At 69.0% G+C, this 57425-nt stretch carries 51 protein-coding genes and 2 tRNA genes (2 of these 53 running past the window's edge); 24 read left to right on the plus strand and 29 right to left on the minus strand.

Going from position 1 to position 57425, the window contains the following annotated elements; translation table 11 throughout:
* The 3 genes from ACOFKS_RS05685 to ACOFKS_RS05695 all read left to right on the plus strand — a co-directional run.
* Positions 1-978: the 3' portion of a hypothetical protein gene (locus tag ACOFKS_RS05685; RefSeq protein WP_419808274.1), read on the plus strand. Its footprint begins 156 nt before the window's first position; only the last 978 of its 1134 coding nucleotides appear in the window; its start codon lies off the left edge, out of view; its stop codon occupies positions 976-978.
* The gene (locus ACOFKS_RS05690; RefSeq protein ID WP_419808275.1) at positions 975-2549 is read left to right on the plus strand and encodes a serine hydrolase; all 1575 of its coding nucleotides are present in this window, start codon (positions 975-977) and stop codon (positions 2547-2549) included. The genes ACOFKS_RS05685 and ACOFKS_RS05690 overlap by 4 nt, the downstream gene beginning before the upstream one ends.
* Positions 2550-2622: 73 nt before the next feature.
* Complete coding sequence (locus ACOFKS_RS05695) at positions 2623-3924, plus strand: UDP-glucose dehydrogenase family protein (protein ID WP_419808276.1); 1302 nt, start codon at positions 2623-2625, stop codon at positions 3922-3924.
* Positions 3925-3933: 9 nt separating this feature from the next.
* On the opposite strand, the gene ACOFKS_RS05700 is transcribed toward ACOFKS_RS05695, so the two are convergent.
* Positions 3934-4947 carry an SDR family NAD(P)-dependent oxidoreductase gene (locus ACOFKS_RS05700; RefSeq protein WP_419808277.1) on the minus strand — a complete coding sequence of 338 codons (1014 nt, stop codon included), beginning with the start codon at positions 4945-4947 and terminating at the stop codon, positions 3934-3936.
* Positions 4948-5034: 87 nt separating this feature from the next.
* Complete coding sequence (locus tag ACOFKS_RS05705) at positions 5035-5511, minus strand: Lrp/AsnC family transcriptional regulator (RefSeq protein ID WP_419808278.1); 477 nt, start codon at positions 5509-5511, stop codon at positions 5035-5037.
* A gap of 98 nt (positions 5512-5609) precedes the next feature.
* Here ACOFKS_RS05705 and putA point away from each other — a divergent pair, with 98 nt between their 5' ends.
* On the plus strand, positions 5610-9215 hold the full coding sequence (gene putA / locus ACOFKS_RS05710) for a trifunctional transcriptional regulator/proline dehydrogenase/L-glutamate gamma-semialdehyde dehydrogenase (RefSeq protein WP_419808279.1): 3606 nt from the start codon (positions 5610-5612) through the stop codon (positions 9213-9215).
* 343 nt (positions 9216-9558) lie between these two features.
* Here the strand turns inward: putA and ACOFKS_RS05715 are convergent, their stop codons facing one another.
* The 5 genes from ACOFKS_RS05715 to ACOFKS_RS05735 all read right to left on the minus strand — a co-directional run bounded on the left by ACOFKS_RS05715 (position 9559) and on the right by ACOFKS_RS05735 (position 16544).
* Positions 9559-12411 carry a TonB-dependent receptor domain-containing protein gene (locus tag ACOFKS_RS05715; RefSeq protein ID WP_419808280.1) on the minus strand — a complete coding sequence of 951 codons (2853 nt, stop codon included), beginning with the start codon at positions 12409-12411 and terminating at the stop codon, positions 9559-9561.
* Positions 12412-12492: 81 nt separating this feature from the next.
* Complete coding sequence (locus ACOFKS_RS05720) at positions 12493-14118, minus strand: hypothetical protein (RefSeq protein WP_419808281.1); 1626 nt, start codon at positions 14116-14118, stop codon at positions 12493-12495.
* A 196-nt stretch (positions 14119-14314) separates the two neighbouring features.
* Positions 14315-14902, minus strand: a complete 588-nt coding sequence (locus ACOFKS_RS05725; RefSeq protein ID WP_419808282.1) for a hypothetical protein — start codon at positions 14900-14902, stop codon at positions 14315-14317.
* Positions 14903-15227: 325 nt separating this feature from the next.
* A tRNA-Asp gene (locus ACOFKS_RS05730) sits at positions 15228-15304 on the minus strand.
* A gap of 31 nt (positions 15305-15335) precedes the next feature.
* Positions 15336-16544, minus strand: coding sequence for an AI-2E family transporter (locus ACOFKS_RS05735; protein ID WP_419808283.1), 1209 nt, complete (start codon positions 16542-16544; stop codon positions 15336-15338).
* A 64-nt stretch (positions 16545-16608) separates the two neighbouring features.
* Here ACOFKS_RS05735 and ACOFKS_RS05740 point away from each other — a divergent pair, with 64 nt between their 5' ends.
* A complete protein-coding gene (locus ACOFKS_RS05740) occupies positions 16609-18066 on the plus strand; it encodes an FGGY family carbohydrate kinase (RefSeq protein ID WP_419808284.1) in 1458 nt (485 codons plus the stop codon).
* Between the two features lie 7 nt (positions 18067-18073).
* Here ACOFKS_RS05740 and ACOFKS_RS05745 read toward each other — a convergent pair whose 3' ends face one another.
* From ACOFKS_RS05745 to pnuC, 9 genes are all read right to left on the minus strand, one after another.
* On the minus strand, positions 18074-18586 hold the full coding sequence (locus ACOFKS_RS05745; protein ID WP_419808285.1) for a hypothetical protein: 513 nt from the start codon (positions 18584-18586) through the stop codon (positions 18074-18076).
* Between the two features lie 45 nt (positions 18587-18631).
* Positions 18632-19234 carry an ATP-binding cassette domain-containing protein gene (locus ACOFKS_RS05750; protein ID WP_419808286.1) on the minus strand — a complete coding sequence of 201 codons (603 nt, stop codon included), beginning with the start codon at positions 19232-19234 and terminating at the stop codon, positions 18632-18634.
* Positions 19224-19910 (minus strand): molybdate ABC transporter permease subunit, encoded by a 687-nt coding sequence (gene modB, locus ACOFKS_RS05755; protein WP_419808287.1) that lies wholly within the window; start codon positions 19908-19910, stop codon positions 19224-19226. Before modB ends, ACOFKS_RS05750 begins: the two co-directional genes overlap by 11 nt.
* Positions 19911-19949: 39 nt before the next feature.
* On the minus strand, positions 19950-20687 hold the full coding sequence (gene modA, locus ACOFKS_RS05760) for a molybdate ABC transporter substrate-binding protein (RefSeq protein WP_419808288.1): 738 nt from the start codon (positions 20685-20687) through the stop codon (positions 19950-19952).
* Positions 20688-20793: 106 nt separating this feature from the next.
* The gene (locus ACOFKS_RS05765; protein WP_419808289.1) at positions 20794-21045 is read right to left on the minus strand and encodes a hypothetical protein; all 252 of its coding nucleotides are present in this window, start codon (positions 21043-21045) and stop codon (positions 20794-20796) included.
* Between the two features lie 403 nt (positions 21046-21448).
* On the minus strand, positions 21449-22009 hold the full coding sequence (locus ACOFKS_RS05770) for a YkgJ family cysteine cluster protein (protein ID WP_419808290.1): 561 nt from the start codon (positions 22007-22009) through the stop codon (positions 21449-21451).
* 21 nt (positions 22010-22030) lie between these two features.
* Complete coding sequence (lepA, locus tag ACOFKS_RS05775) at positions 22031-23842, minus strand: translation elongation factor 4 (protein WP_419808291.1); 1812 nt, start codon at positions 23840-23842, stop codon at positions 22031-22033.
* 35 nt (positions 23843-23877) lie between these two features.
* Positions 23878-24402, minus strand: a complete 525-nt coding sequence (locus ACOFKS_RS05780; protein WP_419808292.1) for an AAA family ATPase — start codon at positions 24400-24402, stop codon at positions 23878-23880.
* 31 nt (positions 24403-24433) lie between these two features.
* Positions 24434-25024, minus strand: a complete 591-nt coding sequence (pnuC, locus tag ACOFKS_RS05785) for a nicotinamide riboside transporter PnuC (protein WP_419808293.1) — start codon at positions 25022-25024, stop codon at positions 24434-24436.
* A gap of 77 nt (positions 25025-25101) precedes the next feature.
* Here pnuC and ACOFKS_RS05790 point away from each other — a divergent pair, with 77 nt between their 5' ends.
* The 6 genes from ACOFKS_RS05790 to ACOFKS_RS05815 all read left to right on the plus strand — a co-directional run bounded on the left by ACOFKS_RS05790 (position 25102) and on the right by ACOFKS_RS05815 (position 31119).
* Positions 25102-26415 carry an FAD-dependent oxidoreductase gene (locus ACOFKS_RS05790; RefSeq protein ID WP_419808294.1) on the plus strand — a complete coding sequence of 438 codons (1314 nt, stop codon included), beginning with the start codon at positions 25102-25104 and terminating at the stop codon, positions 26413-26415.
* A gap of 48 nt (positions 26416-26463) precedes the next feature.
* Positions 26464-26540 (plus strand) — tRNA-Pro (locus ACOFKS_RS05795).
* Positions 26541-26749: 209 nt separating this feature from the next.
* Positions 26750-27448 carry an SDR family NAD(P)-dependent oxidoreductase gene (locus tag ACOFKS_RS05800; protein ID WP_419808295.1) on the plus strand — a complete coding sequence of 233 codons (699 nt, stop codon included), beginning with the start codon at positions 26750-26752 and terminating at the stop codon, positions 27446-27448.
* A 100-nt stretch (positions 27449-27548) separates the two neighbouring features.
* Positions 27549-27857 (plus strand): hypothetical protein, encoded by a 309-nt coding sequence (locus ACOFKS_RS05805; protein WP_419808296.1) that lies wholly within the window; start codon positions 27549-27551, stop codon positions 27855-27857.
* Positions 27858-27967: 110 nt separating this feature from the next.
* A complete protein-coding gene (gyrA, locus tag ACOFKS_RS05810; protein WP_419808297.1) occupies positions 27968-30778 on the plus strand; it encodes a DNA gyrase subunit A in 2811 nt (936 codons plus the stop codon).
* Complete coding sequence (locus ACOFKS_RS05815; RefSeq protein ID WP_419808298.1) at positions 30775-31119, plus strand: DUF952 domain-containing protein; 345 nt, start codon at positions 30775-30777, stop codon at positions 31117-31119. The genes gyrA and ACOFKS_RS05815 overlap by 4 nt, the downstream gene beginning before the upstream one ends.
* 121 nt (positions 31120-31240) lie before the next feature.
* Here the strand turns inward: ACOFKS_RS05815 and ACOFKS_RS05820 are convergent, their stop codons facing one another.
* On the minus strand, positions 31241-31672 hold the full coding sequence (locus tag ACOFKS_RS05820) for a DUF488 family protein (protein WP_419808299.1): 432 nt from the start codon (positions 31670-31672) through the stop codon (positions 31241-31243).
* A gap of 180 nt (positions 31673-31852) precedes the next feature.
* Here ACOFKS_RS05820 and trmFO point away from each other — a divergent pair, with 180 nt between their 5' ends.
* A complete protein-coding gene (trmFO, locus tag ACOFKS_RS05825) occupies positions 31853-33184 on the plus strand; it encodes a methylenetetrahydrofolate--tRNA-(uracil(54)-C(5))-methyltransferase (FADH(2)-oxidizing) TrmFO (RefSeq protein ID WP_419808300.1) in 1332 nt (443 codons plus the stop codon).
* A 6-nt stretch (positions 33185-33190) separates the two neighbouring features.
* On the opposite strand, the gene ACOFKS_RS05830 is transcribed toward trmFO, so the two are convergent.
* Entirely contained in the window at positions 33191-33679 is a 489-nt protein-coding gene (locus tag ACOFKS_RS05830; RefSeq protein WP_419808301.1) for an EF-hand domain-containing protein, read from the minus strand.
* Between the two features lie 29 nt (positions 33680-33708).
* On the minus strand, positions 33709-34353 hold the full coding sequence (locus tag ACOFKS_RS05835; protein WP_419808302.1) for a squalene/phytoene synthase family protein: 645 nt from the start codon (positions 34351-34353) through the stop codon (positions 33709-33711).
* 86 nt (positions 34354-34439) lie between these two features.
* Here ACOFKS_RS05835 and ACOFKS_RS05840 point away from each other — a divergent pair, with 86 nt between their 5' ends.
* From ACOFKS_RS05840 to ACOFKS_RS05850, 3 genes are read left to right on the plus strand one after another with little or no spacing between them, the layout of a single operon-like run.
* A complete protein-coding gene (locus ACOFKS_RS05840) occupies positions 34440-36440 on the plus strand; it encodes a TadE/TadG family type IV pilus assembly protein (protein WP_419808303.1) in 2001 nt (666 codons plus the stop codon).
* A gap of 41 nt (positions 36441-36481) precedes the next feature.
* Positions 36482-37027, plus strand: a complete 546-nt coding sequence (locus tag ACOFKS_RS05845; RefSeq protein ID WP_419808304.1) for a TadE/TadG family type IV pilus assembly protein — start codon at positions 36482-36484, stop codon at positions 37025-37027.
* Complete coding sequence (locus ACOFKS_RS05850; RefSeq protein ID WP_419808305.1) at positions 37024-37680, plus strand: TadE/TadG family type IV pilus assembly protein; 657 nt, start codon at positions 37024-37026, stop codon at positions 37678-37680. Before ACOFKS_RS05845 ends, ACOFKS_RS05850 begins: the two co-directional genes overlap by 4 nt.
* Before the next feature lie 9 nt (positions 37681-37689).
* Here the strand turns inward: ACOFKS_RS05850 and ACOFKS_RS05855 are convergent, their stop codons facing one another.
* Positions 37690-39111, minus strand: coding sequence for a pyruvate dehydrogenase complex E1 component subunit beta (locus tag ACOFKS_RS05855; RefSeq protein ID WP_419808306.1), 1422 nt, complete (start codon positions 39109-39111; stop codon positions 37690-37692).
* Positions 39111-40154 carry a pyruvate dehydrogenase (acetyl-transferring) E1 component subunit alpha gene (gene pdhA / locus ACOFKS_RS05860; RefSeq protein WP_419808307.1) on the minus strand — a complete coding sequence of 348 codons (1044 nt, stop codon included), beginning with the start codon at positions 40152-40154 and terminating at the stop codon, positions 39111-39113. The genes ACOFKS_RS05855 and pdhA overlap by 1 nt, the downstream gene beginning before the upstream one ends.
* 267 nt (positions 40155-40421) lie before the next feature.
* Between pdhA and ACOFKS_RS05865 the strand changes: the two genes are divergently transcribed.
* The 3 genes from ACOFKS_RS05865 to ACOFKS_RS05875 are packed head-to-tail and all read left to right on the plus strand — an operon-like array spanning position 40422 to position 44085.
* Positions 40422-41765 carry an MFS transporter gene (locus ACOFKS_RS05865; protein ID WP_419808308.1) on the plus strand — a complete coding sequence of 448 codons (1344 nt, stop codon included), beginning with the start codon at positions 40422-40424 and terminating at the stop codon, positions 41763-41765.
* Positions 41762-42682, plus strand: a complete 921-nt coding sequence (cysK, locus tag ACOFKS_RS05870) for a cysteine synthase A (RefSeq protein WP_419808309.1) — start codon at positions 41762-41764, stop codon at positions 42680-42682. Before ACOFKS_RS05865 ends, cysK begins: the two co-directional genes overlap by 4 nt.
* 14 nt (positions 42683-42696) lie before the next feature.
* A complete protein-coding gene (locus tag ACOFKS_RS05875; protein ID WP_419808310.1) occupies positions 42697-44085 on the plus strand; it encodes a cell wall hydrolase in 1389 nt (462 codons plus the stop codon).
* Here ACOFKS_RS05875 and ACOFKS_RS05880 read toward each other — a convergent pair.
* Genes ACOFKS_RS05880 through hisI form a run of 4 tightly spaced genes read right to left on the minus strand, consistent with a single transcriptional unit; the run spans position 44048 to position 47129 of the window.
* Positions 44048-45832 carry an acyl-CoA dehydrogenase C-terminal domain-containing protein gene (locus ACOFKS_RS05880; protein WP_419808311.1) on the minus strand — a complete coding sequence of 595 codons (1785 nt, stop codon included), beginning with the start codon at positions 45830-45832 and terminating at the stop codon, positions 44048-44050. The genes ACOFKS_RS05875 and ACOFKS_RS05880 overlap by 38 nt on opposite strands.
* Before the next feature lie 3 nt (positions 45833-45835).
* The gene (locus ACOFKS_RS05885) at positions 45836-46258 is read right to left on the minus strand and encodes a MerR family transcriptional regulator (protein ID WP_419808312.1); all 423 of its coding nucleotides are present in this window, start codon (positions 46256-46258) and stop codon (positions 45836-45838) included.
* Positions 46259-46290: 32 nt separating this feature from the next.
* Entirely contained in the window at positions 46291-46773 is a 483-nt protein-coding gene (locus tag ACOFKS_RS05890) for a hypothetical protein (protein ID WP_419808313.1), read from the minus strand.
* Positions 46770-47129: a phosphoribosyl-AMP cyclohydrolase gene (gene hisI / locus ACOFKS_RS05895; RefSeq protein WP_419808314.1), complete on the minus strand. Its 360-nt coding sequence runs from the start codon at positions 47127-47129 to the stop codon at positions 46770-46772. The genes ACOFKS_RS05890 and hisI overlap by 4 nt, the downstream gene beginning before the upstream one ends.
* Before the next feature lie 96 nt (positions 47130-47225).
* Between hisI and purF the strand changes: the two genes are divergently transcribed.
* Both purF and ACOFKS_RS05905 read left to right on the plus strand, forming a co-directional pair.
* On the plus strand, positions 47226-48698 hold the full coding sequence (gene purF, locus ACOFKS_RS05900) for an amidophosphoribosyltransferase (RefSeq protein WP_419808315.1): 1473 nt from the start codon (positions 47226-47228) through the stop codon (positions 48696-48698).
* A gap of 19 nt (positions 48699-48717) precedes the next feature.
* Positions 48718-49440, plus strand: coding sequence for an SDR family NAD(P)-dependent oxidoreductase (locus tag ACOFKS_RS05905; protein WP_419808316.1), 723 nt, complete (start codon positions 48718-48720; stop codon positions 49438-49440).
* 13 nt (positions 49441-49453) lie between these two features.
* On the opposite strand, the gene ACOFKS_RS05910 is transcribed toward ACOFKS_RS05905, so the two are convergent.
* The 4 genes from ACOFKS_RS05910 to ACOFKS_RS05925 all read right to left on the minus strand — a co-directional run bounded on the left by ACOFKS_RS05910 (position 49454) and on the right by ACOFKS_RS05925 (position 54763).
* A complete protein-coding gene (locus ACOFKS_RS05910; RefSeq protein ID WP_419808715.1) occupies positions 49454-50668 on the minus strand; it encodes a class I SAM-dependent methyltransferase in 1215 nt (404 codons plus the stop codon).
* Positions 50669-50807: 139 nt separating this feature from the next.
* Positions 50808-51827, minus strand: coding sequence for a 2-oxoacid:ferredoxin oxidoreductase subunit beta (locus ACOFKS_RS05915; protein ID WP_419808317.1), 1020 nt, complete (start codon positions 51825-51827; stop codon positions 50808-50810).
* Between the two features lie 10 nt (positions 51828-51837).
* Entirely contained in the window at positions 51838-53808 is a 1971-nt protein-coding gene (locus tag ACOFKS_RS05920) for a 2-oxoacid:acceptor oxidoreductase subunit alpha (protein WP_419808318.1), read from the minus strand.
* 64 nt (positions 53809-53872) lie between these two features.
* On the minus strand, positions 53873-54763 hold the full coding sequence (locus tag ACOFKS_RS05925) for a histone deacetylase (RefSeq protein WP_419808319.1): 891 nt from the start codon (positions 54761-54763) through the stop codon (positions 53873-53875).
* A 48-nt stretch (positions 54764-54811) separates the two neighbouring features.
* On the opposite strand from ACOFKS_RS05925, the gene ACOFKS_RS05930 reads away from it, so the two are divergent.
* The 4 genes in view from ACOFKS_RS05930 to ACOFKS_RS05945 are tightly spaced (each overlapping or abutting the next) and all read left to right on the plus strand, a layout consistent with a single transcriptional unit that may run on beyond the window.
* A complete protein-coding gene (locus ACOFKS_RS05930) occupies positions 54812-55807 on the plus strand; it encodes an alpha/beta hydrolase (protein WP_419808320.1) in 996 nt (331 codons plus the stop codon).
* Complete coding sequence (locus tag ACOFKS_RS05935) at positions 55804-56280, plus strand: RNA pyrophosphohydrolase (RefSeq protein WP_419808321.1); 477 nt, start codon at positions 55804-55806, stop codon at positions 56278-56280. The genes ACOFKS_RS05930 and ACOFKS_RS05935 overlap by 4 nt, the downstream gene beginning before the upstream one ends.
* Positions 56277-57290, plus strand: coding sequence for an arginine N-succinyltransferase (locus ACOFKS_RS05940; RefSeq protein WP_419808322.1), 1014 nt, complete (start codon positions 56277-56279; stop codon positions 57288-57290). The genes ACOFKS_RS05935 and ACOFKS_RS05940 overlap by 4 nt, the downstream gene beginning before the upstream one ends.
* Positions 57287-57425, plus strand: the beginning of a protein-coding gene (locus ACOFKS_RS05945) for an N-succinylarginine dihydrolase (RefSeq protein WP_419808323.1). It continues 1136 nt past the right edge of the window; the window shows 139 of its 1275 coding nt (coding positions 1-139); it begins with the start codon at positions 57287-57289; its stop codon lies beyond the right edge, outside the window. Before ACOFKS_RS05940 ends, ACOFKS_RS05945 begins: the two co-directional genes overlap by 4 nt.

A 57425-nucleotide genomic window follows, 5' to 3' on the forward strand; every position in this document is an offset into this window, starting at 1 on the left:
GCCGCGATGGCGCTGGCGACCGCGATCTGGAGCGCGGTGTGCGTCGCCACCTTCCTGTTCGCGCGGATGGCGGCGGCCCGCGACTATCGCGGTTTCTTCCAGGCGCTGCTCGGGCGCGGCTGGGTGGTGTTCGAGTTCGCCTACATGCTGTTCGTGGTGCTGGTGCTGGCGGTGTTCGGCGCGGCGGCGGGCGAGATCGGCCACGCGACGCTCGGCCTGCCGCGCCTCGCGGGCACCGCCGCGCTGATGGCGTGCATCGCCACGGTCGCCGCGTTCGGCAACCACTCGGTCGAGCGGCTGTTCGCCTGGGTCTCGATCCTGCTCTACGGCGTCTACATCCTGTTCGCGATCTTCGCGCTGAGCGCGTTCGGCGACCGGATCGGCACCGCCTTTGCCGGGCCGGTGACGATGAGCACCGACTGGGCGGGGGGCGGCCTGACCTATGCCGGCTATAACATCGTCGGCGCGGTCATCATCCTGCCGGTGCTGCGCCACCTGACCAGTGACCGCGATGCGGTGGTCGCCGGGCTGGCGGCGGGACCGCTGGCGATGCTGCCGGCGCTGGTCTTCTTCGTCTGCATGACCGGTTTCATGCCCGCCATCGCCGGCGAGGCGCTGCCGTCGGACTATCTGCTCGCGCGGCTCGGCCATCCCTGGTTCCGCTATCTGTTCCAGCTGATGATCTTCGCCGCGCTGCTGGAGAGCGGCACCGGCGCGGTCCATGCGATCAACGAGCGGGTCGCCGGCGCGTGGCACGCGCGCGGGCGGACGCTGACGCCGGTGCAGCGCGGCGCGGGCGCGCTGGTGCTGCTCGCGCTGTGCATGCTGGCCGCCGAGCGCGTCGGCCTGGTCGCGCTGATCGCGGGCGGCTACCGTTTGCTCGCCTGGGTCGTGCTCGCCGTCTATGTCGTGCCGCTGATGACGCTGGGCGTCTGGCGGCTCCTCCATCGTCCCTCTCGCCCCCCGGAGCCCGCATGAAGAAGCTCGCCCTCCTCGCCCTATCGCTCCTCGCGACTCCCGCGCTGGCCGACCCGCCGACCGGCTTCGATGCGCGCGTCGAGGCGCTGCGCCGGCAGGCGGGCGTTCCCGGCCTCGCGATCTCGATCGTCGAGAACGGCAAGGTGGTGCTCGCGAAGGGCTATGGCGTGCGCCGGCTCGGCGGCAGTGCGCGGGTCGATGCCGACACGCTGTTCATGAACGGCTCGACCGGCAAGGCGATGACGGTGGCGGCGCTCGCGACGCTGGTCGACGCGGGCAAGCTCGGCTGGGACGACAAGGTGATCGACCACCTGCCCGGCTTTCAGATGTACGATCCGTGGGTCACGCGCGAGATGACGATCCGCGACCTGCTGGTCCATCGCAGCGGGCTCGGGCTCGGCGCGGGCGACCTGCTGTTCGTGCCGCGCAGCAACATCAGCCGCGCCGAGCTGGTCCGCCGGCTGCGCTTCATCAAGCCGGCGACCAGCTTCCGCTCGGGCTACGCCTACGACAACATCCTCTATTCGGTCGCGGGCGCGGTGATCGAGGCGGTGAGCGGCCAGCGCTACGAAGACTATATGCGCGATCACGTCTTCCGCCCGGCGGGGATGCGGACCGCGACCGGCGATCAGACGGTGAAGCTGTCGACCGCCGACCGCGCCACGCCGCACGCCCGCGTCGGCGGCACGGTGCGCGGGCTGGCCGAGCAACGGGTGCTCGACGAGCGCGACCAGCTGGGTCAGGCGTCGGCGCCGGCCGGGCTGCTGTCGGTCAGTGCCAACGACCTCGCGCGCTGGCTGCAGATCCAGCTCGGCCACGGCGCGATCCCCGGCGGCGGGCGGCTGTTCAGCGAGGCGGCGTCGACGCAGATGTGGACGCCGGTGACGATCGAGCCGGTCGCGCCCGCCCCGCCCGAGCTGACCGGCGTCGCGCCGACCTATCAGAACTATGCGCTCGGCTGGGAGGTGCGCGACTATCGCGGCGCAAAGGTGGTTTGGCACGCGGGCGGCGTGTTCGGCTTCACCACCGTCGTGGTGATGATCCCGGAGAAGAACACCGGCTTCGCGATCACCATCAACGCGGAGGACTCGGTTATCCGGCTGGGGCTGATGTACGAGCTGCTCGACCATTATCTGGGCCTGCCGGCGCAGGACTGGCCCTCGCGCTACCAGGCGTACGTCAAGCGGCGGCTGGAAGGGGCCGCGGCGGCGGTGACGCAGCAGGCGGCGGCACCCGTCAGGGTCGGGCCGTCGCTGGCGCCGGCGCGCTATGCCGGCAGCTATGAGGATGCGTGGTACGGCAAGGTCACGATCGGGCAGGACGCGCGCGGGCTGACGGTGAACTTCACCGGCACGCCGGGCATGACCGGGCGGCTGGAGCATTACCAGTACGACACCTTCGTCGCGCGCTTCGACGATCCGGGGATCGAGCCGGCCTATGTCACCTTCACGCTCGACGCCGACGGCAAGGTGACGCAGGCGACGCTGAAGGCGGTGTCGCCCACCGCCGACTTCTCGTTCGACTATCAGGACCTGCTGCTCCGCCCCGTCGCGCCGCCGCCTGCGGGGTAGTGTTTTAACGGGAATGGCGGTAGCGGCGCTCGCGCCGGCCGAGTGGGCTGTGCGCGCGTGAAGGGGTTGTCAGTTGAAGATCGCGATGATCGGCTCGGGCTATGTCGGCCTGGTCTCCGGCGCCTGTTTCGCCGATTTCGGGCATGACGTGGTCTGCGTCGACAAGGATGCGGGCAAGATCGAGCGGCTGCTCGCGGGCGTCATGCCGATCTACGAGCCGGGGCTGGACGATCTGGTCGCGCGCAACGTCGCGGGCAAACGGCTGCGCTTCACCACCGACCTGGGTGAGGGCGTGAGGGGGGCCGACGCGATCTTCATCGCGGTCGGCACGCCGTCGCGGCGTGGCGACGGCCATGCTGACCTCTCCTATGTCTACGCCGCCGCCAAGGAGATCGGCGAGGCGCTCGACGGCTATGCGGTGGTGGTGACCAAATCGACGGTGCCGGTCGGCACCGGCGACGAGGTCGAGCGCATCCTCAAGGAGGCGAACCCGACGGCCGAGTTCGGCGTCGTCTCCAACCCCGAATTCCTGCGCGAGGGGGCCGCGATCGACGACTTCAAGCGGCCCGACCGGATCGTCATCGGGTCCGAAGACCCGCGCGCGACGGCGGTGATGCAACAGGTCTATCGCCCGCTCTACCTCAACAACGCGCCGATCCTGGTCACCGGCCGCCGCACCGCCGAGCTTATCAAATACGCCGGCAACGCCTTCCTCGCGACCAAGATCACCTTCATCAACGAGATCGCGGACCTGTGCGAAAAGGTCGGCGCGGACGTGAAGGACGTGTCGCGCGGCATCGGCCTGGACAACCGGATCGGGTCGAAGTTCCTCCACGCCGGGCCGGGCTATGGCGGCTCGTGCTTCCCCAAGGACACGCTGGCGCTGTTGAAGACCAGCCAGGACCACGAGGCGCCGCAGCGGATCGTCGAGGCGGTGGTCGCGGTCAACGACACCCGCAAGCGCGCGATGGGGCGCAAGGTGATCGCGGCGATGGGCGGCGAGGTCCGCGACCGGACCATCGCGGTGCTGGGCCTGACCTTCAAGCCCAACACCGACGACATGCGCGACAGCCCCGCCATCTCGGTGATCCAGACGCTGCAGGACGCGGGCGCGCTGATCCGCGCCTATGACCCGGAGGGGATGGAGCAGGCGAAGCCGCTGCTCGCCGGGGTCGAGTTCGTGGGCGACGCGTGGGCGGCGATCGAGGGCGCCGACGCGCTGGTGATCGTGACCGAGTGGGACGCGTTTCGCGGCCTCGACCTCGCGCGCGTCAAGGCGTCGCTCAAGACGCCGGTGCTGGTCGATCTCCGCAACATCTACGATCCCGCCCAGGTTCGCGCGGCGGGCTTCACCTATGCGAGCATCGGCCGCTGATCGCGGCGGTCAGACGTCGTAATATCCGCGATACCATTCGACGAACCGCCGGGTTCCCTCGCGCACGTCGGTCTGCGGCGCATAGCCGGTGAGGCTGCGTAGCAGCGACGCGTCGGCCCAGGTCGCGGGTACGTCACCGGGCTGCATGGCCATATAGTTGCGCGTCGCCGGCCGCCCCACCGCCGCCTCGATCGCCGCGATGAAGTCCTCCAGCCGCACCTTGTCCGAGTTGCCGATGTTGACGATGCGGAACGGCGCCACCGGCGACAGGCTGTCGCCCGGCGCGATCGCGGCGCGGCCGGCGGGACGGACGGGCACAGCGTCGATCAGCAGGCGGATACCGCGCACCAGATCCTCGACATAGGTGAAGTCGCGCCACATCTCGCCATGGTTATAGACGTCGATCGGCTCGCCCGCGACGATCGCGCGGGTGAACTTGAACGGCGCCATGTCGGGCCGCCCCCACGGCCCATACACGGTGAAGAACCGGAACATCGTCGTCGGCAGGTCGTGGAGATGGGCATAGGCATGCCCCATCGCCTCGTTCGCCTTCTTGGTCGCGGCATAGATGGTGAGCGGCAGGTCGGCCTTGTCCGTTTCCGCGAACGGCATGTCCTCGTTCGCGCCGTAGACCGACGAAGTGGACGCCATCAGCAGGTGATCGACCCCCAGCGTCCGCGCCGCCTCCATGACGTTGAACGTGCCGGTCAGGTTGGTGTCGATATAGGCGCGCGGGTTTTCCAGGCTGTAGCGCACCCCCGCCTGCGCCGCGAGATGGACGATCACGTCCGGCCGCTCGCGCTCGGCCAGCGCCATCAGCCGATCCGCGTCGCCGACGTCGAACTCCTCGGCGGTGAACCCGTCGTGCGCCAGCAGCCGGGCGTGGCGATCCTGCTTCAGCCGCACGTCGTAATAGTCGGTCATCGCGTCGATCCCGACGACGCGGAAGCCCTCGGCGAGCAGCAACCCGCTGAGGTGAAAACCGATGAACCCGGCCGAGCCGGTGACCAGAACGGTACGCATGGTGCTCGCCTTGCCCGCCGCCGACTTAGGACGGCGTAAACACCGGGGTACCGCTAGCACCGGACCGGCGCGCGAGCGAGCGCCGCCTCACGCGGAGGCGCCGCCGTCCTTGACGGTCTCCATCGCGACGAAGGTCGACGTGCTCGCGACGTGCGGCAGCGCGGAGATCCGTTCGCCCAGGACGAACCGATAGCGGCGGACGTCGGCGGTACGGACCTTGAGCAGGTAATCGAACCCGCCGGCGATCATGTGGCATTCCTCCACCTCGGGCACATCGCGCACGGCGGCGTTGAACTCCGCCAGCGCCGCCTCGCGCGTGTCAGACAGTTTGACCTCGGCAAAGGCGACATGATCGAGGCCGAGCTTGGTCGCATCGATCACCGCGCGAAATCTGACGATAACGCCGCTGTCGACCAGTCGCCGCAGCCGGACCTGACACGGCGTCTTCGACAGTCCCACGCGCGCCGCGAGATCGGTGACGGTGATCCGGCCATCGCTCGCCAGAACGGCCAGCATCCGCCGGTCGAAGGAGTCCAGTTCGACGGGACCAGGGGCAGCGATCATACATTTCACCTACGGAGGCGCGAAAACTAAGTCCAGTCGGCTACTCGGACGCCGCTGATAAGGCAGATCGGCGGCGCCGGTCGGCCTATATCCGGGCCATGCACGATCAGCCTCCCTTCGCCGCCTTCGCCCCGCCGGTCCGACAGCCTTCACCGCTACGGCGGGCGATCACCGCCGCCTATCGCCGCGACGAGGCGGCGTGCCTCGCGCCGCTGCTGGACGAGGCGACGCTGGACCCGGCAACCGCCGCCACCGTGCGCGCGACCGCCGCGACGCTGGTGACCGCGCTTCGGTCGAATCACAAGGGCAGCGGGGTGGAGGGGCTGGTACGCGAATACTCGCTGTCGACCGATGAGGGCATCGCGCTGATGTGCCTTGCGGAGGCGCTGTTGCGGATTCCCGACGACGCGACGCGCGATGCGCTGATCCGCGACAAGGTGTCGGACGGCGACTGGTCGGCACATCTGGGTGGCGACAAGCCGCTGTTCGTCAACGCCGCGACCTGGGGGCTGGTGGTCACCGGCAAGCTGGTCCGCAGCGCCGACGATCGCGGCCTCGGCGCCGCGCTGACCCGGCTGGTCGCGCGCGCGGGCGAGCCGGTGATCCGGCGCGGCGTCGATCTGGCGATGCGGATGATGGGCGAACAGTTCGTCACGGGCGAGACGATCGCCGAGGCGCTGAAGCGCGCGCGCAAGCTGGAGGCGGAGGGTTTCCGCTACAGCTACGACATGCTCGGCGAGGCGGCGACGACGATGGCCGACGCCGAGCGCTATTACCGCGACTACGAGCGCGCGATCCACGCGATCGGCAAGGCGTCGGCGGGGCGCGGCGTCTATGACGGCCCCGGCATCTCGATCAAGCTGTCGGCGCTCCACCCGCGCTATTCCCGCGCCCAGACCGAGCGCGTGATGAACGAGCTGCTGCCGCGCGTCACGGCGCTGGCGCAGCTCGCCAGGGGATATGCGATCGGCTTCAACATCGACGCGGAGGAAGCCGACCGGCTGGAACCGTCGCTCGACCTGTTCGAGAGTCTGGCGCTAGACCCCGATCTGATCGGCTGGAACGGGCTCGGCTTCGTCGTGCAGGGCTATGGCAAGCGCTGTCCGCCCGTGATCGACTGGATCGTCGACCTCGCCCGCCGGTCCGCGCGGCGGATCATGGTGCGGCTGGTCAAGGGCGCCTATTGGGACGCGGAGATCAAGCGCGCGCAGGTCGACGGCGTGCCCGACTTCCCGGTCTATACCCGCAAGGTCCACACCGACGTCGCCTATATCGCCTGCGCCCGCCGGCTGCTCGCCGCGCCCGACGCGGTGTTCCCGCAGTTCGCGACGCACAACGCGCAGACGCTGGCGACGATCTACCATCTCGCCGGTCCCGATGCCGCCGCCGACCGCTACGAATTCCAGTGCCTGCACGGAATGGGCGAGCCGCTGTACGCGCAGGTCGTCGGCAAGGGAAAGATGGACCGGCCATGCCGCATCTATGCGCCGGTCGGCACGCACGAGACGCTGCTTGCCTACCTCGTGCGGCGGCTGCTGGAGAACGGCGCCAATTCGTCCTTCGTCAACCGCATCGCCGATCCCGTGATCCAGATCGACGACCTGGTCGCCGATCCGGTCGCGACCGTGCGTGCGATGCCACATCCCGGCGCGCGGCACGACGCCATCGCGCTGCCCGCCGACCTCTATCCCGATCGCCGCAACTCGGCCGGCCTGGACCTGACCGACGAGACATTGCTGACCGCGCTCGGCGACGCGCTGCGTGAGAGCGCGGCGGGCGAGGCGCGCGCTGCCCCGGCCGACGACGGTGGAACCGCGCGTCCGGTGCTGAATCCGGCAAACCATCGCGACGTGGTCGGCGCGGTCGTCGAGGCGACGCCTGCGCTCGCCACCGCAGCGGTGGCGCGCGCCGCGCGCTCCACCTGGAGCGAGGTGCCCGTGGCGGAACGCGCGGCGCGGCTGGAACACGCCGCCGACGCGATGCAGGCGCGGATGCCGATGCTGATCGGGCTGGCGGTGCGCGAGGCGGGCAAATCGGTGCCCAACGCGATCGCGGAGGTGCGCGAGGCGATCGACTTCCTGCGCTACTATGCCGCGCAGGCAAGCGCGACGTTCGGCCCCGACCAGACGCCGCTCGGACCGGTAGTGTGCATCAGCCCCTGGAACTTCCCGCTCGCCATCTTCACCGGCCAGATCGCCGCCGCGCTCGCCGCCGGCAACCCGGTGCTCGCCAAGCCGGCCGAGGAGACCCCGCTGATCGCCGCCGAGGCGGTCCGGCTGCTGCACGAAGCGGGCGTCCCCGCCGACGCGCTCCAGCTCGTGCCGGGCGACGGCGCGATCGGGGGCGCGCTGGTCGCCGCACCGGCGACGGCAGGCGTCATCTTCACCGGTTCCACCGAAGTCGCCCGCCTCATCCAGCGCCAGCTGTCGACCCGCCTGTCGCCGGCGGGCCTGCCGATCCCGCTGGTCGCCGAGACCGGGGGGCAGAACGCGATGATCGTCGACTCCTCCGCGCTCGCCGAACAGGTCGTCGCCGATGTCCTCGCCTCCGCGTTCGACAGCGCCGGCCAGCGCTGCTCCGCGCTCCGCATCCTGTGCCTGCAGGAAGAGATCGCCGACCGCACGCTGACGATGCTGAAGGGCGCGCTCGCGGAACTGAGCATCGGCCGCACCGACGCGCTCAAGGTCGACATCGGCCCGGTCATCTCGGCGGAGGCGCAGGCGACGATCGAGCGCCACGTCGCCGCGATGCGCGCCGCCGGGGCGACGGTCGACCGGCTGCCGCTGCCCGCCGAGGCCGCGCACGGCACCTTCGTCGCCCCCACGATCATCGAGATCGACGCGATCGGCGACGTCGAGCGCGAGGTGTTCGGCCCGGTGCTGCACGTTCTGCGCTATCGCCGCGAAGCGCTGGAGGACCTGATCGACGCGATCAACGCGACCGGCTACGGCCTGACCTTCGGCCTCCACACCCGTCTCGACGCGACGGTCGCGCATGTCACCGCGCGGATCAAGGCGGGCAACCTCTACGTCAACCGCAACGTCATCGGCGCGATCGTCGGCGTGCAGCCGTTCGGCGGGCGCGGGCTGTCGGGCACCGGCCCCAAGGCGGGCGGGCCGCTGTATCTCCGCCGGCTGATGGATGCGCCGCCGATCGCCGGTGCCGCGACCGGCCCGCGTCCGGCCGTGCTGCACGAGTTCGCCGCCTGGCTCGACGACGCCGACGAACCCGCGAGCGCCGCCGTCGCGCGACGCTATGGCGATGCCTCCGCGCTCGGCATCGACGTCGACCTGCCCGGCCCGGTCGGCGAGCGCAACCGCTATGCGCTGCACCCGCGTGGCCGCATCCTGATGGTCCCGGCGACCCGCGCGGGGCTGTTCGAGCAGATGGCGGCGGTACTTGCCACCGGCAATCGCGGCGAGGTCGAGGGCATGGCACTCCCGACCACCCTGCCCGCCGCCGTCGCGGCGATGTTCGCACCCTCGGCCGACCACTGCGTTACCGCGCTGGTGGAGGGCGACGCGGCACGCAGGTCGGCGGTTCTGGAGAGGGTGGCGGCCCTGCCGGGTCCGATCGTCGCGGTCCACGTCGCCCGTGACGACCAGTGGCTCGCCTATCAGCCGGACTGGCTGCTGGAGGAAGTGTCGACCTCGATCAATACGACGGCGGCGGGCGGCAATGCCAGCCTGATGATGATCGACTGAAGCCCGGTCGCGCAACGGCGCCGACAGCAACCAACCGGTACCCGCAGTCGATCGCCCGAAACCACCGGCACGAATGTGCGGAATCGAAGCGGACCGTGATCGCGAGATCGACGTTGCCTAAGGGCATCGTTCGTTAGCGACCGAGTCCGCGATCCCGCCGTTCAGCCGCCTTGATCGCACCACCTGTAAGGAACGGCGCTCCGCCGCCCAGGCGGCGTGCCAGATCATCGCGAGCCAAGCCCCTGCCCTCAAGCCTGACCACAATCGTGTGGAGCCCAGCCCGCGTAAGACTGACAGCACCTTTCCCGCCAATGCAGCCGCAGCCTGGGCCGGCATCGCTACGTCAGAAATTGAGTCCGAGCCCGATCGAGGCGCTCGTGCCCACGTCGTAGCGGTTATAGTAGATGCGATTGCTGCCGGCCTGCTGGAACTCCTGATAGCGGGTGCCGGTGATGTTGCGGACCTCGAACTTCAACTCGGTGTCGATCCCCATGAAGGTGACGCCCTCGCGTGCGACGAAGTCGAGCCGCAGGCCCGGCCGCTCGGTGATGTCGGGCTGCGTGCCGGCGCCGCGATTGGTGACGCGATCGCTCGCATAAGTGAGCAACAGCGTCTGCTGCGACAGGCGGGTACGATCCTCCAGCCCGAGCTGGAAGTTCACCAGATGGTCCGACTGACCGGTGAGCGGCACGTCGTTGCGGAAGAAGTCGAGCGCGCGGGTCGAGGAAAAGGCGAACACCGCCGTCGTGTCGTCGGCACGAACCTTCAGCCTCGACCGGGTATAGGTATAGTTCGCGACCGTGACCAAGCGCCGCGTCGAGAACATCTCCGAATTGAACAGCCCGTCGAGATTGAAATATTTGGTCAGCTCGAATTCGCCGCCGTACAGGTTCGCGCGCGGCGCGTTCGCGAAGCTGCTGACCACGCTGTTGTCGTCGAAGCTCGCGAAGGTCTCGATCGGATTGTCGATCCGCTTGAAGAAGCCGGCCACCGACACGCGCTGTTCGGGCGCGAAATACCACTCGTATCGGCCCTCGACGTTATACAGCTGGCTGTCGACGAGCAGCGGGTTACCGCGAAAATTGCGGTTCGTTTCCGGATCGTAGAAGGTCTGGAAGATCAACTCGCGAAACTGCGGTCGCGCGATCGTCTTGGATGCGTTCAACCGGACCTGCATGCGATCGGCGATCGCATAGGTCAGCGTCGCCGCTGGCAGGAAATAATCGCGATTCAGATTCGTCGGCGTCACGGCGCCCGAGGTCGGCGTGGTGAACACCTGCACCGCGTTCACGGTCTCCTTCGCCGTTTCGTAGCGGACGCCCGCGTCGAGCGTCAGATCCGTCAGGAACTGCGCGGTGATCTTGGCATAGGCCGCATGATTGGTCAGCCTGGCAAGGAACACCGGGTTGGGCTCGTTGTCGGTAAGCGTGATCGTGTACCGCTGGCTCGGCGACAGCTGCGGACCCGCGATGATGACGGGCTGCGACAATAGGATGTCGGGGCGCAGCACCGAGAGGCCCTGCGGCAGGTTCGACGACCGGAAGATGAACGCCCGCCGTTCGTTGCGACGCTCCGTGTCGCTATAGGCATAGCCGATGGTGGCGGTGATGTCCGACGTCAGACGATAGGACAGGTCCGCGCCGCCCGACCACAGGTCCTCGTCCAGGAACGAATAGCTGACGTCGGCCAGACCGGTCTGACCGTTGGTCAACGTGTTGATGAAGGTCGCGCCATAAGGGTCGCAGCCCGCCGTCGCGACGGTGCCGCAGGGCGTCTGGTTGCTGCGATAATATTGATAGCTGAACTCGTCTGGCGCATTGCGCTTGGTGTTTGCGTAACCGCCGCGCAGGTCCAGGCTGAGCGCCGGGGCAAGCTTGAACTCGCCGACCAGTTGCAGGTCATATAGCTGGCGCGCGTACCAGGCGGTGTCCTGTTGCAGCAGCGTCGCGTTCGGGTTGCCGTTCGCCTGCGTTCCCGTGCCCAGCCGCGCCTGCTTCAACGTATCGCGGATATAGACGTTGGTCAGCCGCACCTTGTTGTCGCCGAACGTCGCGTTGAGGCCGATCAGGCCGTTCACGACGACACGATTGTCGGTGATGACGCGCTGGAAATCCAGATCTCGCGAAGACAGGTCTGCGGTGTTGGCGGTCTGTTGCGTCGTGTCTCGCGTACGCCACTTGCTGCTGTAGCCGGCGGTGGCGATCACGCCGAACGTCGCGCCCAGGGCATCGAAGGAGGTGCCGCCGGTGACCAGCCCGGACGCATTGGCCGGAATGTCGCCGTTACGCTGCACGACCGAGTTGCGCCCCGTGACCAGTTGCGCGGCGATCGCCGAATTGTCGGCGGTGCTCAGCTGGCCGATGGTGTTGCCGCTGGCGAGGAACGACCGCAGCGCCGGCTTCAGGTCGCGGCCGCCGTTGCCGAAGCCGGTCCAGTCGGTCCTGGTGCCGTAATAGGTATAGCCGAGCTGTCCCGTCGTCTCGGAATCGATGCCGCCGCTTACGCCCAGGCTCAGGAACGGCTCCGCCGGGGCGGTCTTGGTCGTTAGATTGATGACGCCGCCGCCGAACTCGCCCGGATAATTGACCGAATAGCTCTTCTGAACCAGCGACGACGAGACGATGTTGGTCGGGAAGATGTCGAGCGGCACGACGCGGCGAAGCGGCTCGGGGCTGGGCAGCGGCGAACCGTTGAGCAGCGCCAGCGAATAGCGATCGCCGAGGCCACGAACGTAGACGAAGCCGTTGCCGACGACGCTGAGGCCGGTGACGCGGCCGAGCGCCCCGGCGATGTCGCCCTCCCCGGTCCGCGCGATGTCGGCGCTGGACAATACCGTCAGCACCTGCGCGCCGGTACGCACGACGTTGCGATCGCGCTGGCCGGTCACGACGACCTCGGCACCGGCGCCGCCGGGAACCGAGACGTCCACCTGCTCCTGCGTCGCCTCCTGCGGCGCGGCGGACTCGCTCACGGTCCCGCCGGTCTGCGGCGCGGCGCCGGCCGGCGTGCCCGCGTCGGTGGGGGCCGCCTGGCCGGTCGCCTGGCCGGTGCTGGCGCCGCCGCCGGCGCTGCCGGCTGCGCCGCCGGTGCCGGCACCCGAAGGCGGCGAGGAGCCCGTCTGGGCAAGCGCCGCTGCGGGCGTGACCAACGCGGACGTGAATAGCAATAGACTGGCGAACGGCCGCGAGTTGGACATCTCAAACCCCCAAAGTGACGAGTGGAAAAGGGGCGAGCGTGCTCCGATCGCACCTCGCCCCCTTTATTCAGCGCCGTCGCATCAGAAGGTCGGAATGGTCGTGCACAGGCTGTTGCTCGCGCCGAGCGCGGCGGTCGCGCTGTTGCACGTCCAGCCCTGATACCAGGTGTCGTTCGCGTCCCGCACGGCGCCGATATAGGTCGTGGCGTCGAAGAAGCCGGCCGGCGTCAACGTGATGCCGTTGAACGTCTGGCCGTTGAACGTCGAAGCGTTGAACGCCGGCACCGCCGTCTCGTTGGCACCGTTGACGAACAGGCTGGTCAGCGTCGGCGTGTAGTTCGCATTGGTGTTGGTGCCGGCCGCGAAGATCGCCTGGACCTGCGCGTCGGTCACGCCGTTGGCGCCCGAGAACGGCGACGCGCCGCAGCCCGAGAATACCACCGAGCGGAACACCGGCGAGCCGAACTCGTCGATCGCGGTGTTCTGCGTCGTCGAGGCCGTCTGCGCCCGGCTGATCCGCAGGCAGGGATTGGTGACCGAGTTGACCAGGATGCCGTTGGCCGCGGTGTAGTCCGTACCGCCGCGCAGCAGGATCGACGCGACGTCGGCATTGCCGGCGACCCGGTCGATGAAGGTGAAGTTGGACAGGAACACGTTCTGGCGCGGATTGTCGCCGTCGACCGCGTTGTCCGAGTCGGCCTCGATCATCGAGTCGGCGATCGCCGGGGTCGCGTTGAGGCGCTGGGCGACGATCACATACTGGAAGTTGCCCTTCAGGCCCGTATCCGTATCGAGGTTGTCGTCCTCGGCCCCGATCGAGACGTAGTACTTCATGTTGACGCGGCCGCCGAAGAACTCGGCGCCATCGTCCGAGCTGTTGAACGACATGATGTGGTCGAGCACCGTGGCGCTGCCCACGCCTTGCGTCGTCAGCGACTGCAGCTCGCTGTTCGCCGAGAGGACATAGCCGGAGTAGCGGATCTGCACGAAGCTCATGCGGCCGCTATTGTCGTTCGCCGTGGCGCCGCCGTAGAGCGCCGGATCGACCGCGCCCTCGGTCTGCCGCTCGCACGCGACCGTGCCGGGCGCCGCGGCGGGTGCCGCGCAGTCGGTGATCGGCGCGCGACCCGACAGGACGACGCCGCCCCACTGGCCGGACGAGGAGTCGGTGGTCGTGCCCTCGACGTTGGCCCGGCTGGTGAAGATGATCGGCTGAGTGGCCGAACCGACGGCCTGAATCTGGTTGCCACGATTGATGTTGATGAACGAAGGCCCGGCGTCGGCGAAGACGATCACGCCCGGCTGGATGGTCAGCGTCACGTCGGCGGCATCGGTCGCCTCTTCGGTCGGACCTTGATCGGTGCCGACGTCGACGCGGCCGGACATGTTGTACAGGACGCCGGTCGTCCGCGGCAGGATGCTGCTTGCGTTGAGACGCGCGGGAAGCGCGCAGACGCGGTAGGTGCCGGTCGGGCCGGTGATGGTGCCGCGATCACGCAGGCCCTGCGGGTCGGTGATGACCGGGCACGCCGACGCCGGCATCACCAGCGTAGCGGTCGGGGTGGGCGTGGCGGTCGGCGCGGGGGTCGGGGCCGGATTGTTGATGACGACCGTGCCGGCACCCGGCGACGCCACGTCGTCGGCGCCGCAGGCGCTCAGGACCAACGTCGACACGCCGACGAGCATGATGTTCTTAACCGTCTTCATGGCTTACCCCTGTTGTATAAATGCTCGGCAGCAACCCGAGGGATCGGTGGCAACGCGAACGCCGCTGCCGTCGTGAAAGACGCCTTAACTCGGTTTCGTGATAGTTCCGTGACAATGTCGGCGGGTGATGTGGACAGTTCGACGTTGAAAGATACTTAAGGCGTGCTGAAACGTGGCCAGGCGATGTTAGGTCATATTATGCGGCCACGCAGCCAAGACCTCGCGCAACTGTGTTGTTACGGCAGCGCCGTGGCCGGATATCGGTCCCCCAGATACGCCACACGCCGCCATCCCGTGTCGGCCGCTTGAGCATCAAAACGCCCGCCAGATCGGAAACCTTGCCCTTGGGCGACCGGACGTGAGCGCTCGACTCGACCAGGACGAATCGCGTGTCGCCGCTGTCACGGGTCGTGGTCGGCTCTCCGGCCCGACCCTCGAACCGGCCCTGCGCCTTGGCGGCGGCGGCGAATGCCTGCCCGCCCAGCGCGACCGTGGTCGAGTCGTCGCTCCATAGCGCCAGCGCTGCCGCATAATCGTCGACGCGGAGCAGGTCGAAGTAACGCTGGGCGACCTGTTTCGCGGCCAGCATGTCGGCGGTCGGCGCCGCGGCAGTGGGCGACGGCGCGACGGCTGCGCCTCGATTCGAATCACGAGGTTGTTCGGAACAGGCGGCCAGGAGACTCACGAGGACAAGAACGGCTGAACGAAACATGACGGCCAGATGGGCTTCGTCCGCGACTTTCGCGTGACGGTTGCATGACGATTGAGTGACAGCGTCCGTCAACCGCGCGGATCGGGATCCGACTGACACCGTTTCACGTCGGCTCTCCGCTCAGTCGGTCAACGATCGCACTGAGTCACGCTCCGACCAAGGAACCACCGGCGCCATCGCGCAGGACCTCAGAAGAAGCGGCGAGCGGCGTTGACCCCGCCTCTCCCTGTTAGCGATCGGCGGCACATGCTTCGATGGACAAAGGGAGCGGCCGGCGGACGACCCGCGCACGAACAACGTCCCGGCTCGACCAACCCTAAAGACAGCCGCTCGTCACGCATCCGTCCGTCGATCCCTTCGACGAACCCGTTCTGCATCTGTCGACGACGCTGCGCGGTGGCGCGAGTGACGGGGCTCGAACCCGCGACCTCCGGCGTGACAGGCCGGCGCTCTAACCAACTGAGCTACACCCGCTTATACCGTCGGCACAGCGTGAGGCGCGGCGTTAGGCGGCGGTCCCATCGCTGTCAACGCTCTGATCGCGCCCCAGCCGCCACCGCCGCTTGCCCCGCTCCGTCCTGACCAGCGCGCCATGCTCGAACAGAAACCCCGCGATGTCGGGCTTGCCCGCCGCGCCCAGCACCGTCTGCAGGATGATGAGCAGCGGCACCGCCAGCAACGCGCCCGCCGTCCCCCACACCCAGCCCCAGAAACTCAGCGAGATCAGGATCATCAGCGGGCTGATGGTCAGCCGGTGACCGACGATGAACGGCGTGATCGCGTTCGCCTCCACCAGGTGGCAGCCGATCATGATCGCCGGCGCCACCATCGCCGTGCCGACGTCGGCAAAGGTCATCAACCCGCCGATCGCCAGCAACAGCGCCGCCACGACCGGCCCGAAATAGGGCACGTAGTTGAGCAGCGCGACGATGCCGCCCCACATCAGCGGCGACGGCATGCCGAGCAGATACATCGCGAACGCGACGATCCCACCCAGCGTCAGGTTGATGACCGTGATCGTGCCCAGATACGCCGACACGTCGTCGACCACGTCCTGGATCACCCGCGCGGTCGCCATCGCGCCGTCGAAGCTGGCGCGCTCGGTGATCGTGCGGCGTCGCATCCCGCTCCAGCCGGACAGGAAGAAATAGACGATCAGGATCGCAAACAGGATCTGGACGATCACCGCCGGCGCGCTGGTGGCGGCGAGTTCCAGCACCGACGACGGCGGCGCCACGGCGGCGGTCCGGGCCTGACGCACCGGGGTCGATGCGACCTGGGTGAAGAAGCGGTTCACCGACCGCTCCAGCGACGAATAGAGGTCGAGCAGCGGCTGGAGGTTGTGCTGGATGCGGCTGACCCGCGTCGGCAGTTGCTGGAAGAAATCGGTCGCCGGCACCACGATCGCCGCGACCGCGACGTTGGCGACGATCAGGAACAGCAATACGCAGATCAGCGCGGCGAGCGGCGACGGCACGCGATGCCGCTCCAGCCATTCCAGCAACGGCACCAGCGCCACCGCAACCACCAGCGCCGCCGTCAGCGGCATGAAGAACTCGGCCCCGGCCTGCAACGCGAACGGCAGCCCGACCACCAGCCCCAGACCCGCGATCAGCGTCAACGCCGCCAGCAACCGATCGCGACGCTCGGCGACCAGCGGCGGGTCGTCCGTCGCGGAGACGATCGGTTGCGTGGGGGTGCCCAGGTCTGCCACGGCCGAGCCGTAGCGCGTTTCCACCCCACTTGTCAGCCATGCCCGACGCCGCCATCCCGTTTCCATGACCGACTATCTGCTCGTCATCGACGAGGGCACCACGTCCACCCGCGCGATGCTCTTCACCCCCGACGGCCAGTGCGTCGCCAGCGAGGCCGCGCCGCTGACGCAGAACTACCCCCGCCCCGGCTGGGTCGAACACGACGCGGCGGAAATCTGGCGCAAGTCGCTGCGCGTCGCGGGCGCGATGGTGGCGCAGGCGGGCGGGCCACGACGCATCGCCGCGATCGGCATCACCAACCAGCGCGAGACGGTGGTGTTCTGGGACAAGACCACCGGCGAGCCGCTCGCGCCCGCGATCGTCTGGCAGGACCGTCGCACCGCCGACCGCTGCGCCGAGCTGCGCGATGCCGGGCACGAGGCCATGGTGCAGGAACGGACGGGCCTGCTGCTCGACCCTTATTTCTCCGGCTCGAAGATCGGCTGGGCGATGCGCGAGTGGCCCGAACTCGCCGCCGCCGGCGACCGGCTGGCGGTCGGCACCATCGACAGCTGGCTGGCGTGGAAGCTGACCGGCGCCCACGTCACGGACGCGACCAACGCCAGCCGCACCGCGCTGATGGCGCTAGGCGGCGGCTGGGACGACGCGCTCATCGAGCTATTCGGCGCCCCGCGCGCGGCGCTGCCCGAGATCGTCGATTGTGCGGGAGCGATCGGCGAGACGACGCTGTTCGGCGGCCGCATCCCCGTCACCGGCATGGCCGGCGATCAGCAGGCCGCCGCGATCGGCCAGGCGTGCCTGTCGCCCGGCGAGACCAAGGCGACGTTCGGCACCGGCGCGTTCATCCTCACCCACACCGGCGACACCCCGCCGACCTCGGCCAATCGCCTGCTCGCCACCGTCGCATGGCAGCTCGGCGGCAACCGTGCCTATGCGCTGGAGGGCTCGGTCTTCGTCGCCGGCAGCCTGATCCAGTGGCTCCGCGATTCGCTCGGTCTGATCGCCTCTGCCGACGAGACCGCGGCGCTGGCGGCGAGCGTGCCCGACACCGGCGGCGTCTATCTCGTCCCCGCGCTGTCGGGTCTGGGTGCCCCGTGGTGGCGGCCCGACGCGCGCGCGACGCTGACCGGCATGAGCTTCTCGACGGGCAAGGCACACCTCGTCCGCGCCGCGCTGGAGGCGATGGCCTATCAGGCGCACGACCTGAAGGAGGCGTTCGCGGCCGACGGCGCCGACTGGGCGACGCTCCGCATCGACGGCGGCATGGTCGCCAACGACTGGCTGGCGCAGGACCTCGCCGACATGCTCGCCGTCCCCGTCGAACGCCCCCGCTTTGCCGAGACCACAGCGCTGGGGGCCGCGATGCTGGCCGGCGTCGGCGCGGAGCTGTTCGCCGATCTGAAGGAGGCGAGCGTGATGCGCGGCGAAGTGGAGTGTTTCGAGGCCGACCTGGCGGACGACATTCGCGCTCGGCGTCTGGCCGGGTGGAACAAGGCGGTGGCGGGCGTCGTCGCCGGATAACGGATCGTCAACCGGAGCGCGCTACCCCAACGGCGTGAACGCGATAACGTCCAACGAAGCGGCGACCCCGCCCGTCGCGCTCCTGCCCGCCGCGCTGTTCGTCGAGGCGACCAAGCGCGTCAACGCTTGGCGCGGGCAGTGCCAGGACAGCTTCGCCCGCGCAGAGGCCGCGGTGACCGATACCCTCGTCGCGCTGGCGGCAGTACCCATTCGGGGCGACCTCGTTACGCTGCCGCATCTCATCGGCCAGCGATACGAGGCACTTAGCTCCGCACTGATCGTCGGCGGTCCCTTCGACGACGAGGGCGCTGCCTCCCGCGCGACGTTGGAACGGTTTCGCGAGTACGACCGGCTTCGGACGACGCTGTGTCACGGTGTCGGCAAGGTGTCGCTGGACGCGCGAGGCCGTTGGACACTGATCCTGCGCGTCCTCACTCTGCGCGGCGGCAAACTCTGCCACGACAGCAAGGCGCTCGACGAAGCCGAGGCCGAACAGGTCCGCGACGATCTTGCCGCACATCGCGGCAACTGTGCTCCCATCTCGGCCACGTCAGGTACCGGCTGGTCAAGTAACCGCGACCCGCACCACCTCGCCGATCCGCGCTGCCTCCGCCTCGTCGTGCGTCACCATCAGCACCGGCACTCCCGCCGCATCGCGCGCGCGTTCGACCGCGCGCAACACCTCCTCGCGCCGCGCCGCGTCCAGCGACACGGTCGGCTCGTCGAGCAGCAGGAACGCGGGGCCCATCAACAACGCCCGCCCGATCGCCACCCGCCGCGCCTCGCCCCCCGACAGCGTCCCCGGCCGCCGATCGAGCAACGCCGTCAGGTCCAGCATCGCCGCCGTCTCCGCCAGCGCCGCGTCGTCCGCCGCGCCATAGAGCAGGTTCGCCCGCACGCTCAGATGCGGGAACAGCCGCGTGTCCTGGAACACGACTCCCGCGCGCCGCCGCTCGACCGGCACAACGACACCGTCATCGAACAGCGTCGTCCCCCCGACCCGCACATGCCCCGCGATCGGGCGTATCAGTCCCGCGATCGCGAGCAGTACGCTGGTCTTGCCCGCCCCCGACGGCCCGACCAGCACCGTCGCGCGCGCCTCGCTCCGGAACGCACATGCGATCGCCCGCTCCCCACGCGCGACCCGGACATCGACGTCAAAGGACATGCGCGTGCCCGTTGGCGCCGTGGCCCATCCGCCGCGCCAGCAGCTCCGACGCCAGCAACGCCGCCAGGCTCAGCGCCACCGCCACCGCCGTCAGCCGCCACGCCAGCGCCTCGCCATCAGGCCGCTGCAACGCCGCATAGATCGCCAGCGGTAGCGTCTCGGTCTCGCCCGGCACGCTCGATACGAAGGTGATCGTGGCGCCGAACTCGCCGATCCCCCGCGCGAAGCCCAGCACTGCACCCGCCAGCACCCCCGGCATCGCCAGCGGCAGCGTCACCGTGCGGAACACCCGCCGGCGCCCCGCGCCCAGCGTCCGCGCCGCCTCCTCCAGCCGCGGATCGACCGCCTCCAGCGACAGGCGGATCGCCCGCACCATCAGCGGCAGCCCCATTACCCCCGCCGCGATCGCCGCCCCCGTCCACCGGAACAGCACCGTCACCCCAAACCAGCCATCGAGCACCCGCCCGACCGGCCCGGCCGGTGCGAAGATCATCAGCAACAGCCACCCCGTCACCACCGGCGGCACCACCAGCGGCAGGTGGACGATCCCGTCGAGCAGCAGCTTTCCCGGAAACCGCCCCCGCACCAAGGCCCATGCCAGCGCGAACGCGATCGGCAACGTGACCAGCATCGCGACGATGCCGACCTTGAGCGTGAGGAGGATGATTTCAGTCACTCCCGCTCCCCCAAAGGGGAGAGGCAGGTCCGGCCACCCTCACCGGGTAAACCCGTATCGCACGAAGACCGCCCGTCCCGGCGCCGACAGCAACCACCGCCTGAACCCCTCCGCCTCGGGACTGCGCGACCCGTTCAGCCGCGCCACCGGATACCGGATCGGCGGATGCGAATCCGCCGGAAACACGCCCGCCACCCGCACCCGCGCGGACGCGCGCGCGTCGGTCGCATAGACGATTCCGAACGGTGCCGCACCGCGCTCCACCAGCGCCAGCGCCGCGCGGACGTTCTCCGCCCGCACCACATGCGGCGCCACCGCCGCCCACGCGCCCATCCGTTCCAGCGCCGCCTGCCCGTACCGCCCCGCCGGCACCGCGCCCGGATCGGCCATCGCCACCGGCCCCGCCGCCAGCAGCCGCCCCAGCGTCGCCCGCGTCAGCCGCCCGCGCCAGCGCAGCGGCGCCACCACCACCAGCCGGTTGCCGACCAGATCCGCCCGCGACCCCGCCGCCAGCAACCCGGCGCGGTCGAGCACGTCCATCCACTCCTCGTCCGCGCTCACGAACAGATCGGCGGGTGCCCCGGCCTGCACCTGCCGCGCCAGCGCCGACGACGCCGCGAACGACAGCACCGGCCGCGCATGCCCCGCCCGCGCCCAACGATCGGCCGCCTCGGTCATCGCCTCCTGCAAGCTCGACGCGGCCAGCACGGTCGGCCCGCGCGGCTGCGCGACGGCGGGAGTGGCGAACAGGGCGAGGATCAGCAGCAACAGGCGCATGCCCCCTCCTACCCGCTCCTCGCTCGGGTGCGAAGAAGCACGATGCCGATCCGTCCCGCCACCGCAGCAACGACGATCACGACCAATAACCGACCGGCCGCGCCGCCTACCGGCCGTTGCGCCTGTCGTCCAAATCGCAGGTCGTACGCTGCTCGCCGCAGATGCCCGCGAACCACGCCTCTCCCGTGCGCGGCCCACGCGCGGGCGGTCGCGGCAGGCTGTACCGGACCTTGGCCCAGACCCCGGCGCAGTCCGTGATGCCGAGCACCACGCCACGATCCGACAGCCAGTCCTCGCCGATGTTGAGCAGAACGGCGCCGTTCGCCGCCGGCGCCGCGCGCCCGATCGATGACTGCACCGCGACACGCACCCGCGATACATGAACCCAGCCGGCCCCGGCGAAGGTGGCGCGGCGCGGCAGGTCCGACGGTCGTCACGCATCGCTCGCACCGCGGATGTGCAACCAGCCGGCGCTGGCCCCGACAATGGCGAACCCCGGCCCGTAATCGCCATCGTCGCTGACGACGAACGGCGGCAGCTTCCCCACCACCGCGGCGCCCGCCGACGGCCCGCCCGCACGTTCAGCCCGCCGCGATTACGATCGATCGACCAGCCTTGAATCGCGCATTCTTGGCGACTCACAGCGCGTCCCGGTGCGGCGGCGCTGCCATCTGGAAGAGCGATCAGGGCGAGGATCAGGAGCAACAGGCGCATGGCCCATGCTACCCCTTCCTCCCTCGGGCGCGAAGCGGCAACGACCGTCACGGCCCCGGCACGAAGGCGCGATAGCGCTCACGCCACGCGGCGACCTCTTCCCGAAGATGCGCAGGCGCCGGGTCACCGGAGATGACGAGGTCCGCGACGTCGTTGGCGGGATGCATCAGCATCTTCTCCGACCCATCGCTGAACCACACCGGGACCAGCCGATCGCAGAGCGCGTCGAGGACCGCCGCCGCCATCCCGCTGGCGATCGCGTCGCTGCCGGGGAGCAGGCGGACGTTGACCGACACGCCTTCGAGGCAATTGCGCGGTTGCCGCTCAAAATTGAGCGAGACGAGCAGGCCGGAGCGATCGGGGCGTGCCGCGTCCGGCATCGTCGCGACCCGTCGCCACGCGCAGAACCAGGTCCGGCAGATAACCGGGCGCACCGCGTGGATGCCGCACCCGTGAGCGGTCAGATGCACGCACGCCACGCCCGCCGGCTTCTTCAACGCCGGCGTGTCGACGTGAAGAACGGTGCAGCACACGGTGCAGTCGCCGCACGCGCGATCGGCGAGCACCGGCCCCAGCAAGTCGGTTTCGAGGTCGGGCTCGGTCGTCACGGCGCGGGCGCCGCTTGGCCCCTACCCCTCATCCCCCATCCGCAACGCTGCGATGAACGCCTCCTGCGGGATGCTGACGCTGCCATATTCGCGCATCTTCAGCTTGCCCTTCTTCTGCTTGTCCAACAGCTTGCGCTTGCGCGTCGCGTCGCCGCCGTAACATTTGGCGGTCACGTCCTTCCGCATCGCGCTGATCGTCTCGCGCGCGATCACCTTGCCGCCGATCGCCGCCTGGATCGGGATCTTGAACAGATGCCGCGGGATCAGCTCCTTCAGCCGCTCGACCATCCCGCGCCCGCGAAGCTCGGCGGTGCCGCGATGGACGATCATGCTCAGCGCGTCGACCGGCTCTTCGTTGACCAGGATGCTCATCTTGACCAGATCGCCCTCGCGATAGCCGATCTGCGTATAGTCGAAGCTGGCATAGCCCTTCGACAGCGACTTCAACCGGTCGTAGAAGTCGAACACCACCTCGTTGAGCGGCAGTTCGTACGTCGCCTGCGCGCGGCCGCCGACATAGGTCAGGTTCTTCTGGATGCCGCGCCGGTCCTGGCACAGCTTCAGGATCGAGCCGAGATACTCGTCGGGGACATAGATCGTCGCCTGGATCCACGGCTCGGCGATGCGCTCGATGCGGTTGGGATCGGGCATGTCGGCAGGATTATGCAGCTCGATCTGGCCGCCGCCATGCGTCAGCTCGATCTCGTAGACGACGCTGGGCGCGGTGGTGATGAGGTCCAGATCATATTCGCGCGTCAGCCGCTCCTGGATGATCTCCAGATGCAGCAGCCCCAGGAACCCGCAGCGGAAGCCGAACCCGAGCGCGGCGCTGGTCTCCGTCTCGAACGAGAAGCTGGCGTCGTTCAGCCGCAACTTCGAGATCGACTCGCGCAGCTTCTCGAAGTCGTTGGCGTCGACCGGGAACAGCCCGCAGAAGACGACCGGCTGGACCTCTTTGAACCCCGGCAGCGCCGCCGCCGCCGGCCGCTTCGCGTCGGTCAGCGTATCGCCGACGCGCGCCTGCGCCACATCCTTGATCTGCGCGGTAATGAAGCCGATCTCGCCCGGCCCCAGCTCGGTCAGCTGCTCGATCTTGGGCCGGAAACAGCCGACCCGGTCGATCAGGTGCGTCGTGCCCGCCTGCATGAACGCGACCTGCTGACCCTTCTTCAGCACCCCGTCGATGACACGGATCAGGATCATCACGCCCAGATACGGGTCGTACCAGCTGTCGACCAGCATCGCCTTTAAAGGCGCATCGCGGTCGCCCTTGGGCGGCGGGATGCGGGTGACCACCGCCTCCAGGATGTCGGCGATGCCGATCCCCGACTTGGCGCTGGCGAGCACGGCGCCGGACGCATCGATCCCGATCACGTCCTCGATCTCCGCGCGCACCTTTTCGGGCTCGGCGGCGGGCAGGTCGATCTTGTTGATGACCGGCACGATCTCGTGGTCGTGCTCGATCGACTGATAGACGTTGGCGAGCGTCTGCGCCTCCACCCCCTGCGCCGCGTCCACGACCAGCAGCGCGCCCTCGCACGCGGCCAGGCTGCGCGACACCTCATAGGCGAAGTCGACATGCCCCGGCGTGTCCATCAGGTTCAATTCATAGGTCACGCCGTCCTTGGCCTTGTAGTCCAGCCGGACGGTCTGCGCCTTGATCGTGATCCCGCGCTCGCGCTCGATATCCATGTTGTCGAGCACCTGCTCGCTCATCTCGCGGTCGGTGAGCCCCCCGGTCGCCTGGATCAGCCGGTCGGCGAGCGTCGACTTGCCATGATCGATATGCGCGATGATGGAGAAGTTGCGGATGGTGTCGAGCGCGGTGGTCATGTCGGCCGCGCCCTAGCAGGCCCGCAGGCGGACGGCTACGCTTGCGCGGCCGCGCCCTCGATCGCCGCCAGCGCGTTGAGGTAACGCCGTGAGCCCTCGCCGCTCACCAGCGCCCAGCGGACGCCCCGCCGCTCCAGCTCGAGCTTCGACAGGTCGAAGAAGCGTTGCCGCGCCGCCTCGCTGCCGAACATGCGGGTGCCATCGTCCACCCACGGCAGGTCGACGTCGAACAGCAGGTACAGGTCGGCGGTGTTCTGCCAGCGATCGAACCAGGGATCGCGCTTGCCGAACAGCATGTCGGCCCACACCGCCGTCATCAGCGGGTCGGTATCGAGGATCACCGGCGTCCGCCCGGTCGCCAGCGCGGCCTGCGTCTTGGCGTCGTGCGCGTGCCCGATCATGATGAGGTCCGCCATCGTCAGGTCGGTTCCGAACGCCTCGCAATAGGTCCGCCCGAACTCCGCCACGCACTGCCCGTCGAAATGCGCGGCCAGCCGGGGCGCCATCGTCGACTTGCCGGTGGACTCGGGGCCATGCAGGCAGATCGTGCGAACCTTCATGGCCATCGCCGATAGCGGAAACGCGCTGCGATCAAAGCCCTGCGGTCGCGACGCGCCGGCGCGATGCCCGCCACCAGTCGACCAGCCCCCACGTCGCCAGCATCGTCAGCACCACATACAGCGCGGTGAACGCCGTCAGCCCCTTCGCCGCGTAGAGCGCGGTGGCGTTGACGTCGACCACCACCCACAGCACCCAGTTCTCGGCGAAGCGGCGGCTCATCAACAGCTGCGCCGCGACGCTGAGCATCAAATTGGCCGCATCCCACCAAGGCAGCGCCGCCGCCGTATAGGCGTGCATCAACGCGCCCCAGCCCGCCGTCGCGCCCGCGATGACGACGATCGTGAGCAGCCGCTGCGGCCAGCTCAGCCAGACGACGCCGACGCCGCCGTCCGCCTCGCGATGGCGCGACCACACCCACCAGCCGTAGAACTGGACGAGGAAGAAGAAGAGCTGGAGCAGCACGTCGCTGAACAGCCGCTCGCGCCAGAAGACGACCGCCGACACCGCCACCGCCGCCAGGCCGAACGGATAGTTCCACAGCGACCGGCGCACCACGAGCCACACGTTGACCAGCGTCAGTGCCGAAGCGAGGAGGTCGATCGGGCCCATGCGCGGTGCCATCCGTAGCCGCCCTTGCCCCGCGACGCCAAGCCGCTACGCTCTGCCGTGACGGGGCTCGGCAAGGACGGGAGAGACGCATGCGGCACGTCGCGGTGATCGGGTCGGGGCCGGCGGGCTATTACACGGCGGAAGGCTGCGTGAAGCAGTTCGCCGGGCCGGACGGCGGTGGCGTCCGCGTCGACATCATCGACCGGCTGCCCGTCCCCTACGGCCTGATCCGCACCGGCGTCGCGCCCGACCACCAATCGATCAAGGCGGTGGCGCGCCGCTATGAAGCCACCGCGCTCAGCGACCACGTCCGCTTCGTCGGCAACGTCACGATCGGCACCGACGTCAGCATCGCCGAGCTGCTCGACCTCTACGACGCCGTCGTGCTCGCGACCGGCGCGCCCGCCGATCGGCCGCTCGGCGTGCCCGGTGACGACCTGCCCGGCGTGATCGGCTCGGCGGCGTTCGTCGGCTGGTATAACGGCCATCCCGATTTCGCCGACCTCCATCCGCCGCTGGACGGCCCGGCGGTGGTGGTCGGCGCCGGCAACGTCGCGCTCGACGTCGCGCGCATTCTCGCCAAGACGGGCGACGAGTTCGCCGGGTCGGACATCGTCAACCACGCCCTCGACCATCTCGACACCGGCCAGCACGAGCGGGTGACGATCCTGGCGCGGCGCGGCCCGCATCAGATCGCGATGACGCCCAAGGAACTGGGCGAGCTGGGCCATCTGTCGCGCGCCGTGCCGGTCGTCGATCCGGCCGACCTGCCCCCGATCGACGCCGACGCGGCGCTCGATCCGGGGCTACGCAAGTCGGTCGCGCACCTGCGCGGCTTCGCGGGCGTGCCGGCGGACAAGCCGATCACCGTCGCCTTCGACTTCTATGCCATGCCCGTCGCCATCGAAGGGGCCGGCCATGTCGAGCGGGTGATCGTCGAGCGCACCGCCGTCGACGCGGACGGCCGCGCGACCGGCACCGGCGAGACCTATGCCATCCCCGCGCGGCTCGTCGTCAGCTGTATCGGCTATCGCACCCCGCCGATCGAGGGCGTGCCCTATGACGCGCGGCTCGGCCGGTTCGCCAACGACGAAGGCCGGATCGCACCGGGCCTCTACGCGGTCGGCTGGGCCAGACGCGGACCGACCGGCACCATCGGCACCAACCGTCCCGACGGCTTCCTGATCGCCGACCATATCGCCGCAGACACGAGCGACAGCGACAAGGCCGGGCGGGCGGGGCTCGACCGGCTGCTGGCGGAGCGCGGCGTCGAAGTAGTCACCTTCCGCGACTGGCAGCGGATCGAACAGGCTGAAATCGCCGCCGCCCGCACCGGCGCGCCGCGCGAAAAGTTCGTCGCGGTCGGCGAGATGCTGGCCGCCAAGGCGCGCGCGGCACTTTAGTCTTGAATGCGCCGGGCCACGCGGCTAGGCGGCGCACCTGCAATGTGTCGGGGCGTGGCGCAGTCTGGTAGCGCACTGGTCTCGGGGTCCAGGGGTCGTAGGTTCGAATCCTATCGCCCCGACCATTGCGGCGAAGCCGGCACGGTTGCAGCGACGCTGCAAACGAGACCGGCAAGCCCGGCCGGCGAGGCGGCAAAGCCGAACTCGTCCGACGTCACGGCGCGGCTTAGCCGCGACGCCCCTTTACCTTCCCCACCTCCTTCCCCATCCGAAGCATCGGCGCGACCCCGCCCCTGCCCGTTGCACTCCACCCCAACCCAGCTAAGCGACCCCGATGGCACAGGAAACAACCGGCCCCGCCGTCGTGATCGGTGCCTCGGGCGGCATCGGCGCCGCACTGGTGGCGGCGCTCGCCGAAGAAGGCGTCACGGTGCGCGGCTTCGCCCGGTCGTTCGCGGGCGCCGACCGGCTCGAGCTGACCGATGAGGACAGCATCGCCGCCGCCGCCGCGAGCCTCACCGCGCCACCGCAACTGGTGATCGTCGCGACCGGGCTGCTGCATGAGGGCGCCCACACGCCGGAGAAGAGCCTGGCCGCGCTAGATCCCGCGTGGCTGGCGCGCCAATATGCCGTCAACGCGATCGGCCCGGCGCTGGTCGCCAAGCACTTCCTGCCCACACAGCCCCGCACCGGCCGCACGCTGTTCGCGGTGCTGTCCGCGCGTGTCGCCAGCATCGGCGACAACCGGCTCGGCGGCTGGTACGGCTATCGCGCGTCGAAGGCCGCGCTCAACCAGTTCGTCCGCACGCTGTCGATCGAGCAGCGCCGCCGCAACGACCGCTCGATCGTCGTCGCGGTCCACCCCGGCACCGTCGACACCGCGCTCTCGCGTCCGTTCCAGGGCAACGTCGCCGCCGATCAGCTCTTCGCGCCCGACCGCGCCGCGGTGCAGCTGCTCGACGTCCTCGACGGCCTGCGCCCGGTCGACAGCGGCAGGCTGTTCGACTGGGAGGGGACGGAGATCGCGCCGTGACCGACATGACCAAAGTTTAATCCGCCGACCACGCGCCCGCCACTCGCCGCCCGCTAGACCCCGATCACCGCATGGAGCGGCAACGATTGGGAGACCGCTGATGACCTCGCTCACACGCCTGATGCTGCTCGCCGGCGCGACGCTCGCGGCGCCCGCCATGGCGCAGACGCCCGCGGCCCACCCGGCGACCACCCATGCCGCCGCGACCACCCGTCCGGCCGCGACGCACACGGCAACGACAACGCGTCCGGCCGCGGCGCACATGGCCACGACCACGTCCACCACAACGCGTCGCCCGGCGGCCCCGGCGGGTCGGATGGTCACGGCCAAGCTCGCCAACGGCAAGTCGGTGACCTACAACTGCTCGCTCGCCGGCAACGCCAACAAGACCGCCTGCAAGCGCGGCTGACGACCGCGTCGGCAGGCGAGGTCACGCGCGCGTCTCCCCTACGCGCGCGTGACTTCGGCGGCGTCAGCGACTACATCGTCCCTGATCCGTAACGAACCGAAAGCTTTGCCTTGGCCGACGAGACCCTGCTCGCCGAACCGTCCGACATTTCGCCCATCTCGATCGTCGACGAGATGCGGTCGAGCTATCTCGACTACGCCATGTCCGTCATCGTCGCGCGCGCGCTGCCCGACGTCCGCGACGGGCTGAAGCCGGTTCATCGCCGCATCCTCTTCTCCGCCCAGGAGTCCGGCTTCGTCGCGGGCCGCCCGTATCGCAAGTCCGCGCGGCTGGTCGGCGACGTCATGGGTAAATACCACCCGCACGGCGACAGCTCGATCTACGAGGCGCTGGTCCGCATGTCGCAGGACTGGTCGATGCGCGTGCCGCTGGTCGACGGTCAGGGCAATTTCGGCTCGATGGACCCCGACAAGGCGGCGGCGATGCGCTACACCGAGTCGCGCCTCGCCAAGGTCGCCAACGCGCTGCTGGAGGATCTCGACAAGGACACCGTCGATTTCCAGCCCAATTACGACGGCTCCGAACGCGAGCCGTCCGTGCTGCCGGCGCGCTTCCCCAACCTGCTCGTCAACGGCGCCGGCGGCATCGCGGTCGGCATGGCGACCAACATCCCGCCGCACAATCTGGGCGAGATCATCGACGCCTGCCTCGCCTGGATAGAGAATGGCGCGATCACCACCGAGGAGCTGATGGAGATCGTGCCGGGGCCGGACTTTCCGACCGGCGCGATCATCCTCGGCCGTGCGGGCACGCGCTCGGCCTACGAGACCGGGCGCGGCTCGATCATCGTTCGCTCGCGCTACGAGGTCGAGGAGGGGCGCGGCGACAGGCGCACCATCGTCCTCACCGAAATCCCCTTCCAGCAGGGCAAGAACGCGCTGGTCGAAAAGATCGCCGAAGCCGCGAAGGACAAGCGCGTCGAGGGCATCAGCGACGTCCGCGACCTGTCGAACCGCGAAGGCGTGCGGATCGTCATCGACCTGAAGCGCGAGGCGTCGGTCGACGTCGTGCTCAACCAGTTGTGGCGTCACACCCCCGCACAGGGCTCGTTCCCCGCCAACATGCTCGCGATCCGCGGCGGCCGGCCCGAGCTGCTCAACCTGCGCGACATCATTTCCGCCTTCGTCAAGTTCCGCGAGGAGGTCATCACGCGGCGCTCGAAGTTCGAGCTCGCCCGTGCCCGCGAGCGCGCCCACATCCTGCTCGGGCTGGTGATCGCGGTCACCAACCTCGACGAGGTCGTCCGCATGATCCGCGGCTCGTCCTCGCCCGCCGAGGCGCGCGACAAGCTGCTCGCCCGCGAGTGGCCGATCGAGGAAATCCGCTCCTACATCGCGCTGGTCGAGGCGATCGAGCCGCAGGCGGACGCCGACACCTATCGCCTGTCGGACCTGCAGGTGAAGGCGATCCTGGAGCTGCGCCTCAACCGCCTGACCGCGCTCGGCCGCGAGGAGATCGGCGAGGAGCTGCAGAAGCTCGCCGGCTCGATCGCCGAGCTGCTCCACATCCTCGCCGATCGCGGCCGCCTCTACGAGGTGCTGCGCGAGGAGCTGCACGCCGTCCGCGCCGAGTTCGCGACGCCGCGCCGCACCGAGATCGCGGCGGCGGGCAGCGACATCGACGACGAGGACCTGATCGAGCGCGAGGACATGGTCGTCACCGTCACGGTTGAGGGCTATATCAAGCGCACGCCGCTCGACACCTTCCGCGCGCAGCGTCGCGGCGGCAAGGGCCGCGCCGGCATGGCGACCAAGGACGAGGACGCGATCACGTCCCTGTTCGTGACGTCGACGCACACGCCGGTCCTGTTCTTCTCCACCGCCGGCAAAGCCTATCGCCTCAAGGTCTGGCGCCTGCCGGAGGGCGGGCCGACGACGCGCGGGCGACCGATGGTCAACCTGTTGCCGCTCGGGCCGGGCGAAACCATCTCCACCGTGCTGCCGCTGCCGGAGGACGAGGCGAAGTGGAGCGACCTCCACGTCATGTTCGCGACCGCCAACGGCATCGTGCGGCGCAACGCGATGGACGCCTTCGCCAACGTGCCCCGCGCGGGCAAGCTGGCGATGCGCTTCGCGGACGAGGACGGCAACGGCGAGCCCGACGACCGGCTGATCGGCGTGTCGCTGCTGACGCCCGGCGACGACGTGCTGCTCGCCACCCGTCAGGGCCGCGCGATCCGCTTCGCCGCCACCGACGTGCGCGAGTTCCTCAGCCGCACCGCCGCCGGCGTCCGTGGCGTCCGCCTCGCGCCCGGCGACGAGGTCATCTCGCTGTCGATCCTGCGCGCCTTCAAAACCGATACGGAGGAACGCGAGGCCTATCTGCGCGCCGCCCCATGGAAGGAGGGCGACCGCGAGATCACCCTCTCCGCCGATCGCATGGCCGAGTTCGAGGCGGCGGAGGAGTTCATCCTCACCGTCACCGCCAACGGCTACGGCAAGCGCACCAGCGCCTTCGAGTATCGCCGCACCAATCGCGGTGGTCAGGGCATCACCAACATCGTCACCTCCGATCGCAATGGTCCCGTGGTCTCCAGCTTCCCGGCGCATTCGGGCGAGCAGCTGATGCTCGTCACCGATCAGGCCAAGCTGATCCGCATGTCGGTCGGCGACACCCGCGTCACCGGCCGCAACACGCAAGGGGTGCGTCTGTTCAACGTCGCCGACAACGAGCACGTCGTCTCCGCCGCGCGCATCGACGAGGAGCAGGAGGAGCCGGCGACCGAGGCCGAGGCGCTGATCGCGGCGGAGCTGAGCGGCACCGACGCGCCGGCGGGCGACCTGACGCTCGACGACGGCACCGGCCCGCAGACGATGGACGAGCGCGTCGAGGAAGACGATCCGGACGGAGACGACGCATGAGGGACACCGCCGCGTTCAAGGTGCTGACCGGCGCCGACCTCGCCGAGCTGGAGGGCGGCAGCTTCGCCGGTTCCGCCGACGACCGGCGCGACGGCTACATCCACCTCTCCACCGCCACGCAGCTCACCGCCACCGTCGACAAGCATTACGCCGACGGTGGCGATCTCCACGTCGCCGAGGTCGACCTGGAGGCGCTCGGCGAGGCGATCCGCTGGGAACCGTCACGCGGGGGCGAGGACTTCCCCCACCTCTACGGCTCCCTGCCGCTCGACACGGTCGTCGCCTACTCCCCGCTGGAACGCGACGACGATGGTCAGGTTAAGCTCCCCGTCACCGGCTAAATCCTCCCCGGCACGGGGAGGTGGCGCGCGGCGCGGCCGCGTGACGGAGGGGGCGACCCGCAGGCGAGCCCCTATCGGCGACTCCCTCCACCATCCGCGACCCACCTCCCCGTCGGAAGCATCAAGCCACCAGATCCACCACCTCGCACCCCGCCCCTACCGCCGCCAGCAACAGCGTCCGGTGACAGTGACAAGGGTCGCGCTCGAAGCACAACAGCGCGCTCGGCACCGCGCGCGCCAGATCCAGCATCACCGCCGCCTGCGCCTGCGCCTCGGGCAGCTCCAGCTGCCCGGCATAGACCGAGCGCAGCGTCGCGACATCCCCCTTCTTCGCCGCGTCGCGCCCCGGCTTGGGCGTGCCCAGCGCCTTGAGGTGGACATAGCCGATCCCCGCCTCCGCCAGCCCCGCCGCCAGCGACGTCTTCGAAAACCCCGGCCGCCGCGACAGCGGCAGCGCCCGCACGTCGATCACGCGGTCCACCCCCGCCGCGGTCAGCGCCGCGATCACCTCGGCGACCGTCGCGCCTTCATAGCCGATCGTGAAGATCCTCATCCGCACCACTCCATCACCATCGCCGCCCGAACCGCCCGACCACCCCGTCAACCCGCGCCGGGAACCCGATCGGGCGACTGAACGCTGTCCTATACGTCCGTCGCCCGGTATCGAACCCGCACTACCCGTTTCCCGTCGCGATCCACCCAGCCGCGCCGACCTGTTTTGGTGTTACCTTTGATGAACTTCGATCACGACATCCACATCGTCGGCGGCGGCCTCGCAGGGTCCGAGGCCGCGTGGCAGCTTGCCGAGGCAGGCTATCGCGTCCGCCTGTCGGAGATGCGCGGGTCCGGCGTCTCGACCCCGGCGCACCACACCGACAGCCTCGCCGAGCTGGTCTGTTCCAACAGCTTCCGCTCCGACGACGCGGACAGCAACGCGGTCGGGCTGATCCATCAGGAAATGCGCGCGCTCGGCTCGCTCATCATGCGCGAGGGCGACCGCCACCGCGTCCCCGCCGGCTCCGCGCTTGCCGTCGATCGCGAAGGCTTCGCCGCCGCCGTCACCGCCGCGCTCGACGCGCATCCCAAGGTCGACCTCGTCCGCGAACGGATCGACACGCTCCCCGACGGCCCCGCCATCGTCGCCACCGGCCCGCTCACCGCGCCGCTGTTGGCCGATGCCATCGCGGCGGCGACCGGCAAGGACGCGCTCGCCTTCTTCGATGCGATCGCCCCGGTCGTCCACGGCGACTCGATCGACATGGACGTCGCATGGATGGCCGCGCGCTGGGACAAGGGCGGCGCCGACTACATCAACTGCCCGCTCGACCGCGAGCAATACGCCGCCTTCCACGCCGGACTGCTCGCGGGCGACAAGACCGAGTATCGCGAGTGGGAAAACGTCCCCTATTTCGAGGCGTGCATGCCGATCGAGGTCGCGGCAGAGCGCGGCGTCGACACGTTGCGCTACGGCCCGATGAAGCCCGTCGGGCTCGACAACCCCCGCACCGGCCGCTGGCCGCATGCCGTCGTCCAGCTGCGGCAGGACAATGCGCTGGGCACGCTGTGGAACATCGTGGGTTTCCAGACCAAGCTCAAACATGCCGAGCAGGTCCGCCTGTTCCGCACCATCCCCGGTCTGGAGAATGCGGAGTTCGCGCGGCTGGGCGGGCTCCACCGCAACACCTTCATCCGCTCGCCCGAGCTGCTCGACGCCGAGCTGCGGTTGACGTCGCGCCCGAACATCCGCTTCGCCGGTCAGATCACCGGCTGCGAGGGCTATATCGAGAGCGCCGCGATCGGGCTGCTGGCGGGTCGCTTCGCCGCCGCCGAGCTGGCCGGCGGCACGCTGGCCCCGCCGCCGCCGGCAACCGCGCTCGGCGCGCTGCTCGGCCACATCACCGGCGCGGCGGTGGCGGAGACCTATCAGCCGATGAACGTCAATTTCGGCCTCTTCCCGCCGATCGAGGGTCGCACCAAAAAGGCTGACCGCAAGAAGATGTACACCGACCGTGCGCGGATCGCGCTCGGCGAGTGGATGCACGCCTCGTCACCGGCGCCAGGCTGACGAGGCTCAGCCGTCGTCCTGCTCAGCCGGTGCCTGCCGGGTCGCCGGCGGACAGTTCACCGGCCGCCTCATCCGCGTCTGCCTCACCGTCCGAGTCGTCGAGAACTCGGCCGCGTTCATCGCGCCGGACCGGTCGCGATCGGCGGCGGCGAACTTGCCGGTCGCCTTGACCGCCCACTCGTCGAACGACAGCCGCCCGTCACCGTCGCGGTCCAGCTTGGCGAACGCCTTGCGCCGCGCCGCCAGATACTCGTCGCGCGTGATCCGCCCGTCGCGATCCTTGTCGTAACGCCCGAACCGCCGCTCCTCGCGCGTCCGCGCCGTCGCGGCGGGCACCGTATCGGGCAGCTCCTGCACCTCGCCGCCGCCCCTCTCGACCGGCTGCGCGGGCGCGGCGGGCAGCAGGTGCTGTTGCGAGGCATGGCCGCTAAAGATCATCACCCCCGCACCCGCCAGCGCCAATGCCGCCCCCGCGCCCGCCAGATACCGCCACATCGTCGTTCCCCCTGAAAGCCGGCCGCAGGCTAGCGCCCCGTCAGCCGATACGCGAGTAGCCGCGCGACCCGGCGCGGGCTTCCCGGCCGGCTTTTCGCGTCCAGATCGGATCGAGCCAGCAGTCCCAGCGCGCCGAGCACCCGCAGCGAGCGCGGCCATCGCCGCCCGTACCCGCCCGCCAGCCGCGCTCGCGCCAGTGCTGTCGCGGGAACCGATAGCGCCGGCCACCCTGCCGCCAGGTCGACCAGCGCCCACCCCTCGCCCACCGCCTCGACCCGCATGTCGCGATCGCCCGCCACCCCCGCCGCCAGCGCGAACAGCCGCCCGCCACGCTCCGCCGCATAGGCCGCGAGGTCCGGCTCACCCTCCAGCACCCGCGCCCAGCCGTCGACCAGCGACGCCATGGCCGCGCCGCCGACGCCCAGCGGCAGCACCGCCGCCGCCAGCGTCTGCAACAGCGGCTCCGCCGGTGTCGGCGCCTCCTCGAGGCGAGCCAGCGCTTCCTCCCACCAGGTCAGCCGCATCAGCCCGATCATCGGATCGCGTGCCGCCATGGCGATCGCCCGCAGCCGCGCGTCCAGCGCGAACAATGACGTCACCGCGTCGCGCCCGGCCGCCGGGGCATAGCCCAGCGCCAGCGCCCGCTCAGCATTCCTTGCGTCGTCGTTAACCATCTCCATGCACCCCGGCTTAGCTACGGCAGGACCATGGCCGGACGTTGAAACCCGTCCGGTCCGGATGGGGGAGCGGTGTGGCAATCATGAACCCTCGTACCTTCCTCGGCCGGCTCGCGCACGACAAGCGCGGCAACACCATCGCAATGATGGCGATCTCGCTGATCCCGATCTCGGCGCTGGTCGGCTCCGCGATCGACACCTCACGCATGTATTTCGTCAAGGTCCGGCTGCAACAGGCATGCGACTCGGGCGCGCTGGCGGGCCGCAAGTTCATGTCGGGCACCACCTACGACACCACCGCCAATACGCGCGCGAACACCTTTTTCGACAACAACTTCCGTGTCGGCGTGTTCGGCACCACGTCCGGAACCCGCACGTTCAGCAAGACCGCCGACAATCAGGTACAGGGCACCGCCAGCGCCGTCGTGCCGATGACGCTGACCCGAATGATGGGCGCGACGGACGCGACGCTGACCGTCACCTGCCAGGCGAAGCTGGAGGTGCCGAACCTCGACGTCATGTTCGTCCTCGATACCACCGGTTCGATGGGCGACACCAATCCGGGTGACTCGGTCAGCAAGATCAGTGCGCTCCGGACGTCCGTGCTCAACTTCTTCGACGCGCTGGAGGCGGCGAAGGCCGGCACCTCGCGGATACGATACGGCTTCATGCCCTATTCCTCCACGGTCAACGTCGGCCTGTTGCTGAAACGCGAATGGATGGTCGACAGCTGGACCTATCAGTCGCGCACGCCAGCCGACGTCACCACAAACACCAGCACCACCACGCAGGGTACATACAATACGACCAGCAGTAGCACAGTAATTTCGGGGTCCAAGACCAATTACACGACGTACGGAAACCCGGAAGACTGTCAGGCGCCTGCAAACACGTACACGTCCTCGTCCAGCTCGACTACTTGGACCTCGAATGGCGACGGTTCGGAGAGCCAGACAGTCACTAAAACTGAAAATGGGAGCACCTTCTCCGCGTTGCCGGGCACGGGCGTATGTACCATCACAGAAACGCGATACACCAACTACAAGACGCAGACGGTAAACACTCGGCGGCCTAACCCGAATGCCGGGCAAACCACGACTACCACGTCGAACGTGTACTGGTGGAACTATCAGCCCGTGTCGTATGACGTCTCGGGGTTCAAAGGGTCAGCAACCAGCGGCTTGATGGCAGGCGGAACCGTACGCTACCCGCAACTCGCTGGTGGAAACGGCTCAGCTTGGTCTGCGCGCGACGTGCCCTGGAACAGCAACAACGCCTGCATCGAGGAACGCGACACGGTCCGTCAGAGTGATTACTCGACGATCCCCTCGACCGCCTACGACCTTGATATCGACAGCCTGCCCGAGGTGGGTAATCCGGCGACGCAGTGGCGTCCTTGGCTTCGCGATCTCGTCTATGCGCGCAAGTACACCAGCTACACCAATCCCTCCACCACCAACACGACGGGGTGGCCGTCCGACCGGCTCGCCGCTGTTCGATATAATGGTAACTACATCAATCTCAGCAGCTTTACTAACGACTACGCCGCTTGTCCGACCCAGGCGAAGAAGCTGAACACGATTACCAAGGCGGCGCTGACCACCTACCTCAACTCGCTTCGAGTGGCTGGCCGCACGTACCACGACGTTGGCTTCGTCTGGGGTCTGCGCTTCCTGTCGCCCGACGGTCTTTACGCGTCGGAGAACCAGACCGCGCCCAACGGCAGCGCCATCGCGCGCCACGTCATCTTCATGACCGACGGCCAGACGGAGACCAACTTCGCCGACTATGACGCCTATGGCCTCGCCGCGCTCGATCGCCGCCGCACCGACCCCTCGCGGCTGCCGATGGGCGCGACCGAGCAGAACACGATCGTCGAGAACCGGCTGACCGCGCTCTGCCAGGCGGCGCAGCGCAAGAACATGACGGTGTGGGTGATCGCGTTCGGCACCACGCTGACGCCGCTGCTCAGCAATTGCGCGACGCCGGGTGGCCATGCGTATCAGGCCAACAACGCCGACGAGCTCAACACCGCGTTCGCGACGATCGCGTCCAACATCGCCAAGCTCCGGGTCTCGCAATGACCCGGCGGCTGCTCCGTCGGCTGCGGCGCGACCGGCGCGGCGTGACGCTGGTCGAGTTTGCCTTCGTGGCCCCCGTCATGCTGCTGATGATCTTTGGGGTGATGGACCTTGGTTTCAGGCTCTACGTGCAGTCGATCCTGACCGGTGCCATGCAGCGCGCGGGTCGCGACGCATCGCTGGAGACCGGTGCCAGCCGCGCATCGACGCTCGACGATGACGTCGTCAAGTCGGTCCACGCGGTCGTCAGCAACGCCACCTGGGCTAGCAGCCGGCAGTCCTTCTCCGATTACGGCTCGATCAAGCCGGAGCCGTTTACCGACTCCAACAGCAACGGCGTCTACGACGTCGGCGAATGCTATTCGGACGTGAACGACAATGGCAGCTGGGACGAAAATCCCGGAAGGACCGGACTGGGCGGGGCCAACGACGCGGTCATCTACACGATGACGATCACCTACCCGCGCCTGTTCCCGCTCGCCGGCTGGCTCGGCTGGACCGGCGACCAGGTGATCTCGTCGCGCACCGTCCTGAAGAACCAGCCCTATTCCACCCAGAACGGCTTTGCCCCGGTGACCCGATGCTCATGACCCGATTGAAGCGGCTCGCGCGCGATACCGGCGGCACCGCGATGCTGGAGTTCGCGCTGTCGCTCCCGCTGGTGCTGCCGCTCGGGTTGTTCGGCATCGAGATGTCGAATTACGCGCTCACCCAGTTGAAGCTCAGCCAGGTCGCACTGGTCCTCGCCGACAACGCCTCGCGTGTCGGCGTCGACTCCGGCCTGTCGACGCAGGAACTGCGCGAGGCCGACGTCAACGACGTCATTCAGGGCGCGCGGTTGCAGGGCGGCGCGATGGATATCACGACCGGCGGCCGCATCACGCTTTCCAGCCTGGAGGTGAACAGCGACGGCGGTCAATGGATTCACTGGCAGCGCTGTGCCGGCCTCGCCAGCGGCACCGGCAACGACTCCAGCTACGGTGTCACGGGCGACGGCGCTACCGGCACCAGTTTTCAGGGCATGGGTGAAACCGGCGCCAAGGTGACGGCGCCGCCCTCGTCCGCCGTTATGTTCGTGGAAATCAACTACACGTACACGCCGCTCGTCTCGCACTATTTCGTCGGCACGACCCAGTTGCGATCGACGGCGTCGATGATCGTCCGCGACAACCGCCTTCTCAGCAGTGCGGTCACCAACGACGCGCACGCCGACAGTCTGACCTGCGACAAGCACACGACCTGACCGGCTCGGTCAGGTCCGGTAGCAGACCTTCTTCACCGTCTCGATCACCTTGGCCGCGCTGATCAGCGCCTGCTTCTCCAGGTTCGCGGCATAGGGCAGCGGCACGTCCTCGTCGGTCACGCGCAGCACGGGGGCGTCGAGGTCGTCGAACCCCTCCTCCATCACGAACGCCGCGATCTCGCTCGCGATCGAACAGGTCGGCCAGCCTTCCTCGACCACCACCAGCCGGTTGGTCTTCGCCAGGCTCTTCAGCACCGTCTTCCGGTCCAGCGGCCGCAGCGTGCGAAGGTCGATCACCTCCGCGTCGATGCCCTCTTTCGCCAGTTCTTCGGCCGCCTCCAGGCTCAGCCCCACGCCGATCGAATAGCTGACGATCGTCACGTCGCCGCCCTGGCGCATGATCCGCGCCTTGCCGATCGGCAGCACCCAGTCGTCCAGCTTGGGCACGTCGAACGAACGGCCATAAAGCAGCTCGTTTTCCAGGAACACGACCGGGTCTTCGGTCCGGATCGCCGCCTTGAGCAGCCCCTTGGCATCCGCCGCGTCATAGGGCGCGATCACGATCAGCCCCGGCACGCTCGCATACCACGGCGCATAGTTTTGCGAATGCTGCGCGCCCACCCGCGACGCGGCGCCATTGGGGCCGCGAAACACGATCGGACAGCGCATCTGTCCGCCCGACATGTAATTGGTCTTCGCGGCAGAGTTAACGATGTGGTCGATCGCCTGCATCGCGAAGTTGAACGTCATGAACTCGACGATCGGCTTCAGCCCCCCCATCGCCGCGCCCGCGCCGACACCGGCGAAGCCGTACTCGGTGATCGGCGTGTCGATGACGCGTCGTTCGCCGAACTCGTCGAGCAGCCCCTGCGTCACCTTGTACGCGCCCTGATACTGCGCGACTTCCTCGCCCATCACGAAGACGCGGTCGTCGGCGCGCATCTCCTCCGTCATCGCATCGCGCAGCGCCTCGCGGACGGTCAGCTTGACCATCTCGGTGCCCGCCGGGACCGCCGGGTCGCTCACCTCGGCGTCGTGCTTCGCCGCCTCGAACATCTGCCGTGCGCCCGTCTCGACCCGCTCCTGCGCCGGATGCGCCGAGTCCTCGACCGCGTCGGCCTTCTTCTCGTCCGCCTGTGCGTCGGGTTCGGGGGTGTCGTCCTTCGTCGCCGCCGGCGCCCCCTCGTCCTCCTCGCCCGCCATCGCCATGATGACGGTGCCGACCTTCACGTTGTCGGTGCCCTCGGCCACGAGGATCTTGCCCACCGTCCCTTCGTCGACCGCCTCGAACTCCATCGTCGCCTTGTCGGTCTCGATCTCGGCGAGGATGTCGCCGGACTTCACGACATCGCCTTCCTTGACCAGCCACTTGGCCAGCGTGCCTTCTTCCATCGTCGGCGACAGCGCGGGCATCTTGATCTCGACGGGCATCAGTAACGCTCCACCAGCACGTCGGTATACAGCTCGCGCGGCTCCGGCTCGGGCGTCGACTCGGCGAAGTCCGCCGCCTCGTTCACCTCGCGGCGGATGTCCTGCTCGACCTTCTTCAGCTCGTCCTCCTTGACGCCCTGCTCGCCCAGCAGCTTCTTCACATGCTCGATCGGGTCGGATTTCTCGCGCACCGCCTGCACTTCCTCGCGGCTGCGGTATTTGGCGGGGTCGCTCATCGAGTGGCCGCGATAGCGATAGGTCTTCATCTCCAGGATGATCGGCCCCTTGCCCGCGCGCACCCACTCCAGCGCCCGCTCGCCGGCGCCGCGACAGGCGAGCACGTCCATGCCGTCGACCTGGATGCCGGGGATGCGAAAGCTCTCGCCCCGCCGGTACAGCTGGTCCTCCGACGAGGCGCGATTGACGCTGGTCCCCATCGCATATTGGTTGTTCTCGATCACGAAGATGACCGGCAGCTTCCACAGCTCGGCCATGTTGAAGCTTTCGTAGACCTGTCCCTGGTTCGACGCGCCGTCGCCGAAATAGGCCAGGCACACGCCACCGTCGCCGCGATACTTGTGCGCGAAGCCCAACCCGGCGCCGAGCGACACCTGCGCGCCGACGATGCCGTGCCCGCCGTAGAATTTATGCTCGACGCTGAACATGTGCATCGAGCCGCCCTTGCCCTTCGAGATGCCCGACGCACGCCCGGTCAGCTCCGCCATCACGTCCTTGGCCGCGATGCCGCACAACAGCATGTGGCCGTGGTCGCGATAGCCAGTGATGACCGAATCCTTGTCGCTCAACGCCGACTGCAAGCCGACCGCGACCGCTTCCTGACCGATATACAGATGGCAGAACCCGCCGATCAGCCCCAGGCCGTACAGCTGCCCCGCCTTTTCCTCGAACCGACGGATCAGCAGCATCTGTTTGTAGAAGGCGAGCAGTTCGTCCTTCGACGCCGCATAGGGCTGCGGCTCGTCGGGTCGTTCGCGATTCGGGACAGGGGGAGCGGCGGCAGGGCGGGTGGCGGCTTTGGCCAAGGCGGCAGACCTCGTTTCCGGGGAGGAAAGCGCCGCTATAGGCGCGGTGTGGCGCGATGGGCAACGGCGCGGGCAAATCCTGCCCGGTACGGGGAGGTGGCGCGCGCGTAGCGCGTGACGGAGGGGGGCGCCACGAGCGGAACGCAATTGGCGCCCCCCTCCACCACTCGCCCAAGAGGGCGAGCAGTCCCCCTCCCCGTGCCGGGGAGGATCAAAAGGCCCAGCTTCCTTGCCCCACCCCTCACCCCCGGCCTACAGCCGGCCGCAATGGCCGCGCATCCCCTCACCATCCCCAACTTCCGCGCCTATTGGCTCTCCCGCCTCGCTGGCACGATCGCGGTCAGCGCGCAGGGGATCATCCTCGGCTGGCAGGTCTATGGGATCGCGCGTCAGACCATGGACGTGCGCGAGGCGGCGTTCATGCTCGGCATGATCGGACTGGCGCAGTTCCTGCCCCTATTCCTGCTCACACCCGTCGTCGGGCTGATCGCCGACAGCTTCGACCGGCGCTGGATCGTGCGCGGGACGACGGCGCTGCTGACGCTCAACGCCGCGATGCTCGGCTGGCTGACCTGGAGCGGGCAACTGTCGCTCCCCTTCCTCTTCACCGCCGCCGTGTTCATCGGCATCGCCCGCGCCTTCGCCGGTCCCGCCTATTCGGCGCTCGCGCCCAATCTGGTCCCGCGCGAAAGCCTGCCGACCGCGATCGCGGTGTCGTCGATCGCGTGGCAGGTCGGCACCATCGCCGGGCCGAGCGTCGGCGGACTGCTCTATGCCATCCACCCCGATGTCGCCTACCTTGCGATCTCCGCGCTGCTCGTCGTGGCGTTGGGCACGATGTTCCTGATCGGCCCGGTGCCACAACCACCCGCGCAAAAGGATCGCCACCCGCTTCAGCGGATCGCCGACGGCTTCCGCTACGTCCGCAACAACCGGCTGGTGCTCGCCACGATCACGCTCGACCTGTTCGTGGTGCTGCTCGCGGGCGCCACCGCCCTGCTGCCGATCTATGCGCGCGACATCCTTCATGTCGGGGCGAGCGGGCTGGGCGTGCTCGCGGCGGGAATGGGGATCGGTGCGGCGGCGGCGTCGGTCTGGTTCTCGATCCGGCCGATGGCCTCCAATGTCGGGGTCAAGATGCTGGTGGCGGTCGCGATCTTCGCCGTCGCGATCATCGTGTTCGGGACGGCGACCCGCCTCACCGAACTGCTCGGCATCACCCGTGTCGGGTTCGGCGCGTTCGGCATCGGCGTCCTCCCGGTGGACTTCATCATCAGCCTGGTCGCGTTGATCGTCGCGGGCGCCGCCGACATGGTGTCGGTCTATGTCCGCTCCTCGCTGATCCAGCTCCACACCCCCGACGCGATGCGCGGCCGCGTCAGCGCCGTGTCGCAGCTCACCATCTCCGCTTCCAACGAGCTGGGTGAGGCGGAGACCGGGCTGATGGCCTCCCTGCTCGGGCCGGTCGGCGCGGTGGCGCTGGGCGGCGTCGCGGCGATCGCGATCACGCTGGGCTGGTCGCGGCTCTTCCCCGAACTCAGGCTTGCCAAGACCTTCGACCCACCCGACATGCCTGCCCCCGAGCCGCACCACGGAGTAGCGACGCCATGAAGGCCACCACCGTTCTCGACACGATCGGCAACACGCCGCACATCCGCCTCCAGCGGCTGTTTCCCGGCTCGGAGGTGTGGATCAAGTCGGAGCGCGCGAACCCCGGCGGTTCCATCAAGGACCGCATCGCGCTCGCGATGGTCGAGGCGGCGGAGGCGGATGGCAGCCTCCAGCCCGGCGGCACCATCGTCGAGCCGACCAGCGGAAACACCGGCGTCGGGCTGGCGATGGTCGCGGCGGTCAAGGGCTACAAGCTGATCCTGGTCATGCCCGAATCGATGTCGCTGGAACGGCGCCGCCTGATGCTCGCCTACGGCGCCACCTTCGATCTGACGCCGCGCGAAAAGGGGATGAAAGGCGCGATCGAGCGCGCCACGCAGATCGTCGCAGAGCAACCCGGCGCGTGGATGCCGCAACAGTTCGAAAACGCGGCGAACATCGATGTCCATGTCCGCACCACCGCGCAGGAGATCCTCGCCGACTTCCGCGACACCCCGATCGACGTCATCGTCACCGGAGTCGGCACCGGCGGCCACATCACCGGCGTCGCGCAGGCGCTCAAGAAGGTTTGGCCCAACCTGAAGGTCTTTGCGGTCGAACCCTCGCTCTCGCCGGTCATCGCCGGCGGCCAGCCGGGGCCGCATCCGATCCAGGGCATCGGCGCCGGCTTCGTCCCCGCCAACCTCCACGCCGACCTGCTCGACGGCGTCATCGACGTCGACGCCAACGTCGCCAAGGACATGGCGCGGCGGTCGGCGCGAGAGGAAGGTCTGCTGGTCGGCATCTCGTCGGGCGCGACGCTGGCGGCGATCCTGCAAAAGCTGCCCGATCTCCCCGACGACGTCCGGGTGCTCGGTTTCAACTACGACACCGGCGAGCGTTATCTGTCCGTCCCCGACTTCCTGCCCGAGGCGTGAGCGGCGCTTCCTGAGTGATCGACCCGGCCGCCAATACCACCGTCATCCCCGCGAAAGCGGGGACCCATCTCCCGCCCGTCGATCGGCACGAATCGGCGGCGGGGGCTCCTGGCTTGCGTCACGATGGCCGGAGGTGGCTAACCGCGATCCTCGTGCTGGTCGCGCTGCTCGCGGTCGCCGTCCCCGCCCTCCTCCTGCGCTACGGCCCGACCGTCAACCCCACGCCCCGCCACCGCGCGGTCGCGCTGCCCCCTCGCCGCGTCGTTCCGCCCGCGGAGATCCCGCCGGTCGAGCCGATGGCCTATGTCGCGCTCCCCCCCGACGACGCGCGCACCTTCAATGCCGGCGTGCCTTTCTCGACGCTGCCCAACCCCGCTGCCCGCCCGTTCCGCTTCGCCGGCGGCACGCAGGACCGCGCCCGCGCCGTCGACTGCCTCGCCGCCGGCGTGCTCTACGAGGCGGGCGACGATGCGGTCGGCGAGCGTGCCGTCGCGCAGGTCGTGCTCAACCGCGCCCGCCACCCCGCCTTTCCGAAATCGGTCTGCGGCGTCGTCTTCCAGGGGTCGGAGCGCTCGACGGGCTGCCAGTTCAGCTTCACCTGCGACAACGCGATGAACCGCTGGCGCCCTTCCGAAGCCGCATGGACCCGCGCCCGCCAGGTCGCGTCGTCGGCGATCTCCGGGTCGGTCTACGCCCCGGTCGGCTACGCGACGCATTACCACACCGACTGGGTCGTGCCCTATTGGCAGTCGAGCCTCGACAAGATCGCCAAGGTCGGAACGCATCTGTTCTTCCGCTGGAGCGGCTGGTGGGGCACGCCGCGTGCGTTCGAGCGCGGCCAGTCCGGTGGCGAACCGGTAATCGCCGCGCTGAGCGCCTTGTCGCCGGCCCACGCCGTCGCCGACACCGCCGCGGTCACCGATCCGGCGCTGCTGCCGACGGCAATCGCCGAGGCGACCGGCCCCGCCGCGCCGCCGAGCGATCCGGACACCTTCATCCTCGATCTCAACCCCGGCACCTCACCCGACAGCTGGCCGCAATTCGCGCTGACCGTCTGCGGCGCGCGGCCGCGCTGCGTCTTCATGGGCTGGACCAACCACGCGATGATGCCGCGCGGTGGCGACCCGTCGCCTGCGCAGAGTGAGGCGATGGCGTTCAGCTACCTCCGCAACCGGGAGGCCGGGCTGGAACGGACCCTGTGGAACTGCACCACCCACCCGCGCCCGGTCCGCAACCAGTGTATGAAGCGCCAGGTGCTCCGGCTTCCGCCCGCCGCGCCCGCCGCCGTCTCGACGCCGACGCCCGGCGCGTCGCCGCTGGCCGGCGTCCGCCGCCGCAGCGAGGCGCCGATGCCGTCCGCCACGCCTACGCCGCCGCGAACATCTCCGGCGGCAACGCCATGACCGCGTCCGCCCCGCCCTCGATCTGTCGGCGCAGCGCCCCCGTCAGCGGCAGCAACCGCTCGCCATAGAAGCGCGCCGTCACCAGCTTCGCGTCGAGGAACGGATCGGCGTCGCCCCCCGCCTTCAACCGCGCCGCCGCATTCGCCATCTCCAGCCACATCAGACCTACCGCGACCAGCCCGGTCAGGTGCATATACGGCACCGCCCCCGCGCCGACATGGTCCGGGTTCGTCATCCCGTTCGCCAGGAACCACATGGTCGACGCCTGCAGATCGCCCAACGCGGCCTTCAACTGCTCGCCATACGCCTTGACGCCGTCGTCGGGCGACACCTCCGCCAACTTCCGCGTCACCAACGTCATGAAGCGTTGGATCGCCCGCCCCCCGTTCTGCGCCAGCTTCCGCCCCACCAGGTCCATCGCCTGGACCCCGTTGGTCCCCTCATAGATCATCGCGATCCGCGCATCGCGGACATACTGCTCCATGCCCCACTCGGCGATATAGCCATGGCCGCCATAGACCTGCTGCATGTCGGTCGCGATCTTGTAGCCCATGTCGGTGCCGAAGCCCTTGATAACAGGCGTCAATAACCCGATCAGGTCCGCCGCCTCCGCGTCGCCGCGATGCTCCAGGTCGACCTGCAACGCCCCCCACAGGCACAGCGCGCGCAGTCCCTCCGTCAGCGCCTTGGCCTCCATCAGCATGCGGCGGATGTCGGGGTGGACGAACAGCGGGTCCGCCTTCTCCGCAGGCTCCTTCGCCCCCGTCAGTGCCCGCCCCTGCCGCCGATCGCGAGCATAGGCGACGCCGTTCTGATACGCGGTCTCGGCAACGCCAAGCCCTTGTAATCCCACGCCAAGTCGCGCCGCGTTCATCATGATGAACATCGCGGCCAGCCCCTTCATCTCCTCGCCCACCAGCCACCCGGTCGCCCCGTCATAGTTCATCACGCACGTCGAATTGGCGTGGATGCCCATCTTGTGCTCGATCGACCCGCAACTCACCGCATTGCGTGCGCCCAGCGACCCGTCCGCCTCGACCAGCACCTTCGGCACCACGAACAGCGAAATCCCCTTCGAAGAATCCGGCGCGCCCGGCGTCTTGGCGAGCACCAGATGGATGATGTTCTCCGTCAGGTCGTGCTCGCCCGACGAGATGAAGATCTTCGTCCCCGTGATCGCGTAGCTGCCGTCCGCCTGCGGCTCGGCGCGGGTGCGGATCAGCCCCAGGTCGGTGCCGCACTGCGGCTCCGTCAGGTTCATCGTCCCGCCCCACTCGCCCGACACCAGCTTGGGCAGATAGGTCGCCTTCTGCTCCGGCGACCCCTTGGCGGTCAGCGCCGCGATCGCCCCGTGGGTCAGCCCCGGATACATCGCGAACGCCATGTTGGCCGAGATCATGTACTCCTGGAACGCGGTCGACACGACGTGCGGCATCCCCTGCCCGCCATAATCCGGATGGTTGCCCAGCGTCGCCCAACCGCTCTCGACGAACTGCCGGTATGCCTCCTTGAACCCGTCCGGCGTCGTCACCGACCCGTCGGGGTGCCGGGTGCAGCCCTGCTGATCGCCCGACAGGTTGAGCGGGAACAGCACCTCCGCGACGAAGCGCCCGCCCTCCTCCAGCACCGCCTCGACCACATCGGGTGTTGCGGTGTCGAAGCCGGTCTGATCGGCATAGCGATCGAGGCCGACGACGTGCTCCAGCACGAAGCGGGTGTCGCGGACGGGGGGCGTGTAGTGGGGCATGGCTTATCCTAGGTCCTGAGCGCGGCCGGCTTCGAGCACCGCCACGAAGTCGTTCAGTTCGGCGACGGCGGCGTCGATGTCGTGCTTCTGCGCCTCCAACAGTGCGATCCGCTCGCGGCAACGGTCGATCGCGACAGCGCGCTGGTGCCGCCGGCCGTCGCCGACATCGTAGAGGTCGATCATCTCCCGGATCGCCGACAGGCTGAACCCGACGCGCTTGCCGCGCAGGATCCAGGCGAGCCGGGCGCGATCGCGATGCGAATAGATGCGCTGCGTGCCCCGCCGCTCGGGCGCGATCAGCCCCTCGTCCTCGTAGAAGCGCAGCGCCCGCGCCGTGATGTCGAACTCCACGGACAGATCGGCGATCGAGAAGCTCTCCCGATCGGAGCGCGGGGGCACGACGGCCATGGCGATATGCGCGAGCATCGGTCGGCGGCTAGGGGCGCTTTACGTTTACGTCAACCGCCGCAGAGGGGCCGGCCGCCTGCTGTCCTCAGCGCCGCCGCTTCCGATGCCGACTCGCTGAGCCGCGCGACGGTCAGGGCGCTCAACGAGGCACGGCCGGTGCAGAAGCGCTCGCAGGCGGAGGGCAGTTCGGCAGGAAAGGTGATGCGGTCGCCGTCATACGCCGCCTCGAACCGGCACGCGCCGAAACTGACCCGCAACCGGTCGCCGCGACGCTCGGCCGTCCCGGACGCGACGCAGCCCTGACCCTCGCCATAATCGACGCTGGCACCCAGCCGCAGCTCCTGCGCGGCAGGAGCGACGCAGAGCCGATCCGAGTCGTTGGCCCAGCTACCGACCGGTGTCCCCCCATTCGGGTCCGACACCAGCCCCTGCGTGACTGCGGCCGCTTCCAGCCGGGAACCCGGCGTCTGCGTTGGCGTGGGTTGCTCGCGCGAGCAGGCGGCGAGCAGCAGCATGACCGCCGGCCACCTCACGCCACCGGGACCAGGCGCTCGCCATCGACCCGGCGATAGAAGCAGGACGGCGCACCGGTGTGGCACGCCGGCCCGGCGGGATCGCAGATCAGCCACAGCGCATCCTGATCGCAATCGATCCGCATCTCGACGACACGCAGGACGTTGCCGGAGGTCTCCCCCTTCTTCCAGAGCCGCTGCCGCGACCGCGACCAGAAGTGGGCCTCGCCGCTCGCCTGCGTCGCCGTCAGCGCCTCGCGATCCATGTGCGCGACCATCAGCAGCGCCCCCGCCCGGTCGGTTGCGACGGCCGTGACGAGCCCCGCAGCATCCCATTTCGGATCGAGACGGGCAGAGGTTTCGCGGGGATCGGGCATGGCGACGATCTAGGCAGCGGCGACGGACATGACAAACAGGCGACAACCCGGAACACCCGACCTATAGGGACGGCGCACGACGCGAGCCCCACGCCCATGCTGACCACCGACCCTTTCGACGGCCTCGACGTAAACGGGGACAAGCTCCGGGAGGAGTGCGGGATCTTCGGTGTATCCGGCAGCGACTCGGCCGCGGCGCTCGTCGCGCTCGGGCTGCACGCGCTCCAGCATCGCGGGCAGGAGGCGGCGGGGATCACCTCGTTCGACGAGCGCTCGTTCCATACGCATCGCGCGATGGGGCATGTCGCGGGCAATTTCGATCGGGACGACGTCATCCGCGCGTTGCCCGGCGATGTCGCGATGGGGCATGTCCGCTACTCGACGACGGGCGAGGCCGTACTCCGCAACGTCCAGCCGCTCTATGCCGAGCTGGTCTCGGGCGGCTTTGCGATCGCGCACAACGGCAACATCTCCAATGCCCAGCGCCTCCGCAAGGAGCTGATTCGGCGCGGGTCGATCTTCCAGTCGACGTCGGACACCGAGACGATCATCCACCTGGTCGCGACGTCGAGCTATCGGACCCTGCTCGACCGTTTCATCGACGCGCTGAAGCAGGTCGAGGGCGCCTATTCGCTGATCGTGATGACGCCGGAGGGCATGATCGCGTGTCGCGATCCGCTCGGCATCCGGCCGCTGGTGATGGGCCGGCTGAACGGCGCGGTGATCTTCGCCAGCGAGACGGTGGCGCTCGACGTGGTCGGCGCGACCTTCGAACGCGCGGTGCAGCCGGGCGAGCTGGTCATCGTACAGGGCGAGGAGGTCCGCTCGATCCGCCCCTTCGCGCCGATGAGCCCGCGCGCCTGCATCTTCGAATGGGTCTATTTCTCGCGACCCGATTCGATCGTCGACGACCGCTCTATCTACGACGTCCGCAAGCGGATCGGCGCGGAGCTGGCGGTCGAGGCGCCGGTCGAGGCCGATCTGGTCATCCCGGTGCCCGACTCAGGCGTGCCGGCGGCGATCGGCTATGCCCAGGCATCGGGCATCCCCTTCGAGCTGGGGATCATCCGTTCGCATTATGTCGGGCGGACGTTCATCCAGCCGGGCGACGGGGTGCGGCACCTGGGCGTCAAGCTCAAGCACAACGCCAACCGCGCGCTCATCAAGGGCAAGCGCGTCGTGCTGATCGACGATTCGATCGTGCGGGGGACGACCAGTCTCAAGATCGTGCAGATGATGCGCGATGCCGGTGCGAGCGAGGTCCACATGCGGATCGCCTCGCCGCCGACGCGACACAGCTGCTTCTACGGCGTCGATACGCCCGAGCGCGCGAAGCTGCTCGCCGCCAAGCACGACGTCGGCGGAATGACCGACTTCATCCATGCCGACAGCCTGGCGTTCGTGTCGATCGACGGGCTGTACAAGGCGCTGGGCGAAGGCGAGCGACGGAAGATCCGGCCGAAGCATTGCGACGCCTGCTTCACCGGCGACTATCCCACGACGCTGACCGATCAGGACGAGGCGGCGGATGTCGATCAGTTCGCGCTGCTCGCCGAGCGGGTCAACTGACCGGATTTCAAGGACCGACATGACCGATAAGCCTCTCGACGGCCGGCTCGCGCTGGTGACGGGTGCCAGCCGTGGCATCGGCGCGGCGATCGCCGAATCGATGGCGGCGCGCGGCGCGCACGTGGTGCTGGTCGCGCGCACGGCGAAGGATCTGGAGGGCGTCGAACAGCGCATCTTCGATGCCGGCGGGGCGGCGACGATCGCGCCGTTGGACCTGACGCAGGCGGATGCGATCGCCAAGCTGGCGACGGCGATCGAAGGACGATGGGCCGCGCTCGACGTGCTGGTGCTCAACGCCGGGACGCTGGGCACGCTGGGCGCGGTGCCGGCGATCGACCCGGCGGAGATGGCACGGGTGCTGACGCTCAACGTCAGCGCGCCGGCGGCGCTGATCGCGGCGTTCGACCCGATGCTGCGGCGGTCGGCCGCGGGCAAGGTGATCGGGCTGACCTCCTCGGTCGGGCGCAAGCCGCGCGCTTATTGGGGGTTGTACGGCGCCTCCAAGGCCGCGTTCGACACGCTACTGGGTGCCTATGGCGACGAGATGGCGGCGATCAGCCGGGTGCGGACGGCGATCATCGATCCGGGCGCGACGCGGACAGTGATGCGCGCGCGGGCCTATCCGGGCGAAGATCCGGCGAGCGTCAAGGAGCCGTCGGTCGTCGGCGAACGGGTAGCGGAGCTGGCGGTCGCCGGGTTCGAGGACGGGCACCGCGAACGGGTCGAACCGAGCCAAAGGTGAGCAAAGGTAACACCTAGACGCCGGCCCGTTGGACCAGCGTGACCTGGTGGACGTCGATGCCCCCGCCGCGAAATCCGCCTTCGCAATACATCAAATAATAGCGCCACAAGTCCACGAATTGGCTGTCCAGTCTCGTCGGGAGCCGGCCATCCAAGGCGGCCCGATCGAACGCCTCCCGCCAGCGGTGAAGCGTCTCGGCGTAGTCGAGGCCGAAGCGGAACTCATCGCTCCAGGCAAGGCCACGCGCCTCCGCCAATGCGCGAAAGCGGCTGGCGGAGAGCAGCATGCCGCCGGGGAAGATGTAGCGCTGGATGAAGTCGACGCTGTCGGCATAGCGGTCGAACACGTCGTCGGCGATCGAGATGAACTGGATCGCCGCGCGGCCGCCCGGCTTCAGCACGCGGGCGATCGTGTCGAGATAGGCGGGCCAATATTCCCGACCGACCGCCTCCACCATTTCGATCGACGCGACCGCATCGTAGGTGCCGCGCTCGTCGCGGTAGTCCTGCAAGGCGACCGACGTCGCGGGCAGGCCGAGGCGCTCGACATGCGCCTGCTGCTCGGTCGACAGCGTCAGGCCCCGAACGCGGACGCCGGCCGCCGACGCCACGGCGGCGAACGATCCCCAGCCGCAACCGATCTCCAGCACCGTGTCACCGGGATTCGTGGCGGTGCGGGCAAGGATCGCCCGTAGTTTGCGATCCTGCGCCGCTTCAAGCGGTTCGGTAGAATCGACGAACAACCCACTGGAATAGGTCAGACTTCCGTCGAGCCATTCGCGGTAGAAGTCGTTGCCCAAGTCGTAATGCGCCTCGATATTCTCACGCGCGCGCGCAGGCGTGTTACGGCGGAGCCAGTGCCAGCCGCGTGACGCGATCCGGCTGACGCCGCCGGAGCGCGCGGTGCGGCCGAGGGCGACGCGATTTCGCATGAACAGGTCGAACAACGGCACCGGATCGGGGCTGGACCAGTCGCCGTCGCGCCAGCCGCGATACCAGCCGATCGAGCCGGCGGTGACGAGGCGGGTCAGCGCCCGCCAGCGATGGATCGTGACGATCGGCATCGGGCCGGGTGCGCGGCCGCCGAGGCGGCGACGGGTGCCGTCGGGGAGCGTCGCGTCGATCTCGCCGGTCAACAGCCCGCGGTCGATGCGATCGAGCAGACGGTGGAAGACAGGGGCAAGGAGGCGGCAGCGCGCCGGCACCTCACGATTCTGGTGCTGCGTCAGGGCCGCAGCCCGTCTGGGCTCGGCGGATGGGCGGGCGGGGGTGAAGGCGGCGTGGTCGGTCACGGCGGCGCCTATGGCATAGGCAAGGGCTTGTAGGACAGCTTACGCCACCCCGGCCCCGAGCCGGGGTGACGGGGTTTCACACCAGATGTGGTTGCTTGTCGACCTGCCAGGTCTGGCCGCGCGAGAGCAGCTTCTGGAAGTCGGGCGTCTTGCCCGCGGCCGCGGCGGCATTCTGTTCGACGACGGCATGATCGAAGGTAGGGGCAGGATCATCGTACAGCACACCCAACGCCATCGGGAACGCGCCGAACGGCATCTCGACCAGCATGTGCGCGAGACCGCGATTGGTCCGGTCGTGGACGGCGACGGCGGGATCGTCGGCGGCGACGACCTTGAGCTGTAACGTCGCGGTGTCGAGCGCCAGCCCCTTGGTGCCGCCGGCGAAGGTCAGCGGCTTGCCATGCTCGACCCAGAGCTGGTTCTGGTCCGCGCCGTGCTTACGATCGGTAAACGGCGCGAACACGTCGTCGTTATAGACGATACAGTTCTGGAAGATCTCGACGAACGCCGCCCCCTGGTGCGCGTAGGCGGCCTTGAGCACGCCGACCAGATTCTTGCTGACGTCGATCCCCCGCGCGACGAACCGCGCGCCCGCACCCAGGGCAAAAGCGCAGGGGTTGGCGGGGCGATCGACCGAACCGAGCGGGGTCGAGGGCGAGCGCGTGCCGACGCGGCTGGTCGGCGAATACTGACCCTTGGTCAGGCCGTAGATCTCGTTGTTGAACAGCAGGAACTGACAGTTCAGGTTACGCCTCAGCAGGTGCATCGTGTGGTTGCCGCCGATCGACAACGCGTCGCCGTCGCCGGTGATGATCCACACGTCGAGCTCCGGATTGGCGAGCTTCACCCCCGTCGCCACCGCCGGCGCGCGGCCATGGATGGTGTGGAAGCCGTAGGTTTCCATATAATAGGGGAAGCGAGAAGAGCAGCCTATCCCACTGACGAAGACGGTGTTTTCCGGCCGCGCGCCGATGTCGGGCATGGTCCGCTGCACCGCCTTCAGGATCGCATAGTCGCCGCAGCCGGGGCACCAGCGGACCTCCTGATCTGTCTCCCAATCCTTGGGCTTGGTCAGGAAGGGGGTCATGTCGTTCATGGTGTGGTCCTTACGCCGATTGTGGCGAGAGGTGGTCGGCAAGCGAGCCGTCGTCATATCCGGCGACCGGGTTGGGCAGACCGGTCGGGTCGGCCCGCACCTCGCCGCCCGCATGGCCGCCGAGCGCCGCGTCGATTGCGGCCTCGATTTCGGCGATGCGGAAGGGTTGGCCGGAGACCTTGTTGAGCGGTTTCGCGTCGACGAGGAACTGGTCGCGAAGCACGGTCTTGAGCTGGCCGGTGTTCATCTCCGGCACGAGGATCTGGTCGTAACTCTTTAACAGTGCGCCAAGATTCCTCGGCATCGGCCAGATATGGCGGATGTGGAGATGGGCGACGTCCCGACCGCGGCGACGCGCCCGGCGGACCGCCTGGTGAATCGGCCCGAAGGTGCTGCCCCAACCGACGACGACGAGCTTGCCCGAGGTCTCACCCAGTTCCACCGCCTGGTCCGGCACGACGACACCGTCGATCTTCGCGCGGCGGGTGTCGGTCATCTCCTGATGGTTCGCCGGGCTGTAGTCGATGTTGCCGGTGCCCTGCTTCTTCTCGATCCCGCCGATACGGTGGAGCAGGCCGGGCGTGCCGGGCTTCGCCCAGGGGCGTGCGAGCTTCTCGTCGCGCGAATAGGGGTGGAAACTGCCCTCGCCTGCTTCGGCGAACGTCATCGGGAACGGCTCGTAGCTGCTCCAATCGGGCACTTTCCACGGCTCGGCGGCATTGGCGATATAGCCGTCGGTCAGGATCATCACCGGCGTCATGTACTGCGTCGCGATCCGGACCGCCTCGATCGCGACGTCGAAGCAGTCTGCGGCGGAGCGTGCGGCGATCACCGGCATCGGCGCATCGCCGTTGCGGCCGTAGACCGCCTGATAGAGGTCGGACTGTTCGGTCTTGGTCGGCAGCCCGGTCGACGGCCCGCCACGCTGAGAGTTGACGATCACCAGCGGCAGCTCGGTCATGATCGCCAGCCCCATCGCCTCGCCCTTCAGCGCGATACCGGGACCGGACGACGAGGTGACGCCGAGCTGGCCCGCATAGGACGCGCCGATCGCCGATGCGATCGCGGCGATCTCGTCCTCGGCCTGGAACGTGGTGACGCCGAACTCCTTCAGCCGCGACAGCGAGTGCAGGATCGCCGATGCGGGCGTGATCGGATAGCCGCCGAAGAACATCGGCAGCCCGGCGAGCTGCGCGCCCGCGACGAGACCGAGGCTGATCGAATCGGCGCCTGTAACGGTGCGCCACAGGCCCGCTTCGGCCGGCGCGACACCGATCTGGTGCTGGCGTAGCGGGCCGCTGATCTCCGCCGTCTCGCCATAGGCATGGCCGGCGTTGAGCGCGGCGATGTTGGCCTCGGCAAGCACGGGCGCCTTGGCGAACTTGGTCTTCAGCCAGTCGACGATCGGGGCGCGGTCGCGGTCGAACATCCATAGCGACAAGCCGAGCGTCCACATATTCTTACAGCGCAGCGCGTCCTTGTTGCCCATCCCGAACGGCTTCACCGCGTCGAGCGTCAGCTGCGAGATGTCGAACGCCAGCAGCTGCCACTTCGACAAGCTGTCGTCGGTCAGCGGATTGGCGTCGTATTTCGCCTTGGCCAGATTGCGGTCGGTGAACTCGCCCTGATCGGCGATGATGAGCCCGCCGGGGCGCAGCGCGTCGACATTGGTCTTGAGCGCGGCGGGGTTCATCGCGACCAGCACGTCCAGCTCGTCGCCCGCGGTCTCGATATCGGTCGAGCCGAAGTTGATCTGGAACGCGGAGACGCCGAACAGCGTGCCGAGCGGCGCGCGGATCTCGGCGGGGAAATCCGGGAAGGTCGCGAGGTCGTTGCCCGCGAGCGCGGTCGACAGCGTGAACTGGCCGCCCGTCAGCTGCATGCCGTCACCGGAATCGCCGGCGAAGCGGACGACGACGGATTCGGGCGCGGGGTGGGCGGCGGCTTCGGCCGGGGTGACGTCGTGGATGGCGCTCGCCATGCTTCTTTCCTCTTGCTTGCCGCCATGTAGGCCCGGCGAGGGCGCGGGGCCAAGAAGAAAGGCTTTACCCCTCCCCCAACGTCAGGATCGCGGTAACGTGGCGCATCGCGATCTCCAGCGCGTCGTCGCCATAGCCGCCGCCGACGGTGCTGGCGAAGGGGATGCCGCGCTCGCGCAGCAGCCGCGCGACGAGGCGGTCGCGGCGGACCAGACCGTCGCGGGTGAGCGCCAGGCGGCCGAGCCGGTCGTCGGCGAAGGGATCGACGCCGGCCTGGTAGAGGACGAGCCGGGGGCGGAAATCATCCAGCAACGGCACGAGGGTGCGTTCCAGCGTGGCGGCATAGTCATCGTCGCCGACACGGTCGGGCAGCGGCACGTCGAGCGTCGAGCGCGCCTTGCGGACCGGGAAGTTCTTCTCGGCGTGTATCGAATAGGTCGCGACCTCCGGCCGGCCGGCGAGCAGCGCGGCGGTGCCATCGCCCTGATGGACGTCGCAATCGACGATCAGCAGCCGCTCGACGACGCCTTCCGCGATCAGGCGATGGGCGGCGATCGCGAGGTCGTTGAAGACGCAGAAACCCGCACCCGTGTCGTGGAGCGCGTGGTGAGAGCCGCCCGCCGTGTTGGCCGCGAAGCCGTGCCGGAGCGCGAGCCGCGCGGCGAGCCACGTCCCGCCGGGCACGACGGCGGCGCGGCGGGCGACCTCCGGCGTGACCGGAAAGCCGATGCGGCGCTCCTTGGCGCGCGTCACCTGCGCGGCGAGCACCTCGGCCACGTAATCGGGGTCGTGGACGGCCTCCAGCCACGCGCGCGGCATCGGCTCGGGCGTGTGCCAGGCGATGCGGTCGCCCTTGGCGAGCAGCAGGTCGCGGATCAGGCCGTTCTTGTTCCACTGATAGGTCGACCGCCCCGGCGCGGGGGCGACATAGTCGGGATGGTGGACGACCGGGATCACGTTCCGGTAGGTAGGCGCCGAGGCGCTCGGGCGCCACGAGAGGAACGCATGACCGATCCGACGCCTGCCGCCACGCCGTTCGTCCGCCCGGACGTGCGGCAGTTCCTCGACTATCTGAACACCCTCCCCGGCCCCAAGATGCACGAGCTGGGCGCGGTCGGCGCGCGGCAGATGTACCGGGCGATGAAGGATGTCGCGGACCTGCCGATCGGCGAGCTGGCGGTGGTCAGGGACCTGACGATCCCCGGTCCGGCGGGGCCGATCCCGGCGCGGCTGTTCGACGCGCGCGAGCGGCGCGAGCCGGGGCCGGCTGTGGTGTTCTTCCATGGCGGCGGCTTCGTGATCGGCGACCTCGACACGCATGCCAGCTTCACCGCGGAGGCAGCGCGGGTGCTGGACGTGCCGGTGATCGCGGTCGACTATCGCCTGGCGCCCGAGGCGGCGTGGCCCGCCGCACCCGACGATGCGGAGGCAGCGGCGCGCTGGGTGGCGGATAGCCCGGCCGAGCTGGATCGGCGCGTGACCGGGCTGGTGGTGATGGGCGACAGCGCGGGCGGCAACCTGGCGGTCGTCGTTGCGCTCGAGCTGAAGGCGGCGCCGGCGGCGGTGCCGGTGCTGGTGCAGGCGCCGATGTATCCGGCGACCGATCTGGGCGGCGACTATCCGTCCTTTACGCAGTTCGCCGACGGGCATCTGCTGACGCGCGAGTCGATGGACTGGTTCGCGGATTGCTATGCCGCCGACCTGCAGCATCAGCGGACCTCGCCGCTCAAGGCGGACCTGACGGGCATGCCGCCGGCGGTGATCGTCACCGCCGGGCTCGATCCGATCCGCGATCAGGGCCGCGCCTATGCCGCAGCACTTGTGCAGGCGGGCGTGCCGGTGGTGTTCCGTGAGGCGGCGGGCACCGTCCACGGCTTCATCACGCTGCGTCAGGCGATCCCGTCGGCGGCGGGTGACGTCGCGGCCTATCTGTCGGCGGTGAAGGCGGCGGTGGTCGAGGCCGAGGGCGCGCGCGTGATGCGGCAGGCGGCGGGCGAGTGACCGACCCCACCACCCTGCCCTATCGCCCCTGTGCGGGCGCGATGATCGTGAACGGCGACGGCCGCGTCTTCGTCGGCCAGCGGATCGATACCGTGTTGGAGGCCTGGCAGATGCCGCAGGGCGGGATCGATCCGGGCGAGGACGCGCGGGCGGCGGCGCGACGCGAGGTCGGCGAAGAGACCGGCATCGCCCCCGAGCATATCGAGCTGATCGCCGAGGCGCCCGACGAGCTGTTCTACGACCTGCCGCCCGAGCTGATCGGCAAGGTGTGGAAGGGCAAGTGGCGCGGACAGCGGCAGCGCTGGTTCCTGTTCCGCTTCACCGGCCGTGACAGCGACGTGAACATCGCCACGGCCGAGCCGGAGTTCCGCGCCTGGCGCTGGGTGGCGCCGGCCGACCTGCCGACGCTGATCGTGCCGTTCAAGGTCCAGCTGTATCGCGACGTGCTTGCGGCATTCGAGGAACATCTGTGACCTTCGTCGTGCGTGCGGCGACCGACCGCGATCTGCAGCCGCTGTACGAGATGGCCAAGCTGACCGGCGGCGGGTTCACCAACCTGCCGCCCGACCGCAGCGCGCTGACCGCCAAGCTGGAGCGCGCTCATGCCGCGTTCGCGCGTGACGCGGCAACGCTGGAGGACGAGCTGTTCATGCTGGTGCTGGAGAACACCGCCACCGGCGAGGTGCGCGGCACCTGCCAGCTCTTCACGCAGGTCGGGCGGCGGCACCCCTTCTATTCCTATCGGCTGGGGATGCTGACGCAGCACAGCGGCAAGCTGGACCGGACGTTCCGCGCCGAGATGCTGACGCTGACCACCGATCTGGAGGGGTCGTGCGAGGTCGGCGGGCTGTTCCTTCACCCCGGCGAGCGCGCCGGCGGGCTGGGGTTGCTGCTCGCCCGTGCGCGCTATCTGTTCATCGCCGCGCACCGCGCGCGCTTCGCCGACCGCATCCTGGCGGAGCTGCGCGGGATTATCGACGAGGCGGGCGGGTCGCCCTTCTGGGACGGGCTGGCCGGGCGGTTCTTCGGCATGAATTTTCAGGATGCGGATCAGTTCAACGCGGTCCACGGGCACCAGTTCATCGCCGACCTGATGCCCAAACACCCGATCTATACCGCGATGCTGACCGAGACCGCGCGTGCCTCGATCGGCCTGCCGCATCCGTCGGGTCGCGCGGCGATGCGGATGCTGGAGAACGAGGGCTTCGCCTATGAGCGCTATGTCGACATCTTCGACGGCGGGCCGACGATGACCGCGCGGACCGATCGGGTGCGGTCGGTGGCGGAGTCGCGGGTGGGCCGTGTTGCCGCCGTTTCGGAGGGCGGCGTCGAGTCGCTGGTGGCGACGGGGCGGCTCGGCGACTTTCGGTGCGCGTTCGGCGGGGTCGCCGAGGCGGAAGGAGGCGTGGCGCTGTCGGCGGCGTGTGTGGAGGCGCTGGGAATCGGGATCGGCGACGAGGTCAGAACCGTGGCACGGTTGTGAGCGTCACCCCGGTCGAGATCAATTTCGACGGGATCATCGGCCCGACGCACAATTATGCGGGGCTGAGCCTGGGCAATCTCGCCGCCACCGCCAGTGCGGGCGCGGCCTCGCATCCGCGGGCGGCGGCGTTGCAGG

It is taken from the genome of Sphingomonas sp., from assembly GCF_965200135.1.
Lineage (GTDB): Bacteria > Pseudomonadota > Alphaproteobacteria > Sphingomonadales > Sphingomonadaceae > Sphingomonas.

Coding starts and splice junctions, on each gene's coding strand:
- ACOFKS_RS05745 (WP_419808285.1), bottom strand. CDS start 18,586: ATGTGCGGCAAGATCGTCGCGGACCTGTTCGGCCTCGGCTTCGTCGAG.
- trmFO (WP_419808300.1), top strand. CDS start 31,853: ATGAACTTCGATCACGACATCCACATCGTCGGCGGCGGCCTCGCAGGG.
- ACOFKS_RS05830 (WP_419808301.1), bottom strand. CDS start 33,679: ATGTGGCGGTATCTGGCGGGCGCGGGGGCGGCATTGGCGCTGGCGGGT.
- lepA (WP_419808291.1), bottom strand. CDS start 23,842: ATGACCACCGCGCTCGACACCATCCGCAACTTCTCCATCATCGCGCAT.
- purF (WP_419808315.1), top strand. CDS start 47,226: ATGCTGACCACCGACCCTTTCGACGGCCTCGACGTAAACGGGGACAAG.
- ACOFKS_RS05790 (WP_419808294.1), top strand. CDS start 25,102: ATGCGGCACGTCGCGGTGATCGGGTCGGGGCCGGCGGGCTATTACACG.
- ACOFKS_RS05815 (WP_419808298.1), top strand. CDS start 30,775: ATGAGGGACACCGCCGCGTTCAAGGTGCTGACCGGCGCCGACCTCGCC.
- ACOFKS_RS05905 (WP_419808316.1), top strand. CDS start 48,718: ATGACCGATAAGCCTCTCGACGGCCGGCTCGCGCTGGTGACGGGTGCC.
- ACOFKS_RS05840 (WP_419808303.1), top strand. CDS start 34,440: ATGAACCCTCGTACCTTCCTCGGCCGGCTCGCGCACGACAAGCGCGGC.
- ACOFKS_RS05705 (WP_419808278.1), bottom strand. CDS start 5,511: ATGATCGCTGCCCCTGGTCCCGTCGAACTGGACTCCTTCGACCGGCGG.
- ACOFKS_RS05800 (WP_419808295.1), top strand. CDS start 26,750: ATGGCACAGGAAACAACCGGCCCCGCCGTCGTGATCGGTGCCTCGGGC.
- ACOFKS_RS05920 (WP_419808318.1), bottom strand. CDS start 53,808: ATGGCGAGCGCCATCCACGACGTCACCCCGGCCGAAGCCGCCGCCCAC.
- ACOFKS_RS05750 (WP_419808286.1), bottom strand. CDS start 19,234: ATGTCCTTTGACGTCGATGTCCGGGTCGCGCGTGGGGAGCGGGCGATC.
- ACOFKS_RS05820 (WP_419808299.1), bottom strand. CDS start 31,672: ATGAGGATCTTCACGATCGGCTATGAAGGCGCGACGGTCGCCGAGGTG.
- ACOFKS_RS05720 (WP_419808281.1), bottom strand. CDS start 14,118: ATGAAGACGGTTAAGAACATCATGCTCGTCGGCGTGTCGACGTTGGTC.
- ACOFKS_RS05915 (WP_419808317.1), bottom strand. CDS start 51,827: ATGAACGACATGACCCCCTTCCTGACCAAGCCCAAGGATTGGGAGACA.
- hisI (WP_419808314.1), bottom strand. CDS start 47,129: ATGCCCGATCCCCGCGAAACCTCTGCCCGTCTCGATCCGAAATGGGAT.
- ACOFKS_RS05865 (WP_419808308.1), top strand. CDS start 40,422: ATGGCCGCGCATCCCCTCACCATCCCCAACTTCCGCGCCTATTGGCTC.
- modA (WP_419808288.1), bottom strand. CDS start 20,687: ATGCGCCTGTTGCTGCTGATCCTCGCCCTGTTCGCCACTCCCGCCGTC.
- ACOFKS_RS05930 (WP_419808320.1), top strand. CDS start 54,812: ATGACCGATCCGACGCCTGCCGCCACGCCGTTCGTCCGCCCGGACGTG.
- ACOFKS_RS05740 (WP_419808284.1), top strand. CDS start 16,609: ATGACCGACTATCTGCTCGTCATCGACGAGGGCACCACGTCCACCCGC.
- ACOFKS_RS05855 (WP_419808306.1), bottom strand. CDS start 39,111: ATGCCCGTCGAGATCAAGATGCCCGCGCTGTCGCCGACGATGGAAGAA.
- putA (WP_419808279.1), top strand. CDS start 5,610: ATGCACGATCAGCCTCCCTTCGCCGCCTTCGCCCCGCCGGTCCGACAG.
- ACOFKS_RS05805 (WP_419808296.1), top strand. CDS start 27,549: ATGACCTCGCTCACACGCCTGATGCTGCTCGCCGGCGCGACGCTCGCG.
- ACOFKS_RS05850 (WP_419808305.1), top strand. CDS start 37,024: ATGACCCGATTGAAGCGGCTCGCGCGCGATACCGGCGGCACCGCGATG.
- ACOFKS_RS05700 (WP_419808277.1), bottom strand. CDS start 4,947: ATGCGTACCGTTCTGGTCACCGGCTCGGCCGGGTTCATCGGTTTTCAC.
- ACOFKS_RS05715 (WP_419808280.1), bottom strand. CDS start 12,411: ATGTCCAACTCGCGGCCGTTCGCCAGTCTATTGCTATTCACGTCCGCG.
- ACOFKS_RS05780 (WP_419808292.1), bottom strand. CDS start 24,402: ATGAAGGTTCGCACGATCTGCCTGCATGGCCCCGAGTCCACCGGCAAG.
- ACOFKS_RS05835 (WP_419808302.1), bottom strand. CDS start 34,353: ATGGTTAACGACGACGCAAGGAATGCTGAGCGGGCGCTGGCGCTGGGC.
- ACOFKS_RS05690 (WP_419808275.1), top strand. CDS start 975: ATGAAGAAGCTCGCCCTCCTCGCCCTATCGCTCCTCGCGACTCCCGCG.
- cysK (WP_419808309.1), top strand. CDS start 41,762: ATGAAGGCCACCACCGTTCTCGACACGATCGGCAACACGCCGCACATC.
- ACOFKS_RS05880 (WP_419808311.1), bottom strand. CDS start 45,832: ATGCCCCACTACACGCCCCCCGTCCGCGACACCCGCTTCGTGCTGGAG.
- pnuC (WP_419808293.1), bottom strand. CDS start 25,024: ATGGCACCGCGCATGGGCCCGATCGACCTCCTCGCTTCGGCACTGACG.
- ACOFKS_RS05885 (WP_419808312.1), bottom strand. CDS start 46,258: ATGCTCGCGCATATCGCCATGGCCGTCGTGCCCCCGCGCTCCGATCGG.